This window comes from Phycicoccus sp. Soil748, assembly GCF_001428025.1.
GTDB lineage: Bacteria > Actinomycetota > Actinomycetes > Actinomycetales > Dermatophilaceae > Pedococcus.
The window spans coordinates 281,610-338,505 of sequence record NZ_LMSC01000012.1; the positions used below are offsets into that span (position 1 = coordinate 281,610).

Annotated in this window: 52 protein-coding genes (2 of these 52 only partly in view); 20 read left to right on the plus strand and 32 right to left on the minus strand. The window is 72.4% G+C overall.

Annotation, left to right across the window (positions count from 1 at the left end; genetic code table 11):
- The 4 genes in view from ASG70_RS17605 to ASG70_RS17620 are tightly spaced (at most 48 nt apart) and all read right to left on the minus strand, a layout consistent with a single transcriptional unit that may run on beyond the window.
- Nucleotides 1–594: the start of an acetate/propionate family kinase gene (locus ASG70_RS17605; RefSeq protein WP_056885122.1), read on the minus strand. 618 nt of this gene lie to the left of the window's left edge; the window shows 594 of its 1,212 coding nt (coding positions 1–594); its start codon is at nt 592–594; its stop codon lies off the left edge, out of view.
- Entirely contained in the window at nt 594–2,651 is a 2,058-nt protein-coding gene (gene pta / locus ASG70_RS17610) for a phosphate acetyltransferase (protein ID WP_056885123.1), read from the minus strand. Before pta ends, ASG70_RS17605 begins: the two co-directional genes overlap by 1 nt.
- A 10-nt stretch (nt 2,652–2,661) precedes the next feature.
- Nucleotides 2,662–5,145, minus strand: coding sequence for a phosphoketolase (locus tag ASG70_RS17615; RefSeq protein WP_056885124.1), 2,484 nt, complete (start codon nt 5,143–5,145; stop codon nt 2,662–2,664).
- A 48-nt stretch (nt 5,146–5,193) separates the two neighbouring features.
- Nucleotides 5,194–6,258, minus strand: a complete 1,065-nt coding sequence (locus ASG70_RS17620; RefSeq protein ID WP_056885125.1) for a hypothetical protein — start codon at nt 6,256–6,258, stop codon at nt 5,194–5,196.
- Nucleotides 6,259–6,344: 86 nt separating this feature from the next.
- Here ASG70_RS17620 and ASG70_RS17625 point away from each other — a divergent pair, with 86 nt between their 5' ends.
- The 4 genes from ASG70_RS17625 (at nt 6,345) to ASG70_RS17640 (ending at nt 10,387) form a co-directional block, all read left to right on the plus strand.
- Entirely contained in the window at nt 6,345–7,805 is a 1,461-nt protein-coding gene (locus ASG70_RS17625; protein ID WP_056885126.1) for a KamA family radical SAM protein, read from the plus strand.
- Nucleotides 7,806–7,875: 70 nt separating this feature from the next.
- On the plus strand, nt 7,876–8,460 hold the full coding sequence (locus ASG70_RS17630) for a biotin transporter BioY (RefSeq protein ID WP_056885127.1): 585 nt from the start codon (nt 7,876–7,878) through the stop codon (nt 8,458–8,460).
- Between the two features lie 43 nt (nt 8,461–8,503).
- Nucleotides 8,504–8,995 carry a Cys-tRNA(Pro) deacylase gene (gene ybaK / locus ASG70_RS17635; RefSeq protein ID WP_056885128.1) on the plus strand — a complete coding sequence of 164 codons (492 nt, stop codon included), beginning with the start codon at nt 8,504–8,506 and terminating at the stop codon, nt 8,993–8,995.
- Nucleotides 8,996–9,148: 153 nt separating this feature from the next.
- The gene (locus tag ASG70_RS17640) at nt 9,149–10,387 is read left to right on the plus strand and encodes a hypothetical protein (RefSeq protein ID WP_082590980.1); all 1,239 of its coding nucleotides are present in this window, start codon (nt 9,149–9,151) and stop codon (nt 10,385–10,387) included.
- Nucleotides 10,388–10,435: 48 nt separating this feature from the next.
- Here the strand turns inward: ASG70_RS17640 and ASG70_RS17645 are convergent, their stop codons facing one another.
- Complete coding sequence (locus ASG70_RS17645; protein WP_056885130.1) at nt 10,436–10,858, minus strand: Lrp/AsnC family transcriptional regulator; 423 nt, start codon at nt 10,856–10,858, stop codon at nt 10,436–10,438.
- A 49-nt stretch (nt 10,859–10,907) separates the two neighbouring features.
- Between ASG70_RS17645 and ASG70_RS17650 the strand changes: the two genes are divergently transcribed.
- Nucleotides 10,908–11,846 carry a 5'-3' exonuclease gene (locus ASG70_RS17650; RefSeq protein WP_056885131.1) on the plus strand — a complete coding sequence of 313 codons (939 nt, stop codon included), beginning with the start codon at nt 10,908–10,910 and terminating at the stop codon, nt 11,844–11,846.
- A 150-nt stretch (nt 11,847–11,996) separates the two neighbouring features.
- On the opposite strand, the gene ASG70_RS17655 is transcribed toward ASG70_RS17650, so the two are convergent.
- The 8 genes from ASG70_RS17655 to ASG70_RS17690 all read right to left on the minus strand — a co-directional run bounded on the left by ASG70_RS17655 (nt 11,997) and on the right by ASG70_RS17690 (nt 20,957).
- Nucleotides 11,997–13,508, minus strand: coding sequence for an MFS transporter (locus ASG70_RS17655; protein ID WP_056885132.1), 1,512 nt, complete (start codon nt 13,506–13,508; stop codon nt 11,997–11,999).
- Nucleotides 13,509–13,581: 73 nt separating this feature from the next.
- Nucleotides 13,582–16,419 (minus strand): RNA helicase, encoded by a 2,838-nt coding sequence (locus ASG70_RS17660; protein WP_056885133.1) that lies wholly within the window; start codon nt 16,417–16,419, stop codon nt 13,582–13,584.
- 14 nt (nt 16,420–16,433) lie between these two features.
- The gene (locus ASG70_RS17665) at nt 16,434–17,363 is read right to left on the minus strand and encodes a diacylglycerol kinase family protein (protein ID WP_056885134.1); all 930 of its coding nucleotides are present in this window, start codon (nt 17,361–17,363) and stop codon (nt 16,434–16,436) included.
- A 25-nt stretch (nt 17,364–17,388) separates the two neighbouring features.
- Nucleotides 17,389–18,195, minus strand: a complete 807-nt coding sequence (gene tatC, locus ASG70_RS17670) for a twin-arginine translocase subunit TatC (protein WP_235531567.1) — start codon at nt 18,193–18,195, stop codon at nt 17,389–17,391.
- Between the two features lie 50 nt (nt 18,196–18,245).
- Nucleotides 18,246–18,569: a Sec-independent protein translocase subunit TatA gene (gene tatA, locus ASG70_RS17675; protein ID WP_082590981.1), complete on the minus strand. Its 324-nt coding sequence runs from the start codon at nt 18,567–18,569 to the stop codon at nt 18,246–18,248.
- Between the two features lie 78 nt (nt 18,570–18,647).
- The gene (locus tag ASG70_RS17680) at nt 18,648–18,959 is read right to left on the minus strand and encodes a hypothetical protein (RefSeq protein ID WP_056885135.1); all 312 of its coding nucleotides are present in this window, start codon (nt 18,957–18,959) and stop codon (nt 18,648–18,650) included.
- A gap of 10 nt (nt 18,960–18,969) precedes the next feature.
- Complete coding sequence (locus tag ASG70_RS17685; RefSeq protein WP_235531568.1) at nt 18,970–19,959, minus strand: YafY family protein; 990 nt, start codon at nt 19,957–19,959, stop codon at nt 18,970–18,972.
- Entirely contained in the window at nt 19,956–20,957 is a 1,002-nt protein-coding gene (locus ASG70_RS17690) for a YafY family protein (RefSeq protein ID WP_056885136.1), read from the minus strand. Before ASG70_RS17690 ends, ASG70_RS17685 begins: the two co-directional genes overlap by 4 nt.
- A 52-nt stretch (nt 20,958–21,009) precedes the next feature.
- Here ASG70_RS17690 and ASG70_RS17695 point away from each other — a divergent pair, with 52 nt between their 5' ends.
- A complete protein-coding gene (locus ASG70_RS17695) occupies nt 21,010–22,125 on the plus strand; it encodes a DUF3866 family protein (RefSeq protein WP_200949330.1) in 1,116 nt (371 codons plus the stop codon).
- A gap of 48 nt (nt 22,126–22,173) precedes the next feature.
- Here ASG70_RS17695 and ASG70_RS17700 read toward each other — a convergent pair whose 3' ends face one another.
- From ASG70_RS17700 to pafA, 3 genes are all read right to left on the minus strand, one after another.
- Nucleotides 22,174–22,560 (minus strand): FKBP-type peptidyl-prolyl cis-trans isomerase, encoded by a 387-nt coding sequence (locus ASG70_RS17700; protein ID WP_056885137.1) that lies wholly within the window; start codon nt 22,558–22,560, stop codon nt 22,174–22,176.
- Nucleotides 22,561–22,620: 60 nt separating this feature from the next.
- Nucleotides 22,621–23,592, minus strand: coding sequence for an FKBP-type peptidyl-prolyl cis-trans isomerase (locus ASG70_RS17705; RefSeq protein ID WP_056885138.1), 972 nt, complete (start codon nt 23,590–23,592; stop codon nt 22,621–22,623).
- Nucleotides 23,593–23,698: 106 nt separating this feature from the next.
- Nucleotides 23,699–25,066 carry a Pup--protein ligase gene (gene pafA, locus ASG70_RS17710; RefSeq protein ID WP_056885139.1) on the minus strand — a complete coding sequence of 456 codons (1,368 nt, stop codon included), beginning with the start codon at nt 25,064–25,066 and terminating at the stop codon, nt 23,699–23,701.
- 140 nt (nt 25,067–25,206) lie between these two features.
- Between pafA and ASG70_RS17715 the strand changes: the two genes are divergently transcribed.
- From ASG70_RS17715 to ASG70_RS17730, 4 genes are all read left to right on the plus strand, one after another.
- On the plus strand, nt 25,207–26,205 hold the full coding sequence (locus ASG70_RS17715; protein ID WP_056885140.1) for an NAD-dependent epimerase/dehydratase family protein: 999 nt from the start codon (nt 25,207–25,209) through the stop codon (nt 26,203–26,205).
- A gap of 252 nt (nt 26,206–26,457) precedes the next feature.
- Nucleotides 26,458–27,393 carry an alpha/beta fold hydrolase gene (locus ASG70_RS17720; RefSeq protein ID WP_056885141.1) on the plus strand — a complete coding sequence of 312 codons (936 nt, stop codon included), beginning with the start codon at nt 26,458–26,460 and terminating at the stop codon, nt 27,391–27,393.
- Between the two features lie 35 nt (nt 27,394–27,428).
- On the plus strand, nt 27,429–28,064 hold the full coding sequence (locus tag ASG70_RS17725) for a peroxiredoxin (protein WP_056885142.1): 636 nt from the start codon (nt 27,429–27,431) through the stop codon (nt 28,062–28,064).
- Nucleotides 28,065–28,073: 9 nt separating this feature from the next.
- Nucleotides 28,074–28,808: a dienelactone hydrolase family protein gene (locus ASG70_RS17730; protein ID WP_056885143.1), complete on the plus strand. Its 735-nt coding sequence runs from the start codon at nt 28,074–28,076 to the stop codon at nt 28,806–28,808.
- Nucleotides 28,809–28,811: 3 nt separating this feature from the next.
- Here the strand turns inward: ASG70_RS17730 and prcA are convergent, their stop codons facing one another.
- The 4 genes from prcA to dop form a co-directional block, all read right to left on the minus strand.
- Nucleotides 28,812–29,642 carry a proteasome subunit alpha gene (prcA, locus tag ASG70_RS17735; protein ID WP_056885144.1) on the minus strand — a complete coding sequence of 277 codons (831 nt, stop codon included), beginning with the start codon at nt 29,640–29,642 and terminating at the stop codon, nt 28,812–28,814.
- Nucleotides 29,639–30,466 (minus strand): proteasome subunit beta, encoded by an 828-nt coding sequence (gene prcB, locus ASG70_RS17740; protein WP_056885145.1) that lies wholly within the window; start codon nt 30,464–30,466, stop codon nt 29,639–29,641. The genes prcA and prcB overlap by 4 nt, the downstream gene beginning before the upstream one ends.
- Nucleotides 30,463–30,669: a ubiquitin-like protein Pup gene (locus tag ASG70_RS17745; RefSeq protein WP_056885146.1), complete on the minus strand. Its 207-nt coding sequence runs from the start codon at nt 30,667–30,669 to the stop codon at nt 30,463–30,465. The genes prcB and ASG70_RS17745 overlap by 4 nt, the downstream gene beginning before the upstream one ends.
- Nucleotides 30,670–30,743: 74 nt before the next feature.
- Nucleotides 30,744–32,282: a depupylase/deamidase Dop gene (gene dop, locus ASG70_RS17750; RefSeq protein ID WP_056885147.1), complete on the minus strand. Its 1,539-nt coding sequence runs from the start codon at nt 32,280–32,282 to the stop codon at nt 30,744–30,746.
- Between the two features lie 75 nt (nt 32,283–32,357).
- Between dop and ASG70_RS17755 the strand changes: the two genes are divergently transcribed.
- From ASG70_RS17755 to ASG70_RS17770, 4 genes are all read left to right on the plus strand, one after another.
- The gene (locus tag ASG70_RS17755; RefSeq protein ID WP_056885148.1) at nt 32,358–33,401 is read left to right on the plus strand and encodes an alpha/beta hydrolase; all 1,044 of its coding nucleotides are present in this window, start codon (nt 32,358–32,360) and stop codon (nt 33,399–33,401) included.
- 35 nt (nt 33,402–33,436) lie between these two features.
- A complete protein-coding gene (locus ASG70_RS17760) occupies nt 33,437–34,426 on the plus strand; it encodes a ribose-phosphate pyrophosphokinase (protein ID WP_056885149.1) in 990 nt (329 codons plus the stop codon).
- Nucleotides 34,423–34,914 (plus strand): DUF3054 domain-containing protein, encoded by a 492-nt coding sequence (locus ASG70_RS17765; RefSeq protein WP_082590983.1) that lies wholly within the window; start codon nt 34,423–34,425, stop codon nt 34,912–34,914. Before ASG70_RS17760 ends, ASG70_RS17765 begins: the two co-directional genes overlap by 4 nt.
- A gap of 252 nt (nt 34,915–35,166) precedes the next feature.
- The gene (locus ASG70_RS17770) at nt 35,167–37,752 is read left to right on the plus strand and encodes an AMP-binding protein (RefSeq protein ID WP_056885150.1); all 2,586 of its coding nucleotides are present in this window, start codon (nt 35,167–35,169) and stop codon (nt 37,750–37,752) included.
- A gap of 13 nt (nt 37,753–37,765) precedes the next feature.
- On the opposite strand, the gene arc is transcribed toward ASG70_RS17770, so the two are convergent.
- The 3 genes from arc to ASG70_RS17785 form a co-directional block, all read right to left on the minus strand.
- Entirely contained in the window at nt 37,766–39,505 is a 1,740-nt protein-coding gene (gene arc / locus ASG70_RS17775; RefSeq protein WP_056885151.1) for a proteasome ATPase, read from the minus strand.
- Between the two features lie 85 nt (nt 39,506–39,590).
- Nucleotides 39,591–40,628 (minus strand): tRNA (adenine-N1)-methyltransferase, encoded by a 1,038-nt coding sequence (locus ASG70_RS17780; RefSeq protein ID WP_056885152.1) that lies wholly within the window; start codon nt 40,626–40,628, stop codon nt 39,591–39,593.
- Between the two features lie 11 nt (nt 40,629–40,639).
- Entirely contained in the window at nt 40,640–41,782 is a 1,143-nt protein-coding gene (locus ASG70_RS17785; protein WP_056885153.1) for a site-2 protease family protein, read from the minus strand.
- A gap of 134 nt (nt 41,783–41,916) precedes the next feature.
- On the opposite strand from ASG70_RS17785, the gene metH reads away from it, so the two are divergent.
- Both metH and ASG70_RS17795 read left to right on the plus strand, forming a co-directional pair.
- Nucleotides 41,917–45,639 (plus strand): methionine synthase, encoded by a 3,723-nt coding sequence (gene metH, locus ASG70_RS17790; protein ID WP_235531585.1) that lies wholly within the window; start codon nt 41,917–41,919, stop codon nt 45,637–45,639.
- A gap of 154 nt (nt 45,640–45,793) precedes the next feature.
- On the plus strand, nt 45,794–46,639 hold the full coding sequence (locus ASG70_RS17795) for a PD-(D/E)XK nuclease family protein (RefSeq protein ID WP_056885155.1): 846 nt from the start codon (nt 45,794–45,796) through the stop codon (nt 46,637–46,639).
- Nucleotides 46,640–46,642: 3 nt separating this feature from the next.
- Here the strand turns inward: ASG70_RS17795 and ASG70_RS17800 are convergent, their stop codons facing one another.
- Nucleotides 46,643–47,338 carry an HAD family phosphatase gene (locus ASG70_RS17800; RefSeq protein WP_056885156.1) on the minus strand — a complete coding sequence of 232 codons (696 nt, stop codon included), beginning with the start codon at nt 47,336–47,338 and terminating at the stop codon, nt 46,643–46,645.
- 161 nt (nt 47,339–47,499) lie between these two features.
- Here ASG70_RS17800 and ASG70_RS17805 point away from each other — a divergent pair, with 161 nt between their 5' ends.
- Nucleotides 47,500–48,360: a PAC2 family protein gene (locus tag ASG70_RS17805; RefSeq protein ID WP_056885157.1), complete on the plus strand. Its 861-nt coding sequence runs from the start codon at nt 47,500–47,502 to the stop codon at nt 48,358–48,360.
- Between the two features lie 126 nt (nt 48,361–48,486).
- Here the strand turns inward: ASG70_RS17805 and mshC are convergent, their stop codons facing one another.
- The 4 genes from mshC to ASG70_RS17825 are packed head-to-tail and all read right to left on the minus strand — an operon-like array spanning nt 48,487 to nt 51,847.
- Nucleotides 48,487–49,734: a cysteine--1-D-myo-inosityl 2-amino-2-deoxy-alpha-D-glucopyranoside ligase gene (gene mshC, locus ASG70_RS17810; protein ID WP_056885158.1), complete on the minus strand. Its 1,248-nt coding sequence runs from the start codon at nt 49,732–49,734 to the stop codon at nt 48,487–48,489.
- Nucleotides 49,735–49,756: 22 nt separating this feature from the next.
- The gene (locus ASG70_RS17815) at nt 49,757–50,635 is read right to left on the minus strand and encodes an SCO1664 family protein (protein WP_235531569.1); all 879 of its coding nucleotides are present in this window, start codon (nt 50,633–50,635) and stop codon (nt 49,757–49,759) included.
- The gene (locus ASG70_RS17820) at nt 50,563–51,102 is read right to left on the minus strand and encodes a DUF3090 domain-containing protein (protein WP_056885159.1); all 540 of its coding nucleotides are present in this window, start codon (nt 51,100–51,102) and stop codon (nt 50,563–50,565) included. The genes ASG70_RS17815 and ASG70_RS17820 overlap by 73 nt, the downstream gene beginning before the upstream one ends.
- Before the next feature lie 10 nt (nt 51,103–51,112).
- Complete coding sequence (locus tag ASG70_RS17825; protein ID WP_056885160.1) at nt 51,113–51,847, minus strand: MSMEG_4193 family putative phosphomutase; 735 nt, start codon at nt 51,845–51,847, stop codon at nt 51,113–51,115.
- Nucleotides 51,848–51,905: 58 nt separating this feature from the next.
- Here ASG70_RS17825 and corA point away from each other — a divergent pair, with 58 nt between their 5' ends.
- Nucleotides 51,906–52,886 (plus strand): magnesium/cobalt transporter CorA, encoded by a 981-nt coding sequence (corA, locus tag ASG70_RS17830; RefSeq protein WP_056885161.1) that lies wholly within the window; start codon nt 51,906–51,908, stop codon nt 52,884–52,886.
- Between the two features lies 1 nt (nt 52,887).
- Here the strand turns inward: corA and ASG70_RS17835 are convergent, their stop codons facing one another.
- Entirely contained in the window at nt 52,888–53,745 is an 858-nt protein-coding gene (locus ASG70_RS17835) for an undecaprenyl-diphosphate phosphatase (protein WP_056885162.1), read from the minus strand.
- A 57-nt stretch (nt 53,746–53,802) separates the two neighbouring features.
- Nucleotides 53,803–54,861 (minus strand): LLM class F420-dependent oxidoreductase, encoded by a 1,059-nt coding sequence (locus tag ASG70_RS17840; RefSeq protein WP_056885163.1) that lies wholly within the window; start codon nt 54,859–54,861, stop codon nt 53,803–53,805.
- A gap of 64 nt (nt 54,862–54,925) precedes the next feature.
- Between ASG70_RS17840 and ASG70_RS17845 the strand changes: the two genes are divergently transcribed.
- Entirely contained in the window at nt 54,926–55,864 is a 939-nt protein-coding gene (locus ASG70_RS17845) for an aldo/keto reductase (protein WP_056885164.1), read from the plus strand.
- 49 nt (nt 55,865–55,913) lie between these two features.
- Here ASG70_RS17845 and ASG70_RS17850 read toward each other — a convergent pair whose 3' ends face one another.
- Complete coding sequence (locus ASG70_RS17850) at nt 55,914–56,252, minus strand: hypothetical protein (protein ID WP_056885165.1); 339 nt, start codon at nt 56,250–56,252, stop codon at nt 55,914–55,916.
- Between the two features lie 38 nt (nt 56,253–56,290).
- On the opposite strand from ASG70_RS17850, the gene ASG70_RS17855 reads away from it, so the two are divergent.
- The gene (locus ASG70_RS17855) at nt 56,291–56,476 is read left to right on the plus strand and encodes a DUF5703 family protein (RefSeq protein ID WP_056885354.1); all 186 of its coding nucleotides are present in this window, start codon (nt 56,291–56,293) and stop codon (nt 56,474–56,476) included.
- Here the strand turns inward: ASG70_RS17855 and ASG70_RS17860 are convergent.
- Nucleotides 56,451–56,896, minus strand: partial view of a hypothetical protein gene (locus ASG70_RS17860; protein WP_056885166.1) — the end only. It continues 484 nt past the right edge of the window; only the last 446 of its 930 coding nucleotides appear in the window; the start codon falls outside the window, past its right edge; it ends in the stop codon at nt 56,451–56,453. The two genes, ASG70_RS17855 and ASG70_RS17860, sit on opposite strands and share 26 nt — an antisense overlap.

Below are 56,896 nucleotides of genomic sequence, written 5' to 3' on the forward strand. Positions count from 1 at the left end.
GGGTGCGCGCCCGAGCAGCTCGGCGGTGCGCTGGGAGACGTAGCGGTGGGAGGTGCCGTGGAAGCCGTAGCGGCGCACCCGGTGCTGCTCGCGCCACTCGGCAGGCACCGCGTACGTGTGGGCCTCCCTGGGCAGCGTCTGGTGGAAGGCCGTGTCGAAGACGGCAACCTGCGGGACGCCGGGGAACGACTCCCGCGCGCTGAGGATGCCCTCGAGGTTGGCCGGGTTGTGCAGCGGGGCCAGCGGCACGAGCGAGCGGATCGCCTCGACCACGTCGTCGTCGACCACGACCGGCGCGCTGAACCGTGGTCCGCCGTGCACCACGCGGTGGCCCACCGCGTACAAGCCCGCCCCGGACAGGTCCGGGCCGTGCTCGCGCAGCGCCTCCCTCGCCGCACCGAGGGCCTCGCCGTGGTCGCGACAGGTGACGTCGCGCTCATGGGTGTCGTCCCCGGTCTGGTGCCGCAGCCGACCCGCTCCGCCGATGCGGTCGACCATCCCGGACGCGGCGGTGCGTCCCGTGACGGCGTCGACCACCTCGTACTTCAGCGACGAGGACCCGGCGTTGACGACCAGGACGGTGCGGCTCGCCATCAGGCGCCGGCCTGGATGGCCGTGATGGCGATGGTGTTGACGATGTCGCGCACCAGGGCTCCCCGGGACAGGTCGTTGACCGGGCGGTTGAGCCCCTGCAGCACGGGGCCGATGGCGACGGCCGAGGCGCTGCGCTGCACAGCCTTGTAGGTGTTGTTGCCGGTGTTGAGGTCGGGGAAGACGAGCACCGTGGCGCGCCCGGCCACCGGGCTGTCCTTGAGCTTGGTCGCGGCCACGCCCAGGTCCACCGCCGCGTCGTACTGGATGGGGCCCTCGACGGGTAGGCCCGGTTCCCGCTGGTGGACCAGAGCGGTGGCGGCCCGCACCTTGTCGACGTCGGCGCCCGACCCCGACTCCCCCGTCGAGTAGGACAGCATCGCCACCCGCGGCTCGATGCCGAACTGCTCCGCGGTGCGGGCCGAGGAGATCGCGATGTCGGCGAGCTGCTCGGCGGTGGGGTCGGGGTTGACCGCGCAGTCGCCGTAGACGAGCACGCGGTCGGCGAGGCACATGAGGAACACGCTGGAGACGACCGAGACCCCCGGGGCCGTGCGCACCACCTCGAGGGCGGGGCGGATCGTGTGGGCCGTCGTGGTGACGCAGCCGGCAACCATGCCGTCGGCCAGGCCCTGGTGCACCATCATCGTGCCGAAGTAGGAGGGGTCGGCGACCCGGTCGCGTGCCTGGTCGAGGGTCACGCCCTTGTGGGCCCGCAGCTGCGCGTACTCCGCGGCGAACCCCTCGCGCAGGTCGCTCGTGCCGGGGTCCACGACGTCCGCCCCCGTGATGTCGACGCCGAGGAGCCCGGCGTTGGCGCGGACGGTCTCCTCGTCGCCGAGCAGCGTGAGCTTGGCGATCCCGCGGGCCAGCACGGTGTCGGCAGCCAGCAGGATCCGGTCCTCCGCGCCCTCCGGCAGCACGATGTGCGCCCCGGACAGCCGTGCCTCGTCGACGAGCCGGTGCTCGAACATCAGCGGGGTCACGGTGCCCTCGCCCGTCGTGGCGACCGGTCCGAGCAGCGCCTCGGCGTCCAGGCCGCGCTCCACCATGGCGACCGCCGCCTCGAGCTTGCGCGTCGAGTCGGGCGTGAGCCGACCGCGCGCCGCGCCCAGCCTCGTGGCCGTGGTCATCGTGCCGCCGTCGGTGGCGATGACCGGCAGCACGACATCGAGGCCCTCGATCAGCCGCTCGACCTGCGGGGTGAGGGGGAACCCGCCGTTGAGGACGATCCCGGACAACGTCGGGAAGGTCTTGGACCGGTGCGCGAGCAGGACACCGAGCAGGACGTCCTCGCGGTCACCGGGGACGATCACCACTCCCCCGTCGAGGAGCCGGTCGAGGACGTGCGGCATGGTCATGGCGGCGACGACCAGCCCCGTGCACTCCCGGTCGAGCCAGCCGGTGTCACCGTGCACGAGGCGGCCCGCGCAGGCGTCCATGAGGTCCTTGACGGTAGGCGCCCGGAGCAGCGGGGTGTCGGGCAGGGACTGCACCGGGACCCCGACCAGCGCCGACACCGCAGCGGTCACCTGCTCCACGCGCGCCGGGTCCACCCGGTTGGCCACGACGCCGGTCACGTGGGCGTGGGCCTCCCGGGCCGCCACGACGGCCATCTCGGCGGCGGTGGCGACCTGCGCCGGGTCGTGGTCGGCGGCGGGCACCACGAGCAGCAGCCGTGAGCCGAGGTTCGCCGCCACCGCGGCGTTGACCGAGAACTCCGTGGGCGCCGACACGTCGGTGAAGTCTGAGCCGACGACCAGCACCACGTCGTGGTCACGCGCCACCTCGTGGAACCTGTCCACGATGAGGCCCATGGCGTGGTCGGGCGAGGCGTGCAGCTCGTCGTACGTGACGCCGCAGGCCTGCTCGACGGTGAGGTCCCCCGGCAGCTGGGCCAGCAGGGTCCGGACCAGCTCGTCCGGCGCACCGGCGCGGACGATGGGCCGGAACACGCCGACCCGCCCGGCGCGGCGGCTCAGCTGGTCCAGCAGGCCGACCGCCACCGCCGACTTGCCGGACTGCGCTTCGGTGCCGGCGATGTAGATGCTCGTGGCCACGGGGCTGAAACTACCGGGACGACTCGGCCGACGCCGCCCGGTCGGAAGGTCCGGGGTCGGACGGTGGGTTGTCGGACGGTCCGCTCCAGGTCCAGGCCGCGATGTCCGGCAGGTCCTCCAGGTGCTCGCGGATGTGGGTCTCGTGCTCGGCGAGCCGCTGGTCGCACAGGTCCTTGAGCTCGCGCCATCCCGTGGGCCTGGTGCGTGCCCGTCGCAGCACCTCCTTGGCGAGGTGGAAGCGGCTCATCTTGTTGAGCACTACCATGTCGAACGGCGTCGTCGTCGTGCCCTGCTCGCTGAACCCGCGGACGTGGAAGCGCCCCGGGTTGGCCCGGCCGTGGATGAGCTGGTGGACGGCGCGCGGGTAGCCGTGGAACGCGAACACGACGTGCCGCTCCGGGGTGAAGACGTCCTCGAAGTGGCTGTCGGAGAACCCGTTGGGGTGGTCGTTCTCGGGGATCAGCGTCATGAGGTCGATGACGTTGACGAACCGCACCTTGAGGTCCGGCACGTGGTCGCGCAGGAGCTCGGCGGCCGCGAGCGCCTCCTGCGTCGGCACGTCACCCGCGCAGGCCAGCACGATGTCGGGGTCGTCGTCCGGGCCGCAGGTGCTGGCCCACTCCCACATCGAGGCACCGGCCGAGCACGCCCGGGCGGCCTCCTCGAGGGAGAGGTACTGCAGGTGCTTCTGCTTGTCGACGACGATGAGGTTGACGTGGTCGGTGCCGGACAGGCAGTGCTCGCTGATCCACAGCGCGGTGTTGGCGTCCGGTGGCAGGAACACCCGGACCACACCGGGAGCCAGCGGCAGCAGGCAGTCGATGAGACCGGGGCCCTGGTGGGAGAACCCGTTGTGGTCGTTGCGCCAGCAGGTCGAGGTCAACAGGATGTTGAGCGAGGACACCGAGTCCCGCCACGGCAGCTCCTGGGCGTGCTGCAGCCACTTGACGTGCTGCACCGCCATCGACGCCGACACCATGGCGAAGGCCTCGTACGTCGCGAACATCCCGTGCCGACCGGACAGCAGGTAGCCCTCGAGCCAGCCCTGGCACAGGTGCTCGCTCAGCACCTCCATGACACGGCCGTCGGGGCCGAGGTCGTCGTCGGTGTCGCGCAGCGGTCCCATGAAGCACCGGTCGGTGACCTCGAACACCGGCTGCAGCCGGTTGCTCGCGGTCTCGTCCGGGGAGAACAGCCGGAAGGTGCCGCCACCGTCGGGGCGGGCCGTCGCGGCATACAGGTCGCGCAGCAGCCGGCCCGTGGTGATCGTGTTCTCGACGAGGTCCCGGCCGCGGCCCGAGGGCTCCACCGCCACCTCGTACGCCGCGAGCTCGGGCATGGGCAGCGGGGTCCGCAGCCGCCCGCCGTTGGCGTACGGCGTCGCGGACATGCGCCGGTCGCCCTCGGGAGCCAGGTCGCGCAGCTCGGGGACGAGGCGGCCCTCGTCGTCGAACAGCTCCTCGGGCCGGTAGGTGCGCATCCACTCCTCGAGCATCCGCAGGTGCTCCGGGTGGTCGGCGAGGCCGGAGAGCGGGACCTGGTGGGCGCGGTTGGTGCCCTCCACCTGGACGCCGTCGACGACGGCCGGACCGGTCCAGCCCTTGGGTGTGCGCAGGACGATGGCCGGCCACCGGTGCCGGACGGGCTCGGCGGGGGCGCCTGCCCCGCGGGCGGTGACCTGCAGCTCGCGGATGCGGCTGTGGGCGTCGAGCAGCGCGTCGAGCAGGGCGGGGAAGACCTCCCGCGGGTCGTCGCCGGACACCGTGACGGGGTCCCAGCCCTGGCTCATCAGGTAGGCCTCGACATCTGCGTCGTCCGTGCGGCCGAGGACGGTGGGCCCGGCGATCTTGTAGCCATTGAGGTGCAGGATCGGCAGGACCGCCCCGTCGCGCCGGGGGTTGAGGAACGTCGGCAGCCGCCACGAGGCGCTGAGCGGCCCCGTCTCGGCCTCGCCGTCCCCGACGACGCAGGCCACGGTCAGGTCGGGGTGGTCGAACGCCGCCCCCGCCGCGTGCACGAGGGCGTAGCCGAGCTCACCGCCCTCGTGGATGCTGCCCGGCGTCTGGACGCTGACGTGGCTGGGCACCCCGCCGGGCGAGGAGAACTGCCGGAACAGGTCGCGCACCCCGGCCGCGTCGTCGCCGATGTGGGGGTACACCTCGGTGTAGGTCCCCTCGAGCCACGCCGTCGCGACCAGCGCGGGCCCGCCGTGCCCGGGGCCGGTGACGTAGAGCCAGTCGCTGTCGGTGGCGCGGATGACGCGGTTGAGCAGCGTGTAGACCATCGACAGGCCGGGACTGGTCCCCCAGTGGCCGAGCAGCCGCGGCTTGGTGTGCTCCAGCCGCAGCGGTTCGCGCAGCAGCGCGTTCTCGCGCAGGTAGATCTGGCCGACGGTGAGGTAGTTGGCCGCCGCCCACCACCGCAGGTCGAGGTCGAGGTCGTCCGGTGCGTACGCGATCGCGGAGGGTGCGGTGGGAGCCGGGTCTGGGCGCATACCCCCGATCGCACCATGTCCGACGGGGTCGCGCAGGGAAGTTGGTCCCTACCGGACCGGTTGCTCCTCGAGGCGCCCCTCGAACAGGCCGCGGACGACCGCGTCCCGGCGCAGCAGGTCCAGGGCGTACGCCGCGTGGCCGGGCACGTAGCCGTTGCCGACGAGCATGCGGACGTCGGCGGCGACGCCCTCCGCACCGAGCGCCGCCGCGGCGAAGCTCGTGGCCATCGAGAAGAAGATGATGGTGCCGCCCTGGGCGGTGGACAGGATGGCGGGCTGCTCGCAGCCGGGCACGTCGACGCAGACGACGGTGACGTCCGCCGGCCCACCCGCAGCGGCCACGGCCTCGGACAGGCCCAGCGGGCTGCGCGCGTCGGCGACCACGACCTCCTCGGCCAGGCCGGTGTCCCGCAGCAGCTCGGCCTCCCGCTCGACGGGCACCACCGCGATGCGGTGGGCGGCGCCCGCCTCGGCCGCGGCTGCCAGCGAGAGGGAGCCCGACTTCCCGGCACCACCGAGGACGGCCACGGTCGGGGCGTGCCCGCGGGCGGCGTACTCGGCAACGACGCGGTGCACGAGGGCGGGGGCGCCGCACACGTCCATCACCATCAGCGCGAGGTCGGGGCTGAGGTCGTCGGGGAGCTGCGCGGCGATGGAGCGGCCGAACAGGACCGCGTGCCCCTGTGCTGGCACGCGCTCGGAGCGGCCGTCCCAGCGGGCGAGGCCGTCGGTGAGGACGAGCGGCGTGAGCGACAGCGAGACCAGCGTGGCCACCCGGTCGCCGACCGACAGGCCCAGCGGGGACTGCGGCCCGACCTCCTCGACGGTGCCGATGAGCATGCCGCCCGAGCCGGTCACGGGGTTCTGCATCTTGCCTCGGGTGGCGACGATGTCGAGCACCTCGGCGCGCACCGCCTCACCGTCGCCGCCGTGCTTCTCCGACAGCTGGCGGAAGGAGGCCGCGTCGAGGTTGAGGGTCTCGACCGCGATGCGCACCTCGTCGGGCCACAGCTCCGGACGGGCGTCGAGGCGCTGCGCCGCCTGCGGCAGCGTCGCTCCGGCGGGCTCGAGGACGCGGTGGAGGCCGACCGGCGACGAGGGGGTGTGAGGCACAGAATCTCCCAGCTATGGCGACACGAGGTGAAGATCTTGCGGCGAAGGTTCCCGATCGACGCAACCTGTCCCGTATCCTGCCACGTATGAGCACCGCGATCGAGCAGCCCTACGTCTACCGCCACCGCGAGCTGGTCGAGCCCGACTGGACCCGCTTCCCCGGGTGGCGGGACGTCACGGCCCAGGACTGGGCCAGCGCCCAGTGGCAGCGCGCCCACTGCGTCAAGAACCTCAAGCAGCTCCGCGAGCTCATGGGCGACCTGCTCACCGAGGCGTTCTACGCCGACCTCGAGCGCGACCAGGCCGAGCGCGCCACGATGTCGATGCTCGTGCCGCCGCAGATGATGAACACCATGGTCAGTGAGATGACCTGGGCCGACGGCCGGATGCCTGCAGCCGGTGTCGAGTTCACCCGCGCGTTCTACGCCGACCCGGTCCGCCGCTACATGCTCCCGGTGTTCTCCGACCGTCGCACCGACTGGCCGAGCCACCCGCACGCCACCCGCGACAGCCTGCACGAGCACGACATGTGGGCCGTCGAGGGCCTGACGCACCGCTACCCCACCAAGGTCCTCGCCGAGATGCTGCCGACCTGCCCGCAGTACTGCGGCCACTGCACGCGCATGGACCTCGTCGGCAACTCCACCGCCGTCATCGACAAGCTCAAGCTCACCGGCAAGCCGGTCGACCGGTATGCCGCGATGCTCGACTACCTGCAGCGCACCCCGCAGGTGCGCGACGTCGTCGTCTCGGGCGGCGACGTGGCCAACATGCCGTGGAAGAACCTCGAGGGGTTCCTGGACAAGCTGCTGGACGTCGAGAACGTCCGCGACATCCGGCTCGCCACCAAGGCGCTCATGGGCCTGCCGCAGCACTGGCTGCAGGACGACGTCGTCGAGGGGGTCGCGCGCGTGTCGGCGAAGGCCCGCTCGCGCGGTGCCTCGCTCGCCATCCACACCCACGTCAACAGCGCCCAGTCGGTCACGCCGCTGGTCGCCGACGCCGCGAAGGCGATGCTGCAGGCGGGCGTCCGCGACGTGCGCAACCAGGGCGTCCTCATGCGCGGGGTCAACGACTCCGTCGAGCAGCTGCTCGACCTCTGCTTCGCCCTGCAGGACGACGCGATGATCACGCCGTACTACTTCTACATGTGCGACATGATCCCGTTCAGCGAGCACTGGCGGCTCTCGCTCGCGGAGGCCCAGCACCTGCAGCACTCGATGATGGGCTACCTGCCCGGGTTCGCGACGCCGCGCATCGTCTGCGACGTCCCCTACGTCGGCAAGCGCTGGGTGCACCAGGTCGACAGCTACGACACCGAGCGCGGGATGTCGTTCTGGCGAAAGAACTACCGCACCTCCATCGAGGGGGCCGACACCGACGCGCTGTCGCGCGACTACGTCTACTACGACCCGATCTACACCCTCCCCGAGGCCGGGCAGCAGTGGTGGCGTGAGCAGGGTGACCACGAGACGGCCCACGCCGTCGCCGTCGAACGCGCCGCCGCGAGCCGTGAGGCGGCCGAGCGCGACACCGCCCTGGTGTGAGGGGGCCGTGTGACGTGGTCGACGTGAGACGTCGGTGTGCGGCGGCTCGGGGCTTCGCTAGGTTGCTCCCGTGACTGCCATCGCCCTCCCCCGCAAGCGTGTCCTCGCCGACGTCATCCCGGGCGGTCTCGTCCGTGACGCCGTCCTCGTCCTCGGCGGCGCCGCCTTCGTCGGCCTGCTCGCCCAGTTCGCCATCCCGCTGTCGTTCACGCCGGTCCCGCTGACCCTCGGCACCTTCGCCGCGCTGCTCACCGGTGCCGCGCTCGGCTCCGTCCGCGGGCTGCTCAGCGTCGGCCTCTACATGGCTGCCGGCATGGCCGGGGTGCCATGGTTCGCCGGCCACGCCAGCGGCTACGGCTTCCCGTCGTTCGGCTACATCATCGGGTTCGTCGCGGCCGGCGCCCTCGTGGGCTGGCTGGCCCAGCGCGGTGCCGACCGCACGGTCGTGCGGACAGCCGGCCTCATGGTCCTCGGCAACGTCGTCATCTACGCCGTCGGGCTGCCCTACCTCATGGCCGCCACCGGCATGGACCTGTCCACCGGCCTGGCCAAGGGCGTCGTGCCGTTCCTGCTCGGCGACGCGATCAAGATCGCGGTCGCCGCCGGGCTGCTGCCCGCCGCGTGGAAGCTCGTCCAGCGCGTCGAGCAGCGCTGACCCGCCTGCCCACCTCGGTCACCCCGCGCCCACCGCGTACCGCATGGGATCCCGACGTGACCGCTCGGCCGGCACCCCTGCCACCACGGCGCTGACGCGCCTCGGTGTGCGCTTCGGCATCCACCCCTACGAGCACGACCCGGCCGCGGCCTCCTACGGACTGGAGGCCGCGGCCGCGCTGTCGGTGCCACCCGGCCAGGTGTTCAAGACCCTGCTCGTGGAGGCCGATCGCGGCTTGGCGGTCGGCATCGTGCCGGTCGACCGCAGCCTCGACCTCAAGGCGCTCGCGACGGCCCTGGGTGTGAAGAAGGTGTCGATGGCAGACCCGGTGGCGGCGGAGCGCAGCACCGGGTACGTCGTCGGCGGCATCTCCCCCATCGGCCAGAAGAAGCGGCTCCCCACGGTCCTCGACCGGGGCGCCACGGCCTTCGACGTCGTCTACGTCTCCGGCGGCCGGCGCGGGCTGGACCTCTCCCTGTCCCCCGACGACCTCGTCGCCGCCACCGGCGCCTCGCTGGCCCCGATCGCCCGCTGAGCGCCGAGCCGCCGGGTCGCCGATGGCCGTCCCGCGCCCACCCGGTGGACGCCGGCGGGAAATGTCGGCGACTCGCCCCGATCCGGGCCCGGCCCGATCTACGGTGGCCGGAAGGGATCCGGGTCCGCCGGACCGGCGAGCGAGAGGGTGCGGGTGAGACGACGCTTCGTGGTGCCGGTGCTGCTCGGCGTGGCTGCGCTGGTGGCCGGCGCCGCGGCCGGCCCACGGGCCATGCCGCCGGAGGAACAGCTCATCACCGCTCCCGGGTACCGCGCGCAGCCCGCCTACGCGGACAACGGCCAGGAGGCCGCCGACCTGCGCTGGCTCGCCTCGGGCACCGTCCCGGGCTCCGGGACGCCGTGGCAGGACATGGCCCGGTGGGCGCTCGTCGACGTCCACGCCCACCTCGAGATGAACGGGACCGTCTCGGCCGGCCCGGGTGGCCCGTGGGACCACTTCTGGCCGCGAGACGGCTCGTTCGCGGCGGTCGCGCTCAGCCGCAGCGGCCACCCCAGCGACGCGGCGTCCGTGCTCGACCGCCTGGCGCGGCTCGAGTTCGACCCGGCCGTGGGGTTCCAGGCTAGGTACGCCATGGACGGCAGCCCGCTGACCGACCGCCCGCGGCAGTCCGACGGCTGCGGGTGGGTGCTGTGGGCCATCGCGGAGGTCCGCCGCGACGACGACGCGGGCGTGCCGCCGTCGGCATCCGAGCTGCGTGATCGGTGCGTGCGGACCCTGACCGGGCTCGTGGACGGTGGCCGACGGCTGCCTCCACCCTCGCCCGACTACTGGGAGGTGCCGGTCACCCGCACGTCCCTGGGCACTGTGGCGCCGATGCTGGCAGGCCTGGCGGCGGCCGGCCGCGACTACGCCGCCACGGGAGACCTCGAGGCGTCGAGCCGGACGCACGCCACCGTCGCCCGTCTGGCCACGACGGTCGAGCGCGGCATGGGACCGGGCTACGAGCGGTTCGGTGACGACGGGGGCCTGGACGCCTCGCTCGTGGTGCTGCTGCCGCCGTTCACCGCCGAGGACGACCTCCCCGCCGGCATGGTGCGGGCGGTGGAGAAGGCGCTGGCGCACTACCAGCGGGAGGCTTCGCAACCGGCCGGCGGTGTCGCCCCGGGAGTGCAGTGGCTCAAGCCGGGCGGTGCCTCGTGGACCCCGCAGACCGCCCTGGTGGCTCTGTCGGACGCTGCCGGCGGCCACGGGCACGCCGCCGACCTGCGGCTCGCGTGGCTGGACGCGCACCGGACGGCACACGGCTCCTTGCCGGAGAAGGTCACCAGGACCGGGCGCCCGGCCGGGCCGGCGCCGCTGGTCTGGACCGCCTCGCTCGTGGTGCTCACCCTCGCCGAGCTCGACGGCACCTCGGCCTCCGCCGCCTCCTGACCGGCTGGCCGTCCGCGGTGAGGCCAGCGGCTCACCGGCGCGGCAGCTCTACTCCCAGGGGGTGGAGAGCACCACGGTGGTGCGGGTGGCCACGTTCGCCACGGCGCGGATCCTGGCGAGCAGCACCTCGAGGTCGCCGGGGGTGCGCACCCTGGCCTTGAGGATGTAGTTCTCCTCGCCGGCCACCGAGTGGCACGCCTCGATCTCGCTGACGTCGCGCAGCCGGTCGGGGATGTCGTCGGGGGCCGCCGGGTCGAGGGGCGTGATGGAGATGAACGCCGTGAGCGGCAGGCCGAGCTCGGCGTAGTCGACGACCGCGGCATACCCCTTGAGCACCCCGCGCTCCTCGAGGCGGCGCACCCGCTGGTGCACGGCCGAGGTCGACAGCCCCATCGCCTTGCCCAGGTCGGTGTAGCTCATGCGGCCGTCGGAGCGCAGCAGGGAGACGATGCGTCGATCGAGGTCTTCCACGCCCGACAGCCTACTGAGCGGCACACCGCTGTGCTGGCAGCATGGGCACATGACCTCCGAGCCCACCGGGCGCCTGATGCTGCTCGACTCCGCGTCCCTGTACTTCCGGGCGTTCTTCGGCGTGCCTGACCAGCGCAAGGACCCGGGCGAGCCGCCCACCAACGCGATCCGCGGGTTCCTCGACATGGTGGCGTCGCTCATCACGACCCACCAGCCGACCCACTTCGTGGCCTGCTGGGACAACGACTGGCGCCCGCAGTTCCGGGTGGACGCGATCCCGACCTACAAGGCCCACCGGCTGGTCGACGGGTCGCTCGTCGAGGAGGAGTCGCCGGACGACCTCACCCCGCAGGTGCCTGTCATCCGTGACGTCCTGGAGGCGCTCGGGCTCCCCCGGCTCGGCGCCGACGGCTTCGAGGCCGACGACGTCATCGGCACCCTCACGGCGCGCCACAAGGCGGACATGGCCGTCGACGTCGTCACCGGTGACCGCGACCTGTTCCAGCTCGTCGACGACGCCGGCCCGGTCCGGGTCATCTACACCGCGCGCGGTGGCGTGCGCGACCCCGACCTGGTCGACGAGGCGTTCCTGCGCACCAAGTACGCGGTCGCGAGCGGCCCGGCCTACGCCGACATGGCGGTCCTGCGCGGCGACACCAGCGACGGGCTGCCCGGCGTGGCCGGCATCGGCGAGAAGACGGCGGCCAAGCTCATCGAGAAGTACGGGTCGCTGGTCGCCCTGCGCGCGGCCGTCGACGGTGGGGACCCCGAGATCAAGGGCGCCCAGCGCACCCGCCTCGAGGCCGGCGCCGCCTACCTCGACGTCGCGCCGAAGGTGGTGCAGGTGGCACCCGACGCGCCGGTGCCAGCGGTCGACATGTCCCTGCCGACCGAGGTGGCCGACCCCGTCCTCATGAGTCGGGTGGCCAGCGAGTTCGGCGTCACCAGCTCGATCAACCGCGTCCTGGCGGCGCTGCGCATCGAGTGATTCCGTCTGCGCCGAAGTCCCGGACTTCGGCGCAAAACCGGGGCGGGAGGCCCGAAGTCCGGGACTTCGGCGCAAGACCGGGACGCGACGCCCGAAGTCCCGGACTTCGGCGCATACGCGTATGGCGGGTGAGGCGCCTGCCGGACCTGGCTAGGCCGCTGCCTCGGCTCGGTGGCGTCGGCGCAGCCAGACGTCGGCGAGGCTGGCGAGCAGGGCCAGCACGACCAGGCCGGTGGCGACCCGGAGCGAGACGGCGGCGGCGTCACCGGGCTGGTCGCGCAGGTGGGCGAAGAACACCGTGCCGACGAGCGCGATGCCCGCAGCCGTCCCGATGCGCTGTCCCGTCTGCAGGACCCCTCCCGCGGTGCCGGCCCGGCGCACGGGCACCTCGGACAGCGTCAACGTGATGTTCGGCGAGATCACCATCCCGCTGCCGAGCCCGGCGACGAGCAGCGGGACCGCGGCGTACCACCCGGTGGCCGGCCCGTCGACCGACGACAGCACGAGGTCGGTCGCGACCAGGCCGACGACCACGACCACCAGCCCCGCCGTCACCAGAGACCGCCCGAACCGCGTGACGAGCCTGCCGCCCACTGCCGACATGACCGCCGACCCACCGGCGAAGGGGGTCACGGCCAGCCCGGCCAGCAGTGGCGAGTACCCGAGCGCCTGCTGGAGGTAGACGGTGAGCACGAAGAAGATCCCGGTGAATCCGGAGAAGTAGACCGTGGCGACGACGGCTCCCGAGGCGTAGCCGGGCAGGCTGAACAGCCCCAGGTCGACCAGCGGGGTGCGGCCGCGCGCGGCGTACCGGTGCTCCCACAGCACGAAGACGCCGAGGAGCCCGGCGCCCACCGCGGCGACCCAGCCGGGGACAGTGGCCGAGCCGCCGCCGCGCCCGCTCTCCACCAGGGGCAGCAGCAGGGCCAGGACGCCGGCCCCGAGCAGCGCGACGCCCACCGGGTCGAGGTCGGTACGGCGTCGCGCCGGCGTCGGAGCCCGGTCACCGCCGCGGGCAGGCTCGGACGACTCGTCCTCCGCGTGCACGTGGGCAGGGATCCAGCGCAGGGCCAGGACCACGGCGGCGAACGCCACCGGCAGGTTGACCACGAAGATCCAGCGCCAGCCCGCGTCGGCGCCGAGCAGGCTGAGGATGACCCCGCCGGCGATCGGGCCGACCGCGGTGGAGATCCCGATGGTCGCCCCGAGCAGGCCGAACGCCTTCGCCCGCTCACGACCGTGGAACAGCGCCTGGATGAGCCCGGAGACCTGGGGGTTGAGCAGCCCGCCGCCGATGCCCTGCAGGAGCCGCGCCGCCACCAGCAGGCTGCTCGTGGTCGCCAGCCCGCACAGCAGGCTCGCCACGCCGAAGACCACCACGCCCGCGACGAACATGCGCCGCCGGCCGGTCGCGTCGCCGAGGCGGCCCGAGGGCACGAGCACCAGGCCGAACGTCAGGGCGTACCCCGACACGACCCACTGGAGGTCGCTGGGGCTGGCGCCGAGGCCCTTCTCGATGCTGGGCAGGGCGACGTTGACGATGCTGACGTCGAGCAGGGTCATGAACCCGGCGACGAGGCAGACGGTGAGGGCCTTCCAGCGGCGGGGGTCGGGGCCGTCGTCGGGCTCGGTGCGGGGCTGGGCGGAGACGGGGTGGGTCACCCACCCATCCTCAACCGCAGCGGCGCGAAACGCCCTGCCGTGTCTCGCCTGCCGTCTCGCCCACCGGGTCCGGTCAGTCGAGCCGGTCGGCAGCGACCACCCCGCGCATCACGGAGTCGATGGCCCTGCGGGCGGTGGCCGCCAGCTGGGGCTCGGGAGCCGCGTCGGCGATCTGGCCGAGCAGGTCGACGACCTGCTTGCACCGCCGGACGAAGTCACCGGCCGCCATGTCCTGCCCCCGCAGCACGAGGTCGAGCTTCTGGCCCGACGCCCAGCGGTGCATCATCCACGCCATACCCCCGTCGGGGTCCCCCATGAGCGGCAGGCCGAGGTCGCGCTCCCGGTCCTCGATCGCGGACCAGAGCCGCTGCATCTCGGTGACGGCCTCGGCGACGTCGTCACCGGGCATGCGTGGCGACGGGTCGGCCTCGTCGCGCCGCGGCTCGTGGACCAGCGCCGACACGACGCTGGCGAGCCCGGCGGGGTCGAGCCGCTTCCACAGCCCGAGCCGAAGGCACTCCGCGGCGAGCAGGTCCTTCTCGGTGTAGAGGCGGCGCAGGTTCTCCCCCTGGGGGGTCACCTGGGTGCCGTCCGCCGACAGGTAGCCCATCTCCGCGAGCAGCTCGCAGATCCGGTCGAAGGTGCGGGCCACCGAGTTGGTGCGCCCCTCGACCTTGCGCTGGAGCCCGACGGTCTCGCGCTTGAGGCGCCACCACCGCTCGGCCCAGCGGGCGTGGTCCTCGCGGTCGGGGCACTGGTGGCACGGGTGGGCCTTGAGCCGGCGCCGCAGCTCGGCGATGCGCTCGTCCTCACCCGGCGTGGAGGCGGTGCGCGAGCGCTTCGGCGGCGGGTCGTGCGGCACCGCGATGCGCAGCGACGTGGCGAGGTCGCGGCGCGCCTTGGGGCTCTTGGCGTTGAAGTGCGGTGGCACCTTGACCTGGGCGACCGCCTCGACGGGTACGGGCACGTCGACGAGGGTGAGCTTGCGCAGCTGGCGGTCCTCGGTGACGACGGTGGGCGCCGGTGCCTCGCCGCGGAACGACTTCGACGGCTGGACCACGACGGCGTACCCGGCGCGGCGGCCGGCGGGGATCCTGATGACGTCGCCGATGCGCAGTGCCTCGAGGGACACGGCGGCCTCGGCCCGCTTGCTTGCCGACCTGGCCCGGGCGCCGTCCTTCTCGAGCCGGGCGATCTCCTGGCGGATCCCGGCGTACTCGGAGAAGTCGCCGAGGTGGCACTCCATGCCCTCGGCGTAGCCCTCGAGCCCCTCCTCGTTGCGCCGCACCGCGCGGGCGATGCCGACGACGGCCCGGTCGGCCTGGAACTGGGCGAACGAGGTCTCCAGGATCTCGCGCGCCACCTCCCGTCCCACCTGGGCCACGAGGTTGACCGCCATGTTGTAGGTCGGCCGGAAGCTCGAGCGCAGCGGGTAGGTGCGGGTGGACGCCAGGCCCGCGACGGCCAGCGGGTCGAGGCCGCGGTTCCACAGCACGAGGGCGTGGCCCTCGACGTCGATGCCGCGCCGCCCGGCGCGCCCGGTGAGCTGGGTGTACTCCGCGGGCGTGACGTCGGCGTGTGTCTCACCGTTGAACTTCACGAGCTTCTCGAGCACCACGGTCCGGGCCGGCATGTTGATGCCCAGGGCGAGGGTCTCGGTGGCGAACACCGCGCGGATGCGCCCGGCGGTGAACAGCTCCTCGACGATCTCGCGGAACGTCGGCAGCATCCCGGCGTGGTGGGCGGCGAAGCCGCGGGTGAGGCCCTCGACGAAGTCCCAGTAGCCGAGCACGCCGAGGTCCTCCTCGGCCAGGCCCTGGATGCGCTCCTCGACGGTGCGCCGGATCCGCTCCCCCTCCGCGTCGGTGATGAGGTGCACCCCGTCGCGCAGCAGCTGGCTGACGGCTCCCTCGCACCCGGCCCGGCTGAAGATGAAGGTGATCGCCGGCAGCAGGCCGTCGCGGTCCAGCCGGGTGACGACCTCGGACCGGCTCGGACCGCCACCGGGCCTCCCGCCGCCGCCTCCTGCGCCGCCACGCGCCATACCGCGTCCGCCCGGGCCACCACCGGGGCCGCGGGGTGCGCCGCGCCCACGGTGCGGCAGGCGGCCGGCGTCACGGTTGCCCCGGCCCCCGTCGTCCCACCGTCCGCGCTGCTCGGTGCCCCGGATGGCCTGCAGGAGCTCGGGGTTGACCTTGGTGGCGTCGGCACCGGTGGTGGGTGAGGCGGTCTCGTCGACGAAGAGGTCGTACAGGCCCTGGCCCACCATCATGTGCTGCCACAGGGGCACCGGCCGGTGCTCGGAGACGATGACCTCGTGGTTGCCTCGGACCTCGGCCAGCCACGCGCCGAACTCCTCGGCGTTGCTGACCGTCGCCGAGAGCGAGACCACCTGAACGTCCTCGGGGAGGTGGATGATCACCTCTTCCCAGACGGCGCCGCGGAAGCGGTCGGCGAGGTAGTGCACCTCGTCCATCACCACGAAGCCGAGCCCGCGCAGGGTGGGCGAGCCCGCGTACATCATGTTGCGCAGCACCTCGGTCGTCATGACGACCACCGGTGCCTCACCGTTGACGGAGGAGTCCCCGGTCAGGAGCCCGACGTTGGAGGAGCCGTGGCGCCGGACCAGGTCGAGGTACTTCTGGTTGGACAGGGCCTTGATCGGGGTCGTGTAGAAGGCCTTGCGACCCGTGCTCAGCGCGAGGTGCACGGCGAACTCGCCGACGATGGTCTTGCCGGCACCGGTCGGCGCGGCAACGAGGACGCCCTTGCCGGCCTCGACGGCGCGGCACGCCTGCTCCTGGAACTCGTCGAGCGGGAAGTCCAGGCCCGCGCTGAACTCGGCGAGCCGGGGGCTCCGGCGGGCCGACCGTTCGGCAGAGGCGGCGAAACGCTCGGCGGGGGTGGCCATGAGCCGAGGCTACGTCAGCGGCCGGCGCCAGGAGCGGAGGGTGGCCGCGACCCGGCCGGCACCAGGACGGTGACGGCGGCGGGGACGACCTCGAGGGTTAGCGGCAGCGGTGCGAAGCGCTCGCCGTCCGCGTAGGCGACGATGCCCTCGGCCTCGAGGGTCACCTGGCGCCCGCGCAGCACCTCGACGGCCGGGTGGGCGACGTGGGTGCCCTTGAAGACCTTGGGGAACACCCGGAGGAACTCCAGGGTGCTGATCTCGCGCAGCACCAGGACGTCGAGCAGGCCGTCGTCCATCTGCGCGCCCGGGAGGACCTGCATCCCTCCCCCGTAGCTGGGGCCGTTGCCCACCGCGACGAGCATCGCCCGGGTCTCGTGGCGGACGCCGTCGATGGTGACGACGTAGGGGATCGGGGAGAAGAGCGGCAGCTCGCGCAGCAGGGCCAGGGTGTAGCGCAGCTGACCCTTGGGCCACGGCCAGGTGTTGGCCCGCTCGTTGACGACCGCGTCGAATCCCGCACCCAGTACCCCGCCGAACCATCGCCGGTTGCCGTGCTCGTCGACGTGGCGGATGGCGTCGATGGTGCGCGGGACCCCGGTCGTGACGAGGTCGGCGGCACGCACCGGGTCGTGCACCGGCAGCCCGAGCCCGCGCGCGATGTCGTTGCCGGTCCCGGCCGCGATGAGGGCGAGCGGCACCTTGGTCTCGGCCGCCAGGTTGATGCCCAGGTGGGCCATCCCGTCACCGCCGACGACCGCGAGGACGTCGATGCCCTGCGCGATGGCGCCAAGGGCGCGGTCACGAGCGGCGTCGTACGACTCGTCGGAGAGGTCGAGGACCTCGTGCCCCGCGGCCCGCATCCGCGCGGCGACCTCCAGGCCGAGCGACCGGCCCCTGCTCTTGCCCGAGGTCGGGTTGACGACCAGGCCGATGCGCGTGCTCACGGGCGGACAGTACCGGTGCGGCGGCTCAGAGCGCGGACGCCTCGTCGTCGGACACGTCGACCCAGTCGGGGCGGGACTTGCGCTTGCGCCGCTCGATCAGCTTGCTGACCAGGATCGCCAGGAAGTAGAGCACCGTCAGCGGCAGCGCCATCAGGAACATCGTGAACGCGTCTGGCGTCGGGGTGGCCACCGCCGACAGCACGAAGATCCCGAAGACCGCCGGGCGCCACGCCTTGAGCATCGCCCTGGCAGGCAGGATGCCGATCGCGTTGAGGGCCACGAGGAACACGGGCAGCAGGAAGGCCGCGCCGAACACCAGGATGAACCGCGTGACGAAGCTGAAGTAGTCGGAGACCTGCTGGATGTTGGAGGCGCCCGCGGGCGTGAACCCGTAGAGCACCGCGAGGACCGCCGGCAGGACGTAGTAGGCGAGCCCGCACCCGGCGAGGAACAGCGGGAAGATGGCGCCGATGAACGCCAGGGAGATGTTGCGTTCCTTCTTCGTCAGGCCCGGGACGATGAACGCCCACACCTGGTAGAGCCACACCGGGCTCGAGGCGATGATGCCGACGAAGATCGCGATGCTCAGCTGCTGGGAGAACGCCGCGGTGGCGTTGCCGAAGTTGAGGCTGATGACGCTCTCGGGGTGGGCGGCCTTGTAGTCGTTGAACGGTGCCGCCAGCCGGCCGTAGACCTGGGGGTAGTAGATCCACCCGAAGACGGCCCCCACCAGGGTCGCGACCGCCGAGATGAGGAACCGCCGCCGCAGCTCGCGCAGGTGGTCGCCGAGCGTCATGCGTCCCTCGGGGTTGCGGGCACGACGGAGCGCCATGGTCGGTCAGCTCTCGGCGGGTTCGGGGCTCAGGTCGGCGCGCAGGGCGGTCAGAGGCCGCTGGTGTTGTCCGTGCGGGGGCTGTTGTCCTCGGTGATCGGCGAGGAGGCCGTGGCCCCGGGCGTTGCCGTGGTGCCCGTCGTCGTGCCGGTGGTGGGCGTCGCGGTCTGGTCGCGGACGGTCTCGCCCTTGACGGTGTCGCTGCTCGCGGCGCTCTTGCCGTCGTTCTTCATCTCGTGCACCTCGGACTTGAAGATGCGCATCGAGCGGCCCACGCTGCGGGCGGCGTCGGGCAGACGCTTGAACCCGAACAGCACGACGAGCAGGACCAGCAGGACGATGATGTGCCAGCCTTCGAAGAGTCCGCGACCCATGGAATTCAGTCCTCTCGGTCCCCGTCGGGGTGACCTTGCGCTTGTCGTGGTGCCTGGTGGCGTGGTGCCGGGTGGTTCCTAGTCTAGATGCCGTGCCCACGCAGGGCGGCGTGCCGCCTGTCGGGCGCGCCGCTGCTGCTTCAACGAGGCGCGGGTGGCGTCGCGTTCCCGGCGCAGCGCACGGGGGTCGCCGAAGATCGCCGGCTCTGGGGCGGGCGTGGGCTCACCGAGCCGCTCCGTCTGCTCCTGCAGCGCCGCGACGGTCTCCGACGCGCGGGACACCTCGGCGCCCAGCTCCTTGACCTGGCCCCACAGGCCCCACGCACGGGACGCGAGGTAGGCCGCCGCGATGACCACGAGCAGCACCCAAATCAGGACCCACCACCACATGCCGTCGACCCTACCCGCCCGCCGCGGGCGTCGTGTCGGCGACGCCGTACGCCGCGAGGGCCTCCAGGGCGCCGTCGGTGACGGCCCGCGCGAGCTCGGGCGGGGCCACGACGATCGCGTGCCCGCCGAGGCGCCAGAGCAGCCTGCGCAGCCAGAGCGTGTCGGCCGTGCGCAGGGTCACCGTGCTCGACCCGTCGGGGGCGACGTCCACGGAGTCGACCGGGTAGTAGTCGGCCACCCAGGCGGCGCCGCGCGACAGGTGCAGCGTCACCTTGGTGTCGTCCTCGCGCGGGGTGAAGGTGCCGGCGTCGAGGTCGCGCAGCCGGGCGTCGGCGGGCGGCGTGCCGTCGACGTCGAGCACCTCCAGCGACTCGATCCGGTCCATGCGGAACAGCCGGGTGTCCTGGGCGCGGTGGCACCAGCCCTCGAGGTACCAGTGGGCGTCGAGGTTGACCACGCGCATCGGGTCGACGTCGCGCTCGGTGGACTCGTCACGGCTCGGCACGAGGTAGCGCAGGTGCATCCGGCGGCGCCGCTCGACCGCGCGTCGCGCGTCGGCGAGCAGCCCGGCCTCGACGCCCTCGTCGATGGACACCTCGACCCGCGAGGCGGCCTCGGCGCTGGCGCCGGTCGCCGCCTCGAGCTTGGCCATGGCCCGCTCGATGGTGTCGCGCTCCCCCAGCCCCGGCACCGCGGCGAGGGCGCGCAGGCCGACCATGAGGGTCAGGGCCTCGTCACGGCCGAGGCGCAGGGGGCGGGCGATGGTGTCGGCGTTGCTGACGAAGACACGGCCGCCCTCCCACTCGGCGTCGATGAGCTCGTCGGGCATCTGGCCGTAGCCACACAGGTAGAGCAGCCGCAGGTCGGTCTCGAGCTGCTCGACGCTGATGCCGAGGTCGGCCGCCGCCTGCTCGGTGTCGATGCCCTGGCGGTTGACCAGCCAGGGGACCATGGTCAGCAGGCGGGCGAGGCGCGCCGTGGCGGTCTCCTGCGTGCTCACGCGGCACCCCCGGTCAGGGCGCGGTGGGCAGCGAGGGCACCGCGCAGGCGCGCCACAACGAGGTCGCGCACCTCGACGGGCTCGACGACGACGACGTCCGCGCCGTACCCGCTCACCTCGTCGGCCAGCGCGTCGTCGTCGGTGAACGGCACCTGCAACGTGGTCCACTCCCCCTCCACCCCACGGGTCTCGCCGCGACGGCGCAGCGACTGGCCGCGCCCCTCCCGGACGCGCACCGTGGCGCTGCCGGAGAACTCGCGCTCCCCCACCGTTGTCCGGATCATCTCGCGCGCGCGGTGGTCGGACGGCACGACGTACGGTGCCGCCCGCCGGACCACGGACACGGTGCCGTCGATGCGGGACAGGCGGAACACGCGCGGGGCTCCACGGTCGAGGTCGAAGCCGGTGAGGTACCAGCGGCCGTGCCACGAGGCGAGCCCCCACGGCTGGACGCGGCGGGTGTTGACCTCGCCCTGGCCGCCGGTGCGGTAGCCGAACGAGATGGTCTGCTGGCCGACGACGGCGTTCTTCACCGGTTCGAAGGCGGGCTCGCTGGTGCCCAGGCGAGGCTCGATCCCGACGAGGGAGTCGCCGTCGCGCTCGATGCCGGCCGCCTTGAGCTTGCGCAGGGCCTGCGCGGCGGGACCCGCGAGCGAGGCGTGTGCCCAGGTGCGGCTGGCCAGGCCCAGGACCGCCAGCTCGTCGGGCTCGAACTCGATGTCCGGCAGGGCGTACTCACGCTGGTCGATCCGGTAGCCCACCTCGTCGTCCCAGACGCCACCGATGTCCTCGGTCACCAGCGGGATGCCGAGCTCGCGCAGCTCGTCCTTGTCGCGCTCGAACATGCGGTCGAAGGCCTCGTCGCTGGCGGCGTCGCCGTACTGCGGCACGATGTCGCGGATCTTGGACTTCGGCAGGGCACGCCGGGTGTAGAGCAGGCACAGCACGAGGTTGAGCAGTCGCTCGGTCTTGGCCGCGGGACCGGTGGGTGAACTCACCCGCCCGACGCTACCCGAGTGGTGCAGGCACCCCGTGGCTAGTCTGCGTGTCGTGATGCAGTGGCGCGAGGGCACGGTGCAGGAGGTGCGTGGCCGGTGGCCGGGCGCCGTGGAGTACGCCGTGGAGCTGGCCGGCGACGAGGGTCGCGTCGTGCGGGCGCTCGCCTACACCGCGCTCGCGGGTGAACCCCAGGTCGGCGACCGGGTCCTGCTCAACGCCTCAGCCCTCCTGCGCGGCCTCGGCACCGGCGGCCTGGCGTTCGTCGTCGTCGCCCCCGACCGCCTCCCGGCCGACCCCCCGGCGGACGCCGGGCACATCGTCAAGGCGCGGTACACCCCCCAGCAGCAGATGTTCATGGCCGTCGACGAGCAGGACAGCCCGCACCACGCCGCGCTGACCTCCGGCCCGGCCGACGCCGGCGACCTCCTCGGGATGCCCGTCGTCGTGGCCGACCTCCACTCCGCACTGCCCGCGGTCGTCGCCGGGCTCCGCTCGGAGCGACCCGGAGCCCGGGTCGTCTACCTCATGACCGACGGCGGGGCCCTGCCGATCGCCTTCTCCCGGACCGTCGCCGGGCTCCGCGACGCGGGCTGGCTGCACGGCACCGTCACCGTCGGCCAGGCCTACGGGGGCGAGCACGAGGCCGTCACCCTGCACTCCGGGCTGCTGGCGGCCCGCCACGTGCTGGGCGCCGACGTCGCGGTCGTCGTGCAGGGGCCCGGCAACGTCGGCACCGGCACCACGTGGGGCTACACCGGTGTCGCTGCCGGCGAGGCGCTCAACGCCGTCGGGGTCCTGCGCGGGCGCGGGGTCGCCGCGCTGCGCGTCTCCGACGCCGACCTGCGCGGCCGCCATCGCGGCATCTCCCACCACAGCCGCACGGCGTACGGGCGCGTGTGCCTGACCGCGGCGGACGTGCCGGTGGGGCTGGTGGACGACGAGTTCGGGCGGCTCGTGCACGAGCAGGCCAGCGCCCTGGTCGAGGACGCCAGCGGCGACCTGGCGCTGCGTGAGGTGGAGGTCGACGGGCTCGACGAGTCGCTGCGCGCCTCCCCCGTCAGGCTCTCGACCATGGGCCGCGGGCTCGACGAGGACCACGCGGCGTTCCTGCACAGCGCAGCAGCCGGGCGGTGGGCCGCCCGGCTGCTGGAAGGTGGTGCCGGCTGAGCCCAGCTCAGCCGTGGTCCGCGAGGCGGACCGTCGTGGGGTTCGCGGTCAGCGCACGTCCACGAGGTCGACGACGAAGATCAGGGTCTCGCCCGGCTTGATCGCGCCACCGGCGCCACGGTCGCCGTAGGCGAGGTGGGCGGGGATGACGAGCTTGCGGCGGCCGCCGACCTTCATGCCGACGATGCCCTCGTCCCAGCCGCGGATGACCTGGCCCACGCCGAGGCGGAAGTCCAGGGGCGCGCCACGGTTCCACGAGGCGTCGAACTCCTCACCGGTCGAGTGGGCGACGCCGACGTAGTGCGCGGAGATGGTGTCGCCGGCGCCGGCCTCCTGGCCGTCGCCCTCCTTGAGGTCCTCGATGACGAGCTCGGTGGGGGCGGCGTCACCGGGGAAGTCGATCTCGGGCTTGGTGGTGCTGGGGTCGAAACCCATGGTGGTGCTCCTGTCAGTGGGGTGGATGGTTCAGGCTGGGTCGTGCCGGTGCGCGGGGCGTCAGTACGCGGCGAGGATGTCGACGACGAACACGAGGGTGTCGGTGCCGCTGATCTTCGGCGGGCTGCCGGCTGCTCCGTAGCCGTCGGCCGGGGGCACGACCATGAGCACGCGGCTGCCGACGGTCTTGCCGACGAGCTGGTTGTCCCAGGCCTTGATGACCTGCTGCTTGCCGATGACCGTCTCGAAGTAGCCCTGCGGCGAGCTGGCCGAGGAGTCGAAGACCTTGCCGTCCTTGTAGAGCGCGCCGGTGTAGGTGACGCGGATCGTCTGGCCGGCCTGCACCTTGGCGCCGGTGCCCTCGATGAGGTTCTGCCCGACCGTCTTGGTCGGCGGCTTGGTGCCCTTGGGGATCGTGATCGCGGCGGCCTTGCCGGGGGTGACCTTGACGGTCGGCAGGCCCTTGGCCGGGGCGACGGCCTTGCCCTGCGCGCTCGGCAGGGGCTTGGTCACCGACAGGACGTCCATGAGGAACAGCACGGTGTCGGTGCCGCCGACCTTGATGTCGGTGTTGCCCGAGGGGCCGAACGCGTCCTTCGGCGGCACGGCGACGAGCACGCGGGAGCCGACCTTCTGGTTGGCCAGGCCCTTCTTGAGGCCGGGCAGCAGGTCGGAGGTGCCGAGGCTGAGGCCGAGGTTCTGCTTGCCGAAGTTGGTGTCGAGCACCGAGGCGTCCTTGGCGTTGAGCAGGACGTACTTGACGCTGACGATCTCGTCGTTCTCCACGACCGGGCCGTCACCCTGCTTGAGGACCTTGGTCGTCGTCTCGGTGACGCTCAGCGGCTTGGGCTTGACGGTGACGGTCGGTGCCGTGGTGGCGCTGCCCCCCGTGACGCTCACGCCGTCGAGGACCGACTTCTTGGCGTCGGACGAACCGCCGCCGCACGCGGACAGGGCCAGGACGGCGGTGAGGGCGGCGGCAGCCGCGGAGAGCGCGCGGCCGGGCCGGGCATGGGTACGGAGCAAGGACACGGTGGGGACTTTCGCTGGGGGCGGTGGACCAGCAGCCACCATAACCGGGCTCTCTGGCAATGCCCGAAACGCCCGGTTCCCCCGAGCGTGCTCGTAGCCGGTCGGGTCAGCCGCGCATGCCCTCGATCAGCCGCTCGACCCGGGCGTCCACGGCGGCGAACGGGTCCTTGCACAGGACGGTCCGCTGGGCCTGGTCGTTGAGCTTGAGGTGCACCCAGTCGACGGTGAAGTCACGCCGGTGCTCCTGCGCCGCCTTGATGAAGTCGCCGCGCAGCTTGGCCCGCGTCGTCTGCGGCGGCACCGTCTTGGCCTCGAACACCTCGGGGTCGGTGCACACTCGCGCGGCCCGGCCGTGCTTCTGCAGCAGGTAGAACAGGCCGCGCCGCCGGTTGACGTCGTGGTAGGCGAGGTCGAGCTGGGCGATGCGGGGGCTGTCCATCGGCAGGTCGTGCTTGGCCATGTAGCCGGTGATGAGCTTGTGCTTGATGACCCAGTCGATCTCGGTGTCGACCAGCGACAGGTTGCCCGTGTCGATCGCGGTGAGGGTGCGCTCCCAGAGGTCGAGGACCTGCTTGTGGATCGGGTCCTCGAGTCCCTCGCGGTCGGCGTAGGTCTGGGCCCGCTCGAGGTACTCCGACTGGATCTGCAGCGCCGAGAGCTCGCGGCCGTTGGACAGGCGGACCGTCTTGCGGCCGGTCATGTCGTGGCTCATCTCGCGGATGGCCCGGATGGGGTTCTCCAAGGTCAGGTCACGCACGACCATCCCCGACTCGATCATCCGCAGCACCAGGTCGGCGGACCCGACCTTGAGCATCGTGGTGGTCTCGCTCATGTTGGAGTCACCGACGATGACGTGCAGCCGCCGGTACTTCTCGGCGTCGGCGTGCGGCTCGTCGCGGGTGTTGATGATGGGCCGCGAGCGCGTGGTCGCCGAGGAGACGCCCTCCCAGATGTGGTCGGCCCGCTGGCTGACGCAGAACGTCGCACCCTTGGACGTGGTGACGACCTTGCCCGCACCGGAGGTGATCTGCCGGCTGACGAGGAACGGGATGAGCACGTCCGACAGCTGCTGGAACTCCCCCGCCCGGCCGACCAGGAAGTTCTCGTGGCAGCCGTAGGAGTTGCCGGCCGAGTCGGTGTTGTTCTTGAAGACGTAGATCTCGCCCTCGATGCCTTCCTCGGTCAGGCGGTCCTGGGCGTCGGCGACGAGGCCCTCGATGATGCGCTCGCCGGCCTTGTCGTGGATGACGAGCTGCCGCACGTGGTCGCACTCGGGGGTGGCGTACTCGGGGTGCGACCCGACGTCGAGGTAGAGGCGCGAGCCGTTGGAGAGGAACACGTTGGACGACCGGCCCCACGAGACGACCTTGCGGAACAGGTAGCGCGCCACCTCGTCGGGGGTCAGCCGGCGCTGTCCCTCGAACGTGCACGTGATGCCGTACTCGTTCTCGATCCCGAAGATTCGGCGCTCCATGAACCCACTCTAGGCTCGAACCGCTCTGCGGCCGATGACAACGCGCGCCGTGCAAGGATGCCGCCATGTCCGACGACCACGCTGCCGCGCAGGAGTCCCCCGCTCCTGGCTGGTCCAGGCAGCCGACCCGCGCCTGAACCGTGGACGTCCTCGTCCTCGGTGGCACCGCCTGGCTCGGGCGGGAGGTGGCCCTCGCCGCACTGGCGCAGGGCCACGAGGTGACGGCGCTGGCGCGCGGCGAGTCCGGCTCCGTACCCGGCTCCGTACGGTTCGTCCGCGCCGACCGTTCAGCGGCCGACGCCTACGACGAGGTGGCCGGTCGTGACTGGGACGTGGTGGTGGACGTGGCTCGGCAGCCCGGCCACGTGCGCGGCGCCCTGGGCGCGTTGGGCGACCGCTCCCGGTCGTGGGTCTTCGTGTCGTCGAGCTCGGTCTACGCCCGCGACGACTCCCCCGGTGACGACGAGTCGGCGGCCCTGCACCCTCCTCACGACGCTGACGACGAGGGCTGGGAGACCTACGGCGCGCGCAAGGTCGCGTGCGAGTCGGCGGTGCTGGGTGCCGTCGGCGACCGTGCGCTCGTCGCGCGGGCGGGGCTCATCGCCGGCCCTGGCGACCACACCGACCGCACGGGGTACTGGCCCCTGCGCTTCGCCCACCCCGCAGGGTCGGACGGCGCCGTGCTCGTGCCGGACGTCGGGCTCGCCACCCAGGTCGTCGACGTGCGCGACCTCGCGTCCTGGCTCGTCGCCGCGGGGGGCGCCGGGGCGACCGGCGTCGTCAACGCGAGCGGACCGGTCGTGCCGCTGGCCACCCACCTCGAGACCGCGCGCCGCGTCGCCGGCCACACCGAGGAGGTGGTGACGGTCTCCCAGGAGTGGCTGCTCGAGCACGACGTGCAGCCCTGGTCCGGACCGCGCTCCCTGCCGATCTGGCTGCCGCTGCCCGACTACGCCGGTTTCATGGCCCGGGACACCTCCGCCGCGCAGGCGCTCGGGCTGACGCCCCGCCCGCTCGCCGAGACGCTGGCCGACACCCTCGCGTGGGAGCTCCAGCACGGGCCGGGTCGCCGGCGCAAGGCCGGGCTCTCCCCCGCCGAGGAGGCCGAGCTCCTGACCCTCGCCGGTCACGCCACCTAGCTCGCTGCGGCCAGGACCGCGCCGGCGCCACGCCGGGACCTCGCGAGGCGGGCGCCGGCACCGCGCCCGACAGCCGAGTCCGGTGCACGGGTGGTCTCCCCACACCGCCGCACGCGGGAAGTGGCGGGCCACTCCATAGGGTGCGCCGCGCCGGCTGCGTAGCGTCAGGGCCCCGAGGCACCGGGCCGCACGGCCGCAGGCGCCCGTCGCTGGTGCGGCGCGGGTCGGGTACGGCGACGAGAGGGGTGTCCGGTGCGACCGGTGACCGAGCGGGTGGCCGTGGCCGGGGGCGACCTGGCCGTGCACCACCTCACGCACGCACCCGCCGAGGCGCCGACCGTCGTGGCCCTGCACAGCATCTCCTCCAACGCCTTGGCCTGGGTGCCCGTCGCCGAGGCGCTCGACGGCCGGGCCCGGGTGCTCGCCCCGGACATGCGCGGCCGGGCGGAGAGCGCCTCGCTGCGTTCGACCGGGCTCGCCGACCACGTCGCCGACGTGCACGCGGTGGTGGCCCACTACGGGCTCGAGCGACCGGTGCTCGTCGGCCACGACATGGGCGCCTTCGTGGCCGCCCTGGCAGCGGCGACGCACCCGCAGGACGTCGGCGCGGTGGTCCTGGTGGACGGCGGACTGGCGTTCCCCTCGCCGGGCTCCTTCGACGTCGACGAGGTGCTGCACAGCATCATCGGGCCCGCCATGGACCGGCTGTCGATGGCCTTCGAGGACGAGGACGCCTACCTCGACCACTGGCGCGCCCACCCCGCCCTGGGACCCCACCTGGCCGGGCCGCAGGGAGCCGCACTGGCGGCGTACCTGCTGCACGACCTGGCCGGCCCCATGGGGGACATGCGCTCGACGTCGTCGCTGGAGTGCGTGCGAGCCGACTGGGCCGACCTCATGAGCGACCCGGCCACGCTCAGTGCCGTGCACACGCTGCAGTGCCCGGCCCGGCTGCTCCACGCCCGTCGCGGTCCCCTGGCGCAGGCCGAGGGGCTGTACACCACCGCCCGCGTCGCGGCGGCGCACCTGCCCGCCGACGTCGTCGCCACCGAGCTGGCCTCCGACCACTACGGGCTCCTGCTCGACGACGGCAGCGTGGCGGCCGTGGTCGCGGCCGTGCTGGACGTGGCGGTTCCACCATCCGGACGGGTCATCCACACTCCGGTCACGTCACGGCATGTTATGTGACACCAAACATCGCGTTACCCGACCGAGGAGCCCCCATGGCCACGCTGCGACTGGGCGACGACGCCCCCGACTTCACCGCCGAGACGACGGAGGGGCAGATCTCCTTCCACGAGTGGAAGGGCGACGGGTGGGCGGTGCTGTTCAGCCACCCGGCCGACTTCACCCCGGTCTGCACCACCGAGCTCGGCCGCGTCGCCCAGCTCAAGGACGAGTGGGCCCGCCGCGACACCAAGGTCCTGGCCGTGTCCGTCGACGGCCTCGACGACCACCACGCCTGGAAGTCCGACATCGAGGAGGTCGCCGGCACGCCGGTCACCTACCCGATCGTGGCCGACCAGGACCGCCAGGTGGCCGAGCTCTACGACATGATCCACCCCGGGGCCGGCGACACCTCCCCCGTGCGCTCGGTGTTCCTCATCGACCCGGCCGGCAAGGTGCGCCTGTCGCTGACCTACCCCAAGAGCGCCGGCCGCAACTTCGACGAGATCCTGCGCGCGCTCGACGCCCTGCAGGTCAACGACGCCGGCCCGTTCTCGACCCCCGCCGACTGGAAGGCCGGCGAGCGGGTCATCGTCGCTCCCGCCGTGACCACCGAGGACGCCCGGGCGCGCTTCGACGGCGTGGAGGTCGTCACGCCCTATCTCCGGTACGCGGAGGCCCCCACCGCCTAGGTTGGGGCCATGGCACCCACCGAGCCCACCGCCGGCCGCACCACCCTGTCCGTCGACGTCGAGGGTGGACAGCTACCCGCCGACCTCCTGCTGCCGCCGTCGGGACTCGGGCCCGGCATCGTCGTGCACCAGGAGATCTTCGGCGTGACGGGCTACGTCCGCAGCCGTGCCGAGGCCCTGGCCGCACTGGGCTACGTCGTCCTCGTCCCGCACTTCTACTGGCGCCTCGGCGACCCGGTCGTCGCCGAGGGCGCGGACGGCCTGCCGGAGGCCGTCGGCCTCGCGGGCCGCTTCGACTGGCCCGCCGGGGTCGCCGACGGTGTCGCGGCCCTGCAGGCCCTGAGGTCTCGCGAGGAGGTCGACGGCCCGGTGGGGCTGCTCGGGTTCTGCTTCGGGGGCGGGCTGGCCTTCAACGTCGCCGCGGCGGCGACCGAGGCGGGCTCCGCACCGGACGCCCTGGTCAGCTACTACGGCTCGGCGCTGCCGAACCTGCTCGACCTCGCCGACCGGGTGACCTGCCCGAGCCTGCACCACTTCGGGCTCGACGACGCCTACATCCCGCAGGAGACCGTGCGGGACATCGAGGCGGCCGTGACGGCTCGCAACGACGACGTCACGTTCCTGCGGTACGCCGGTGCAGGGCACGCGTTCGACAACCCCTCACCGGTGTTCCACCACGCCGACGCCTCGGCGCAGGCGTGGGTCGCCACCGAGGCGTGGCTCCTGGAGCACCTGCCGGTCTGAGGCCTAGGGCCCGTCCTGCTCCTGGGGGCGCTGCGTCTGCGGGTTGGTCGACTCGTCCCGCGGCGACTCCCCGGTGAGGGTGTCGTGGTGCCCGGGCGTCGCCTCGTCCTCGGCCGGGATGTCGTGGGTCGGGTCCTCGGGGCTGAGCAGCGCCTCGAGCAGCCCGCCGCCGATGCGCCGGAAGGTACGGCGCGGACGCTCGCGGTCGAGCACCGCGACCTCGAGCTGGCCGGCGCCCAGGGTCCGGCTGGCTCCGCCGGCGGGGTCCTTGGCGAGCAGGTCGACGGCCAGGCGCAGGGCATCGCCGAGGGTGAGCCCCGGCTCCCAGCGCTCCTTGAGCCCCGTCTCGATCGGCTCGGCGGCGCCGCCCATGGCGACGAACCCCCGCTCGTCGGCGACCGAGCCGTCGTAGGTGAGCCGGTAGATCTGGTCGTCGTCGGCCGAGTCCCCGACCTCGGCCACGACGATCTCGACCTCGTACGGCTTGGACTCCTGGGTGAAGACGGTCCCGAGCGTCTGCGCGTAGGCGTTGGCCAGGCCACGGGCCGTCACGTCCGTGCGGTCGTAGGAGTAGCCGCGGAGGTCGGCGTAGCGCACACCGGCGACCCGCAGGTTCTCGAACTCGTTGTACTTGCCGACGGCGGCGAACGCGATGCGGTCGTAGATCTCGGAGACCTTGTGCAGGGCCCGTGAGGGGTTCTCCGCGACGAAGGCGATGCCCTTGTCGTAGCCGAGCACGACGACCGAGCGGCCGCGCGCAATTCCCTTGCGGGCGTAGTCGGCCCGGTCCTTCATGAGCTGCTCGGGCGAGACGTAGAACGGCATGCTGCTCATCGCGCACCCCCCGGGTTGCCCTGGCGCGCGGCGACGACGGCCTCGACCGTCCCGCGCAGCTGCTCGTCGCTGCGGAACGCGACGCCCTGCACGCCGACCACGGCGACGGTGGGCCAGATGCGGCGGCCGATGTCGGGGCCGCCGGTGGCGGAGTCGTCGTCAGCGGCGTCGTAGAGCGCCTCCACGGCAAGGCTCACGGCCTCGTCGGCGGTCAGGCCCGGCCGCCAGAGCTTCTTCATCGCGCCGCGCGCGAAGAGCGAGCCCGAGCCCACGCTGTGGTGGTCGTGCTCCTCGTAGCAGCCGCCCGTGACGTCGTAGGAGAAGATCCGCCCGACCTGCCGGTCGAGGTCGTAGCCGGCGAACAGCGGCACGACCGCGAGGCCCTGCATGGCCATCGCGAGGTTGGCGCGGATCATCGACGCGAGGCGGTTCGCCTTGCCCTCCAACGAGAGCAGCGTCCCCTCGATCTTCTCGTAGTGCTCGAGCTCGACCTGGAACAGCTTGACCAGCTCGATGGCGATGCCGGCCGTGCCGGCGATGCCCACGGCGGAGTACTCGTCGGCCGCGAACACCTTCTCCATGTCGCGGTTGGCGATGATGTTGCCCATGGTCGCCCGGCGGTCCCCCGCCATGACCACGCCACCGTCGTAGGTCACCGTGACGATCGTGGTGCCGTGCGGGGCCTCCAGCGTGCTCCCCGCAGGCAGGGCGCGCCGCGACGGAAGCAGGTGCGGGGCGTGGGCGCCCACGAAGTCGGTGAAGGAGGACGAGCCCGTGGCGAGGTATGCCGCGGAGAGCCTGCCCGCGTCGGCTCCGGTGGTCACTGGCCGCCCTTCTGGACGAACCCGCGGACGAACTCCTCCGCGTTGGACTCGAGCACCCCGTCGATCTCGTCGAGCACGCTGTCGATGTCGGAGTCGAGGTTCTCCTTGCGGGCACTGGCCTCCGGCGCGGCGGGGGTGGGCTCGGGACCCTCGTCCGGGGCGTCGTCCCGGCGCTGGGGGCGGCTCTGCTCCTGGCTCGGCATGTCCGTGACCTCTCGCTCGGTGCTGCTGCGATGCGTGCTGCTGAGATGCGTGGGCGGGTCGCGGGCGACCCGCCTCACTCGACCCTAGTCGGAACCTGTCGTGATGCCGAGGCCAACTCGCGCAGCAGGGTGGCGGCGTCCGGGCTGCGGTCCAGGAGGCCGCCGACACTGGCGCGGGTGCCCCGGAGCGGTTCGAGCATCGGCACCCGCTGCAGCGAGGCCTGGCCGGGGACGTCGAAGATCACCGAGTCCCACGAGGCGGCCGCGATCTGGTCCGGGTACTTCTCCAGGCACTTGCCCCGGAAGTAGGCGCGGGTGTCCTCCGGCGGCTGGTGCACGGCCTCGAGGACCTGCGCGTCGCTGACCAGCTCCTCGAACCGGCCGGCCCGGCGCAGGCGGTGGAAGATGCCCTTGTCGGGGCGCACGTCGGACCACTGGATGTCGACGGCCCGCAGCCGGGGGTCGGACCAGTCGAGCCCGTCACGGTCGATGTAGCCCTGCAGCACCTGCTGCTTGCCCACCCAGTCGACCTCGCGGGCGGCCTCGGCGGGGTCGCGCTCGAGCTTGTCGAGCACGGTCGCCCACCACCGCATGACCTCCACGGTGTCGTCGTCGCGCTCGGCGCCGTACCGGTCCTGCAGGTAGCGCTCGGCGAGCTCGTGGTAGCGCCAGAGGAGCTGCACCGCGGTGAGCTTCGTGCCGTCGCGCAGCTCCACCAGCTGCCGGCAGGTGGGGTCGTGGCTGACGGCCTGCAGCGTGGACACGGGTCGCACGACGGTGAGGTCGACGTCGATGGCCCGGTCCTCGACCATGGCCAGCACCAGCGAGGTGGTGCCGAGCTTGAGCAGGTTGGCGACGTCACAGTGGTTGGCGTCGCCGATGATGACGTGGAGCCGGCGGTAGAGGTCGGCGACGGCGTGCGGCTCGTCGCGGGTGTTGATGATCGGCCGCTTCAGGGTCGTCTCTAGGCCCACCTCGACCTCGAAGAAGTCGCTGCGCTGGCTCAGCTGGAAGCCGTGGTTGCGCGAGTCGACACCGATCCCGACCCTGCCGGACCCCGTCATGACCTGGCGCGCGACGAAGAACGGGACGAGGTGGCGCACGATGTCGGTGAACGGCGTCTCGCGGCGCATGAGGTAGTTCTCGTGCGTGCCGTAGGACTGGCCCTTGCCGTCGGTGTTGTTCTTGTAGAGGTTGACGCCGGGCGGCACCTGCGACAGCCGCCGCACCGACTCGGCCATGATCAGCTCGCCCGCGCGGTCCCACGCCACGGCGGCGCGCGGCGACGTCACCTCCGGCGAGGAGTACTCGGGGTGGGCGTGGTCGACGTAGAGGCGGGCTCCGTTGGTGAGCACGACGTTGGCGAGGGTCGGGTCCTCCTCGTCGGTGAGCTGGCTCGCGTCGGCGAAGGCGCGGCCCACCTCGAACCCGCGGGCGTCGCGCAGCGGCGCCTCGTCCGCGTAGTCCCACGAGGCGTGGGCCGCCCGGATGCCCTGCGCCGACGCGTACGCGTTGACCACCTGGCCCGACAGGAGCATGGGGTTGGCCGCGGGGTCCCCGGGCACGGAGATGCCGTACTCGGTCTCGATGCCCATCACGCGGCGCACGGTCATGGCGCCGACCCCACGACGGGGGATGCTGCGGTGTCCCGGCTCATGTCCTCACCCTAGGTGAGTTAGTTTCGGCGCATGCGCCACTCCCCCAGGGCCATGTACCCGCAGACCGCCCTCCTCACCGCTTTCCTGGACCGCGTCCTGCGACGGCCGGTGCAGCAGCGCTCCGTCGAGGAGATCGTCGCCGACCGTGGCAAGGTCACACCCGACCGGCCGCCCTTCTCCTGGGTCACCGGGGCGGTGGACCGCTCCGTGGGCATCACCTTCGGGACGGCGCCGGCGCGCGACGGCTACGAGATCCCCCTGCGCATCTACCGGCCGCGCGCCCTGCGGGACCGAGACACCGACGCGCCGGTGGTGGTCTTCTTGCACGGTGGCGGGTTCGTCGAGGGCAACGTCGTCATGTACGACCCGCTCTGCAGCCACCTGGCGAGCCGGGTTCGCGCGGTTGTCGTCAGTCTCGACTACCGGCTCGCCCCCGAGCACCGCGCGCCCACCGCGGCCCACGACTGCCTCGACGCCACGACCTGGCTCCAGCAGCACGGCGACGTGCTCCACGCGGACACGAGCCGGATGGCCCTGTGCGGCGACAGCGCCGGCGGCAACCTCGCCGCCGTGACCGCCCAGCTGCTGCGCGACCGGGGCGACTCCCCCGTCCGGCACCAGGCCCTGATCTACCCGGCCACCGACATGACCCTGGCATCGCCGTCGATGGACGAGAACGCCGACGCCCCCATGCTCACCAGGGCGAGCGTCGTCGCGTTCCGCGAGCACTACCTGCCGCCGGGCCACGACCACACGGACCCCTTGGTCTCCCCGCTCTTCGGCCGGCTCGACGGCCTGCCCCCGGCCCTCGTCCAGACCGCCGACCTCGACCCCCTGCGCGACGACGGCGTGCGGTATGCCGCCGCGCTGGAGGCTGCGGGCGTGCCGGTCCGGCTCACCAACTACGTGCGCGTGCCGCACGGCTTCGCCTCCATACCGGGCGCTGTGCCGACCAGCGCGCAGCACCGGGCCGAGCTCGTCGAGGAGCTGGTGTCCCACCTCTACGGCGACCGGTCCGGCGATCCGTCTCAACCGGCTGACGGGGAGGTCCCGCTGGCGGCTCCCGCCGGTTAGTCTCGTCTCGGATCATCGGTCGGCCGAGGAGCGTCATGCGGGACATCGTGGTTTTCTCCGGTAGCGCCCACCGGGTCCTGGCCCGCCGGATCTGCGACGGCCTCGGCGTGGAGCTGTCGCCGGTCGAGCTGACCCGGTTCAGCAACGACTGCCTCCAGGCGCAGCTGCTCGCCAACTGCCGCCAGCGCGACGTCTACATCGTGCAGCCGCTGGTGCCACCGACCCAGGAGCACCTCATGGAGCTGCTCCTCATGGTCGACGCGGCCCGCGGCGCGAGCGCTGCGCAGATCACCGCGGTCATCCCGCACTACGCCTACGCGCGGTCCGACAAGAAGGACGCCTCCCGCATCTCCCTCGGCGGGCGCCTGGTGGCCGACATGCTCGTGGCCGCAGGCGTCGACCGCGTCCTGACCATGACTCTGCACGCCCCGCAGGTCCACGGCTTCTTCTCCGTGCCCGTCGACCACCTCACCGCCATCGGGGTGCTGGCCGACCACTTCCGCGGCACCGACCTCAGCCACTCGGTCGTGGTCTCCCCCGACCTCGGCAACGCCAAGACCGCGACCCAGTTCGCCCGGCTCCTCGGGCTGCCGGTGGCGGCGGGGTCCAAGCAGCGCCTGGCCGACGACCGCGTCATCATCGACTCGATCGTGGGAGACGTCGCGGGCCGGCGGGCCATCGTCCTCGACGACGAGATCGCCACCGGCGGCTCCATCGTCGAGCTGCTCGAGCGCCTCGACAGCCTGGGCTGCACCGGCGCCGACGTCGCCTGCACGCACGGCCTGTTCGTCGGCAAGGCCGTCGAGCGGCTGCGGGAGCACCGCATGCTCGGCGAGGTCGTGACCACCGACACCGTCCCCGCCCCGGCCCACTGGCCGGAGCTGCGGGTGCGCTCGGTGGCGCAGCTGTTCGCCGAGGCCATCAAGCGGATCCACGCCGGCGAGTCGGTGAGCAGCCTGTTCGACGGCGTCGACCCGACCCTCTCCCCGCCCCAGGCGACCCTGTTCGACAAGGTCCACGCGTGAGGCGAGCCGCCCCGGCACTCGCGCTCGACGTCGCCTCGGTGCTGCTGTTCGCCGGCATCGGCCGGGCCAGCCACGCGGAGGGCCTGACGGTCGGCGGCGTGCTGGGTGTGGCCTGGCCGTTCCTCGCCGCCCTCGCCGTGGGGTGGGCGGTGGTGCGGGCCCGCGGGACCTGGCCGCTCGCGGTCGGGGCGGCCGCCCCGGTCTGGCTGGTCACCGCGTGCCTCGGCCTGGTGCTCCGCGTTGCCACCGGCGGCGGCTTCGCGTGGAGCTTCGGCGTCGTGACCCTGGTCGTCCTCGGGCTCTTCCTCGTCGGGTGGCGCTGCGCCCGGGAGGTCGGACGGTTCGCCGTCGAGGGGTTGGCGCGGTGGTCGGGCGAGGAGCCGCAGCGCCTCAGCGTCGGCGGGTCGGCTGGGGACGCGCCCGCAGCACGTCGCGCAGCAGCGCCCCCAGCAGGAACGCGCACACCGCCAAGGTCACCGAAGCACTGACGCTCGCACCCTCGCGGCCGAGCCGGTCCACGAGGAAGACGACCCGCGTGCCGAGGAACGCGAGCACCAGGAACTCGACGGCGTTCAGCCGCCACCCACGCGCCCGGCCCCTGGCCAGAAGCCTCACCAGCCACCCCATGCGCGCCAGTCTGCCGATCCCTTCTCCGGCGAGGGCCGCAACGGGTCGACCCTCGGCTGAAGGGATGACCAGCCGTTTTGGGTTTGGTAAGGCTTACCTAATACGGTGTCGGCGTGGTCGTTCCTCCCCTCGTCGCCCCAAGCCGGCTCGCCCCGGCCTTCGTGACCTCGCTGCGCTCGCGCGGCGGGGCCCCGGCCGTGCACACCGCGACGCAGGCGCTCACGTATGCCGCGCTGGCCGACCGCGTGGACGAGGCCGCCGCGGCGCTGGGTGGCGGTCGGCAGCTCGTGCTGCTCGCCTGTGACAACACCCTCGAGACCCTCGTGACCTACCTCGGCGCGCTGGCGGCCGGGCACGTCCCCCTTCTCGCCCCGGGCGACCGCCCGCACACCCTCGAGGCCCTCGTCGAGGCCTACGACCCCGACATCGTCGCAGGTCGGGGTGACGGGGACTGGCAGGTCGTGCGCCGCCCCGAGGGCGCGGGCGGCCGGCACGACCTGCACCCCGACCTGGCCCTGCTGCTGCCCACGTCCGGCTCCACGGGTTCCCCCAAGCTGGTCCGGCTGTCGCACGCCAACCTCGACAGCAACGCCGGCGCCATCGCCGAGGCCCTGGGCATCCGTGCCGACGACCGCGCCGTCACCAGCCTCCCGCTGCACTACTGCTACGGCCTCTCGGTCGTGCACAGCCACCTGGCGGTCGGCGCCGCGGTCGTCCTCACCGACCTGTCCGTCGTCGACCCGTGCTTCTGGGAGCTGGCCGACGCGACGGAGGTGACCACCCTGGCGGGGGTCCCACACACCTTCGAGCTCCTCGACCGCAGCGGGTTCGCCGAGCGCGAGCACCCGTCCCTGCGCACGGTCACCGCCGCCGGTGGTCGCCTGGCCCCGGAGACGGCCTCGCGCTACGCCGAGCTCGGCGGCCGTCGTGGGTTCGACCTGTTCGTCATGTACGGGCAGACCGAGGCCACCGCGCGGATGGCGGTCCTGCCGCCTGAGCTCCTGGCGACACGGCCCGAGGCGGTCGGCTTCGCCGTCCCCGGCGGCTCGTTCAGGGTCGACCCGCTCGGCGAGCTCGAGTGCGGGCTGGGCGAGCTCGTCTACAGCGGCCCCAACGTCATGCTCGGCTACGCCACCGACCCGGCCGACCTGGCGCGGGGCCGGGACGTGCACGAGCTGCGTACCGGTGACCTCGCCCGGATGACCCCCGACGGGCTCGTGGAGGTCGTCGGCCGACGGAGCCGGTTCGCCAAGGTCGTCGGTCTGCGCATCGACCTCGACCACGTCGAGCGCGACCTGGCGCAGGAGGGCCTCGAGGCCCACTGCGTCGACCTCGGCGACGCGGTCGGCGTGCTCCTGGCGCAGGCGGGGACGGGCGCTGCGGCCACCGAGGTGCTACGGCGCCGCCACGGCATACCGGCCGGTGCCGTCGTCGCGCTCGACGGGCTCACGCCCCCACGGTTGTCGACGGGCAAGCCCGACTACCCCGGCATGACCGCCCTCCTGGGCGCGCACCGTGAGGAGCAGGAAGAGCTCGCGGCACCGGCGACCGGCGACCGGCTCGTCGCGGTGGTCGAGCTCTACCGCGAGCTGCTCGACTCCCCGCAGGCCGGGGCTGACTCGAGCTTCGTCGACCTCGGCGGCGACTCCCTGTCCTACGTCGAGGTCTCCCTGCGGCTCGAGCGCGTCCTGGGCGACCTGCCGTCCGGGTGGCACCTGCTGGCGCCGACGGAGCTGGTGGAGGCGGCCGCGCAGGCGGCACCCCGAGCGGGCTCGCGGCTGCACCGCGTGGAGACCAGCGTCGTGGTGCGCGCGGTCGCCGTCCTCCTCATCCTCGCCAACCACACCCACCTGTCGTTCGTGCCCGGCGGGGCGCACACCCTGCTGGCGCTGGCCGGCTACAACCTGGCCCGGTTCCAGCTCACCGACCGGCCCCGCGCGGCCCGGGCGCGCGGCATCGCGCGCAGCGCCCTGCGGATCTGGGCGCCGAGTGCGGCGTGGATCGGCGTCGTGGCGCTCGTCGCGGGCACCTACGACTGGCGCAACGTGCTGCTGCTCAACCAGGTCCTCGGCGACTGGGCGCGCTGGTCACCGCACTGGCACTACTGGTTCATCGAGGCGCTGGTGGCCCTGCTGCTCGGGACGGCACTGCTCGTGTCGGTCCCGGCCGTGGACCGCTTCGAACGGCGTCACCAGCTCGCCCTCCCCCTGGCCCTGGTCGCGGTCGGCCTGTTCACGCGGTACTCCGTCCTGGTGCCGGACGCGGGGCCGTACCGGGGCGCGAACGCCTACGTGCTCATCTGGCTGTTCGCCACCGGCTGGGCCGCTGCGAGGGCGAGCACCTGGCCGCAGCGCCTGCTCGTCTCGGCGATCCCTGTCCTGACCGTTCCCGGGTTCTGGCCGACGATGCCCACCCGCGCGGCGACGGTGGTCCTCGGGCTGCTCGTCCTCACCTGGGTGCCGACCGTGGCGCTGCCCGCCTGGCTCGGACGCGCCGCGTCACTGGTGGCCGGGGCCAGCCTCTTCGTCTACCTCACGCACTTCGTCGTCTACCCGCACATCATGGCGACGAGCTCGGTCCTGGCCATGGCCGCGTCGGTCGCCGTCGGCATCGCCTACTGGCAGCTGTGGCTCCGCGTGGAGTCGACGGCTGGGCGGCTCGCCGCCCAGGTGACCCGGCTGACGCGCCGGACCACCTGAGCGGGCCGACGGCTCAGAGGTACTGGCCGGTGTTGGCGACGTTGTCGATCGACCGACCCGGCTCGGTACCGCTCTTGCCGGTGATCAGCGTGCGGATGTAGACGATCCGCTCGCCCTTCTTGCCGGAGATGCGGGCCCAGTCGTCGGGGTTGGTCGTGTTGGGCAGGTCCTCGTTCTCCTTGAACTCGTCGACGCAGCTGGCGAGCAGGTGGTCGACCCGGATGCCCTTCGCGCCGACGGTGAGGAAGTCCTTGATCGCCATCTTCTTCGCCCGGTCGACGATGTTCTGGATCATGGCGCCGGAGTTGAAGTCCTTGAAGTAGAGGACCTCCTTGTCGCCGTTGGCGTAGGTGACCTCGAGGAAGCGGTTCTCCTCGATCTCGGAGTACATCCGCTCCACGGTGGCCGTGATCATCGCGTCGACCGTGGCCTGGGCCGAGCCGTCGTGCTCGGACAGGTCGTGCTCGTGCAGCGGCAGGTCGGCGGTGAGGTACTTGGTGAAGATGTCGCGGGCGCTCTCGGCGTCGGGGCGCTCGATCTTGATCTTCACGTCGAGGCGTCCGGGTCGCAGGATGGCCGGGTCGATCATGTCCTCGCGGTTGGAGGCGCCGATGACGATGACGTTCTCGAGCCGCTCGACTCCGTCGATCTCCGAGAGCAGCTGCGGGACGATCGTCGTCTCGACGTCGGAGGAGACGCCCGACCCGCGCGTGCGGAACAGGCTGTCCATCTCGTCGAAGAACACGACCACGGGCGTGCCGCCGGAGGCCTTCTCCCGGGCCCGCTGGAAGATCAGGCGGATGTGGCGCTCGGTCTCGCCGACGTACTTGTTGAGCAGCTCGGGGCCCTTGATGTTGAGGAAGAACGACTTGCCGATGGGCTTGCCCTCCTTCTCGGCGACCTTCCTGGCCAGGGAGGACGCGACCGCCTTGGCGATGAGCGTCTTGCCACAGCCGGGCGGCCCGTAGAGCAGGACCCCCTTCGGGGGCTTGAGCTGGTGCTCGGTGAACAGGTCGGGGTGAAGGTAGGGCAGCTCCACGGCGTCGCGAATGGCCTCGATCTGACCCGCGAGCCCGCCGATGTCCTCGTAGTCGATGTCCGGCACCTCTTCGAGGACCAGCTCGGCGACCTCGGCCTTGGGGATGCGCTCGTAGACGAACCCGGACCGCGGCTCGAGCAGCAGGGCGTCGCCGACCCGGATCGGCTCGCCCTCGAGGGAGTCGGCGAGGCGGCAGACCCGCTCCTCGTCGGCGTGGGCCACGATGAGCACCCGGCCCTCGCCGAGCAGCTCCTTGATCATGACGACCTCGCCGACCCGCTCGTAGCCGCAGGTCGCCACGACGTTCATCGCCTCGTTGAGACGCACCTCGCGGCCGCTGGAGAGCTCGGCGGGGTCGACCGCCGGGCTGACGGCCACGTGCATCTTGCGGCCGCCGGTGAGGATGTCGACGGTGGCGTCGTCGTAGGACTCGAGGATCACGCCGTACGCCGCCGGCGGCTGGGCGAGCCGGTCGACCTCGGACTTCAGGGTGACGATCTGCTCGCGCGCCTCCTTCAGGGTGCGCACCAGCCGCTCGTTCTGGGAGGAGATGGTGGCCAGGTTGGACTGCAGCTGCAGCACCCTGGTCTCGAGCTCACGGGACCGCACGGGGGCGTCCGCGAGCCGCTGCCGCAGGGCGGCGACCTCCTCGGACAGGAGCTCCGCCTGGCGGCGCTCCTCGGGGCTGTCGTGGTGGGGGCTGTGGTCGGTCATGTCGACTCCCTCAGTGGCGAACCTCGGTGGCGAACCTCGGTCATCGACCGTGCGGGGACGGCCGATGACCCAACCTAACCCCGAACTACTCCGGGGTCTCGGACGTTTGCGTCACAGAACGGCGAACCCGCCGGATCTTCTTGTCTGATGGGACGCGCTCGCCGATGTCCTCGGGGGTGAACTCGCCCTCACGGCCGAAACCGCTGTCCTGCACCGGCACCCCGTCACCGTCGACCGCTCCCTTCGCGGGACGGCGCTTGCGCAGCGGCGGGGTGACCCCGGGCGCCAGCCTGCGGGTGGTGATGAGGAAGCCGGTGTGGCCGTGCATCCGGTGCTGCGGCCGGACCGCCAGGCCCTCGAGGTGCCAGCCGCGGACGAGCGACTCCCACGCCTCCGGCTCGGTGTAGCCGCCGTGCTCTCGCACCCCTTCGGCCACGCGCGACAGCTGGGTCGCCGTGGCGACGTAGCAGATGAGGACGCCGCCCGGCACCAGCGCGTCGGACACCGCGTCCAGGCACTCCCAAGGAGCGAGCATGTCGAGGACGACGCGGTCGACCGACCCGGGTGCGACGTGCTTCGGCAGCTCCTCCACGAGGTCGCCGACGGTGACCTCCCAGGCGGGGTGGTCCTCACCGAAGAACGCCCGGGCGTTGCCCTTGGCGATGTCGGCGAAGTCGGCGCGGCGCTCGAACGAGTGCACGCTGCCTGTCTCCCCCACCGCGCGCAGCAGGCTCATCGACAGGGCACCGGACCCGACGCCGGCCTCGACGACGCGGGCGCCGGGGAAGATGTCGGCCATGGTGACGATCTGTCCGGCGTCCTTGGGGTAGACGACGGCGGCGCCACGCGGCATCGACATGACGTAGTCGGCCAGCAGAGGCCGCAGCGCGAGGTACTCGACCCCGGCGGTGTTGCGGGCCACGGAGCCGTCGGGCGCACCGATGAGGTCGTCGTGGAGCAGGCGCCCACGGTGGGTGTGGAACTCGCGACCGGCCTCCAGGGTGATGGTGTGCAGACGGCCCTTCGGGTCGGTCAGCTGCACCCGCTCCCCCTCCACGAACGGCCCTCGCCGCAGGTGGGCGCCGGTGGCGCGGGGCGTGGTCTGGTCGGGGGCGCTGCTCATGAGCCGCGAGTCTAGTTGCGCCCGAGCGCCTTCCCGATGTCGGTCGCGTGCACGACGCCCACGACCCGTCCGCCGTGGACGACGGCGCCCACCGCGATGCCGAACTCCTGCAGCACCGCGATGGCGGGCATGACGTCCCCGGCGGGGTCGGCGTCGACGACCCACCCGGGGTGCTGGTGGCTCGCGACGGCGCTCACCGGGGTCTGCGGGCGCGCGTCAGGGGGCACCGAGGCCAGGTGCTCGCCGTCCACGTATGCCGTCGGGCGGCCGTGGTCGTCCACGACCACCACCTCCGTGCCCGGACCCGTGGGGAGCTCGGAGACCGTGGCGTCGGAGCGGACGGCGAACGCCGGGTGCATCACCTGCCCGAGCCGCAGCCGCCCGATCGTCGCGAGGGCGTGGCCGCGGCGGATGGACTCGGTGGCACCACCCCACAGGACCGAGGCGATGACCAGCACCCACAGGAGGCCGAACCCCACCGTCTGTCCCTGCGCGACCGGCCGGACGAAGAACCACAGCACGAGCAGCACCGTCAGGACGCGCCCGCTCCAGCCGGCCACGACCGACCCGCGGTTGCGGTCGCCGGTGGCCTTCCAGACCAGGCACTCGAGGACCTGGCCGCCGTCGAGCGGCATCCCGGGCAGGATGTTGAGGACGGCCAGGGAGCCGTTGATGATCACGAGGCCGTAGAGGATTCGGCCTGCCACGTCACCGGTGACGACCGGCAGCGCCGCCCAGGCCAGCAGCGCGAACAGGGCGTTGGAGGCCGGTCCGGCGGCCGCCACGAGCGCCATCCGGCCCGGCGTGGTGCGCACCGCCTCCATGGAGGTGTGGCCGCCCCACACGTTGGCCACGATCCGCACCACCGGCATCCCGAAGCCTCTGGCCACCACGGCGTGCGCGGCCTCGTGGACCAGGACGCAGACCAGCAGCGCCAGGGCCTGCGTGACGCCGACGGCCACGCCCGTCAGGGGCCTGGTGGGCAGCAGCGGCGCTGCGACGATGGCCGTGATGACGACCGCGATGACGAACCAGCTGGGGGCGAGGTAGACGGGGATCCCCGCGACACGTGCGATCCGCACGCCGAGGCCGCGTTCGTCGGCCTCCCCCGCCCGGTGGCCCGGGGCCTCGTGCCCGGGGGCCGCCGCTGTCATGTCACGACACTACGTGAACCGCGCGCACGCCGGACGACCCCCCGCGCCATACTTGGACGGTGTCCGATTCCTCCACGCTGCAGCCAGACGCGACCGACGAGCTGAGGGCCGCCCTCACCGAGCGGATCCTCGTGATGGACGGCGCCATGGGCACCATGATCCAGCGCGAGGGGCTCGGCGAGGAGGACTACCGCGGTGAGCGCTTCGCCGACTGGCCGAGCGACCTCAAGGGCAACAACGACCTGCTGAGCCTCACCCAGCCGGAGATCATCGCCGGCATCCACACGGCATACCTCGAGGCGGGCGCCGACCTCGTCGAGACCAACACCTTCAACGCGCAGAAGATCTCCCTCGCCGACTACGGCATGGAGGACCTCGCCTACGAGATCAACCTCGAGTCCGCGCGGCTGGCCCGGCGGGCCTGCGACGCGATGACCGAGCGCACCCCGGACCGGCCCCGCTGGGTGCTCGGCGCCCTCGGCCCGACCAACCGCACGGCATCCATCTCCCCCGACGTCAACGACCCGGGCAAGCGCAACATCACCTTCGACGAGCTCGTCGACGCCTACGGCGAGCAGGCCCGCGGACTCGTCGATGGCGGCGCCGACGTCCTCATCGTCGAGACGATCTTCGACACCCTCAACGCCAAGGCGGCGATCTTCGCCCTCGAGACACTCTTCGAGGAGCACGGCCGCCGCTGGCCGGTCATCATCTCGGGCACCATCACCGACGCCTCGGGCCGCACGCTCTCCGGCCAGGTCACCGAGGCGTTCTGGAACTCCGTGCGGCACGCGCGCCCGCTCGCGGTCGGGCTCAACTGCGCGCTCGGCGCAGCCGAGATGCGCCCGTATGCCGCGGAGATCGCCCGCGTGGCCGACACCTTCGTCTCCTGCTACCCCAACGCCGGGCTGCCCAACGCCTTCGGCGAGTACGACGAGATGCCCGACCAGATGGCCGCGGTGGTGGGCGAGTTCGCCGAGGCGGGGCTGGTCAACCTGCTGGGCGGCTGCTGCGGCACCACCCCCGACCACATCGCCGCCATCGCCAAGGCGGCTGCCGATCAGAAGCCGCGCGTCCCGGCCGAGGTCGCCCCCGCGCTGCGCCTGTCCGGCCTCGAGCCGCTGACGGTCACCGAGGAGTCGCTGTTCGTCAACGTCGGTGAGCGCACCAACATCACCGGGTCGGCGCGGTTCCGCAAGCTCATCCAGGCCGAGGACTACGGCACGGCCCTCAACGTCGCACGCCAGCAGGTCGAGGCCGGCGCCCAGGTCATCGACATCAACATGGACGAGGGCATGATCGACGGCGTCGCGGCCATGGACCGCTTCGTCAAGCTCGTGGCCAGCGAGCCCGACATCTCCCGGGTGCCGGTCATGGTCGACTCCTCGAAGTGGGACGTCATCGAGGCCGGCCTCAAGTGCGTGCAGGGCAAGCCGATCGTCAACTCCATCTCCATGAAGGAGGGCGTCGAGCCGTTCGTCGAGCACGCCCGGCTGTGCCGCAAGTACGGCGCCGCGATCGTCGTCATGGCCTTCGACGAGGACGGCCAGGCCGACTCCCTCGAGCGGCGCAAGGTGATCTGCCGGCGGGCCTACGACATCCTCACGCAGGAGGTCGGGTTCCCCGCCGAGGACATCATCTTCGACCCCAACATCTTCGCGGTGGCCACGGGCATCGAGGAGCACGCCGCCTACGGCACCGACTTCATCGAGGCGACCCGCTGGATCAAGGAGAACCTCCCCGGGGCGCTGGTGTCCGGCGGGGTCTCCAACGTCTCGTTCTCGTTCCGCGGCAACAACCCCGTCCGCGAGGCGATCCACGCGGTGTTCCTGTTCCACGCCATCAAGGCGGGCATGGACATGGGCATCGTCAACGCAGGTGCGCTCGTCGTCTACGACCAGGTCGACCCCGGGCTGCGCGAGCGCATCGAGGACGTCGTCCTCAACCGCCGCCCGGACTCCACCGAGCGGCTGCTCGAGGTAGCCGACTCGTTCAACACCGGCGACACCAAGCAGGAGGCCATCGCCGAGGAGTGGCGCTCCCTGCCCGTGGGCGAACGCATCACCTACGCCCTCGTCAAGGGCATCGACGAGCACGCCGAGTCCGACACCGAGGAGCTGCGCCAGGAGATCAGCGCTCGCGGCGGGCGGCCCATCGAGGTCATCGAGGGCCCGTTGATGGACGGCATGAACGTCGTCGGCGACCTGTTCGGCAGCGGCAAGATGTTCCTGCCCCAGGTCGTGAAGTCGGCCCGCGTCATGAAGAAGGCCGTCGCCTACCTCATCCCGTTCATCGAGGCCGAGAAGACCGAGGCCGAGGTCGCGCAGAACCGCAGCAAGGGCAAGATCGTCCTCGCCACCGTCAAGGGCGACGTCCACGACATCGGCAAGAACATCGTCGGCGTCGTGCTGCAGTGCAACAACTACGACGTCGTCGACCTAGGCGTGATGGTGCCGGCGCAGAAGATCATCGACACGGCGAAGGCCGAGAACGCAGACGTGATCGGCCTGTCCGGGCTGATCACCCCCAGCCTCGACGAGATGGTCGGGTTCGCCTCGGAGATGGAGCGCCAGGGCCTGCACCTGCCCCTGCTCATCGGCGGCGCCACCACGTCGCGGGCGCACACCGCCGTCAAGGTCGACCAGCAGTACCACGGGCCCGTGGTGTGGGTGAAGGACGCGTCGCGCTCGGTGCCGGTCGTCTCCCGGCTGCTCGCCGACGACCAGCGCGAGGCGCTGCTCGAGGAGGTGCGCGCCGACTTCGAGAGCCTGCGCGCACGGCACGCAGCGAAGTCCACCGAACGTCCGCTGGTCTCGCTCGAGGCGGCCCGGGCCAAGGCGACGCCGGTGGACTGGACCACCTACCGTCCCCCCGTGCCGCACCTGGTCGCCGCGCAGGAGAAGGAGCTGCTGCGCCTGCAGTCCGGGCACCGCGGCAAGACCGTCACCCAGTTCGTGCGGACGTTCACCGACTACCCCATCGACGAGCTGCGGGACTACATCGACTGGGGGCCGTTCTTCCTCGCCTGGGAGATGAAGGGCCGCTTCCCCGACATCCTCAACAACCCTGCCACGGGTGAGGCGGCGACCCGTCTCTACGAGGACGCCCAGCAGATGCTCGACCGCATCGTCGAGGAGCGCTGGCTGCGCGCGAGCGGCGTCTTCGGCCTGTTTCCTGCCGCCTCCGTCGGTGACGACATCGAGGTCTACGGCGACGAGTCGCGCGAGCACGTCCTGACCACCCTGCACAGCCTGCGCCAGCAGGGCCAGCACCGCCCCGGGGTGCCCAACCGGGCGATGTCGGACTTCGTGGCGCCCAAGGAGTCCGGGCTCCACGACCACGTCGGGGCGTTCGCCGTCACCGCCGGTCTCGGCGCCCAGGACAAGGTCGCCGAGTTCAAGGCGGCCAACGACGACTACAGCGCCATCCTGCTCGAGTCCCTCGCCGACCGGCTCGCGGAGGCCTTCGCCGAGCGCCTGCACGAGCGGGTGCGCCACGACTTCTGGGGCTACGCCCCCGACGAGCACCTCAAGAACGACGACCTGATCGCCGAGCGCTACACCGGTATCCGGCCCGCGCCGGGCTACCCGATGTGCCCCGACCACACCGAGAAGATGCTCCTCTGGGAGCTGCTCGACGTGGAGAAGCACACCGGTATCGAGCTCACCGAGTCGATGGCGATGTGGCCGGGTGCAGCGGTGTCCGGGTGGTACTTCTCGCACCCGCAGTCGCAGTACTTCGTGGTGGGTCGTCTCGGCCGCGACCAGGTCGAGGACTACGCCGAGCGCAAGGGCTGGACGCTGCGCGAGGCCGAGCGGTGGCTGAGCCCCAACCTCGGCTACCAGCCCGACGACTGACCCCCCACGCTTTCCCCACTTGTTGCCAGAGGGTGGTCACGGAATCCGCGAATCGGGCCTCTGCTGACCACCTGGTGGCAACAAGTGGGGGGTGTCCCACAGGTATGGCGCGGGCTGTCCGGTCCTGTCGGTCGCCGCACCTAGAGTGCGGGTCATGGTTCCCGCCCTGTCCCCGAGCCGCGCGTCGGACTTCAAGCAGTGCCCGCTGCTCTACCGGTTCCGCACCATCGACAAGCTGCCCTCGCCGCCGAGCCCTGCCGCGGCACGGGGCACGCTCGTCCACGCGGTGCTGGAGCGGCTGTTCGACCTCCCCGCTGACCAGCGCACGCCGGCCGCGGCGCAGTCACTGCTGGGCCCGCAGTGGGAAGCACTGGTCGATGAGGAGCCCGAGCTCGCCGCGATGATCGCCGACGACGAGAAGCTCACCGAGGACGGGTGGTTCGACGACGCCCAGGCCCTGATCGAGACGTGGTTCACCCTCGAGGACCCCACCCGGCTCGAGCCCGCCGAGCGTGAGCTCTACGTCGAGACCGAGCTCGACGGCCTGGTCCTGCGTGGCTACGTCGACCGCCTCGACGTCGCGCCCGACGGCGCGATGCGGGTCGTCGACTACAAGACCGGCCGCTCCCCCAGCGAGCTCTTCGAGGGCAAGGCGCTGTTCCAGATGAAGTTCTACGCCCTGGTGCTGTGGCGGCTGCGCGGTGAGATCCCGCGGCTTCTGCAGCTGGTCTACCTGGGCAACGGCGAGGTCGTCCGCTACGCCCCCGACGAGCACGACCTGCTCGGCCTCGAGCGCAACCTCAAGGCCGTCTGGACCGCCATCGAGCACGCGGCCACCACCGGTGACTGGCGACCGAAGACCTCGCGGCTGTGCGACTGGTGCGACTTCCGGGCGTTCTGCCCGGCCTGGGGCGGCACGCCACCGCCGCTGCCCGAGGGGGCGGCGCTGCTGGCGCTCGACCCCGCCGTGTCGGGCCAGGTCGTCCCGGCCGACGACTGAGCGCTACTGCTGGCGGGCGCCGTCGAAGACCGTGCGCAGGTCGGCAGGCGTGAGCCCGCGAAGGCTGGGGACCTGGACGGCCCCCACGGTCACCGGTACCGGCACGACGTGCGGCACGGCGATGGTCGGCACCCCCGCCGCGACGGCGGACCGAACCCCCGTCGGGGAGTCCTCGATCGCGACGCAGTCGGCCACCTTGACCCCGAGGGTGCGTGCCGCGGCGAGGTAGGGCTCGGGGTGTGGCTTGCCGTGCTCGACCTCGTCGCCGGTGATGACCGCGGTGAACGTCTGCGCCGGCAGCGCCGCGAGGACGGCGTCGGCCAGGGAGCGCCACGACATGGTGACCAGCGCGCTCGGTACGCCGGCCTCCTGCAACGCGGTGAGGAGCTCGAGGGCGCCGGGACGCCACGGCACGTGCTCGGCCACCTGCGCCACGACGCGTCGCAGCAGCTCCTCGATGATCTCGACCGGGTCGAGCTCGACGGGGCTGTTGTCGCGGATGAACTGCGCGGACACCATCAGGTCGTTGCCGACGAGCTGGTGGGCGTACTCGTCGCTCCAGGTGCCGCCGGCCTCCTCGACGATCGCGTGCTCGGCGTTGATCCAGTAGGGCTCGGTGTCAACCAGCGTCCCGTCCATGTCCCACAGGACGGCCGCCGGCAGCCGGTCGGTGGAGGCGGTCGACGGGGACGAGGACATGGCTGTGGGGCTCCGGCTGGTTCGGGGGTGGTGGTGCTGGTGGGGTGGCGCGCGAGGGTGGAGGCGGCGCGCCCGACTATACGCAGGCGGCGGGACCCGGCAGCACCGCGGACCGTAGGCTGGGAGGACTGAGTGCCGCCGGGCACGGGCGAGGAGGAACGGTGATCGAGCTCGAGGACGTACCGGAGCTGAACAACCCGGTCGTCATCGCGGCCTTCGAGGGCTGGAACGACGCGGGCGAGGCTGCCACCGCAGCAATCGACCACCTCGTCGACGTCTGGGACGCCGAGGCCGTCGCCGCCCTCGACCCGGAGGACTACTACGACTTCCAGGTCAACCGGCCGCGGGTCGTCCTCGACGACGGCCGGCGCCGCATCCACTGGCGCACGACGCGGATCCTCGTGGCCGGCAGCGAGACGCTGCAGCGCGACGTGGTGCTCATCCAGGGCATCGAGCCGTCGTTCCGCTGGCGTGCCTTCACCATTGAGCTGATGGAGTTCGCCCAGCAGGTGGGAGCGTCGACGGTCTTCACCCTCGGCGCCCTCATGGCCGACGTGGCGCACACCCGTCCCATCCCGGTCACCGCCACCTCCGACGACGACGACGTCATCCACCGCTTCGACCTCGAGCCGAGCCGCTACGAGGGCCCGACGGGCATCGTGGGCGTGCTGGCCGACGCCGCCACGCAGTCGGGCATGCAGTCGATCTCGTGCTGGGCCGCCGTCCCGCACTACGCCGGCCACTCCCCGTCCCCCAAGGCGACGCTGGCGCTCGTCTCGCGGCTGGAGGAGCTGCTCGACGCCCCCATCCCCCACGGTGACCTCGCCGACGGCGCGCGGGCGTGGGAGCGCGGCATCAACGAGCTCGCCGAGACCGACGAGGAGGTCGCGGAGTACGTCCAGTCCCTCGAGCAGGCCCAGGACACCGCCGACCTGCCGGAGGCCAGCGGCGACGCGATCGCCCGCGAGTTCGAGCGCTACCTGCGCCGGCGCGGCCAGGACGGCCCCGGCCAGCCGGGCTGAGCCAGCCGGGACGAGCCAGCCGGGCTGAGCCAGCCGCGCTGAGCCAGCCGGGACGAGCGGGGCCGGGCTGACCCGAAGCGCCTCAGCGTGTTGGCAGGTCAGCCTCGAGACCAGGTCAGATCCGGGTCAGACGCGGACGCCGAGGACGGCGTCGAGGGCGCGGGCCAGGACGCCGGACGCCGCGGTGTCGTCGCCACCCCGGGTGAGGCACTCCTTGGCCCAGCGGTCCACGGCCGCGAGGGCGCCCGGGGTGTCGAGGTCGGCGGCCACGTGGCGACGCACCTGCTCGACGACGTCCTCGCTGTCCGGGGCCCCGTCGACAGAAAGAGCGGCGCGCCACGTGTCGAGGCGCTCCTGGGCCTGCTTGAGCAGGTCGTCGCTCCACGACCACTCCGTGCGGTAGTGCTGCGACAGCAGGGCGAGCCGGATGGCCATGGGGTCGACGCCTTCGGCCCGTAGGGCCGAGACGAGCACGAGGTTTCCCCTGGACTTGCTCATCTTCTCGCCGTCGAGGCCGACCATGGCCTGGTGGGCGTAGGTGCGGGCGAACGGCCGCTCCCCGGTGAGGACGACGGCCTGGGTGGCGCTCATCTCGTGGTGCGGGAAGACGAGGTCGGTGCCACCGCCCTGCACGTCGAACGTCATGCCCAGGTGGTCCAGGGCGATGGCGGTGCACTCGATGTGCCATCCGGGACGGCCGGCGGGCAGCCCGTCGACCTCCCAGGAGGGTTCGCCCTCACGGGCCGCGCGCCACAGCAGCGGGTCGAGCGCTTCGCGCTTGCCCTCGCGGTCGGGGTCGCCGCCGCGCTCGGCGTAGACCTCGAGCATCTGCTCGCGCGTCCAGCCCGAGACGCCGCCGAAGCCCTCGTCGCTGGTGAGGTCGAGGTACACGTCGTCACCGTCGGACTCGGCCGTCGGCACGGAGTACGCCGCGCCGCGGTCCACGAGCCCCCGGACCGCCTTGGCGACCGAGTCGATGCTCTCGACGACGCCGACGTAGTGGTCGGGCGGGATGACGGCCAGGGCGGTCATGTCCTCGCGGAACAGGGCGATCTCGCGGGTGGCGAGGTCCTCCCACCGCACGCCGTCCCGCTGCGCGCGCTCGATGAGCGGGTCATCGACGTCGGTGATGTTCTGCACGTAGACCACGTCGTGGCCGGCGTCGCGAAGGGCGCGGCCGAGGACGTCGAACGTCACGTAGGTGGCCGCGTGCCCCATGTGCGTGGCGTCGTACGGCGTGATGCCGCAGACGTACATCCGCGCGGTCGGCCCCGGGGTGAGGGGGCGCACGACACCGGAGGCGGTGTCGAAGACCTGGACCGGGTGGCCGGTGCCGGGGACGGCGGGGAGGAACGGGGTCGGCCAGGAGATCACAGCGGAACTCTACGTTGGCCGCTCAGAGGGGCGGCCACGGGATGGCCGGCCACTGCCCCGACGGGACCGGGTAGGCCCTGCGGTCCAGCAGCCGGCGGCCGCGCCCGAGCAGGGCCGCGACCTCGCGCAGGGTGAGCAGGGAGTCCAGCTCGGCGCGCAGCGACGCCTCCTCGTCCTGCACCAGCTCGACGACCGCCGCGATGCGGGCAAGGTCGGCCTCGGCGATCGGCTCGCCCGCGAACCCCCACAGCACCGTACGGAGCTTGGGCTCCTCGTGCAGGCTCACGCCGTGGTCGAACCCGCGCAGCCTCCCCTCGTCGCGCACGAGGTGCGAACCCTTGCGGTCGGAGTTGTTGATGAGGGCGTCGAAGGCCGCGACGGTCCGCGCCGCCGCCGAGTCCTCGTGCACGACGACCACGGGCTCGCCCAGCTCGTTCTCGCCGCGCAGCACCGGCAGCCAGCCGGTCGGCACCTCGCGCGGGCCGACGACGTCGACCGGGTGCTCCGGCTCGTCGGTCGGGTCGCCCACCCAGCGCTGCACGGAGCCGATGCCCTGCGGGCCCGAGCGCAGCACCGTGGGCGGCACGACGTCGAAGCCGCCGGCGGCACTGATGAGGTAGGCCGCGACCTCCCGGCCGGCGAGCGTGCCGTCGGGGAAGTCCCACAGCGGCCGCTCCCCCATGACCGGCTTGTAGATCGCGAGGGGGCCGCCCGCGCCGGCGCGCACGAGCACCGCCAGGTTGGAGGCGTCCGCGATCCGCCCGAGGACCTCGAGGTCCTCCCGCGTGAGGACCTCGAGCAGGTCGGCGTCGCCGGGCTGGCTCGGGCTCAGCGCTTGTAGCCGTTCGCGCGAGGGCAGATGTGGCCCTCGACCTCGAGCGGACCACCGCAGAACGGGCACGGCGGCCTCCCGGCAGCCACGATCGACTGGGCACGCCGGGCGAAGGCCCTGGCGCGGGCAGGGGTGAGGACCACACGGACCTGGCGGGGCTCGGTGGTGAGGACGTCGGGCTCCAGCGATGCCTCGGGGTCGTCGGGGTCGCGGTCCAGCGCCTCGATGATGATGACCTGGCGGTCCTCGTCCCACGCGAGGGCGAGGGTGTTGACCCGGAACTCGTCCTCGATCGGGGTGTCGAGCGGGGCGTTGTCGACGACCTCGGCCGCGACGTGGTCGGCGCCCGCGCCCCCGGCGTAGCTGTCGAGCAGGTCGTTGATGCGCGTCGCGAGGACGTCCACCTGCTGCTTCTCGAGGGACACGCTGGTGAGGCGCCGGCCCTCGCTCGCCTGGAGGAAGAAGGTCCGCTGTCCCGGTGGCCCGACGGTCCCGGCGACGAACCGGTCCGGCGGGTCGAACTCGTGGAGCGACATGGTCAAAACTCTAACCGGCTCCGCCGCCGACCTGCGCATCCCCGGTCGGTGCGGCGTCCGTCGCCGTCGGGGTCTCCCCCGCCTGCGGGTTGTCGGCCGGTGGCCGGAACCTGGCCAGGTCCGGGGCCAGCTCGTTGGCGGAGAGCAGGAACGTGTGGCGCTCGCCGTAGCGGATGGCGCAGACCGAGGCGGGGTCGGCGGTGTAGCGCTGGAAGTGCCCCAGGCCCGCGCCCGTCGCGTCGGCCAGCACGGCCTTGACGAGGTCGCCGTGGCTGACCGCGACCCAGACGGCGTCCTTGCCGTGCGACTCGAGCACCTCGGCGTCGTGGCGGCGTACCGCCTCGACGACGCGGTCGCTCATCTCCTGCAGGCTCTCGGCGGCGTACTCGTCGTGGTCGGGGAAGCGCGCGTTGCCGGGGTCGTCCTGGACCGTCGACCAGAGCGGCTCCTTGGCGAGCTCGCTCAGCTTCCGGCCGCTCCACGCGCCGTACGCGCACTCCTGCAGGCCGTCCTCGACCACGACCTGGACCCCCACCGCCGTGGCCAGCGGGTGCGCCGTCTCCAGGCACCGTTCGAGCGGGCTGCTCACCACCCGGGCGACCGGGGCGCCGGCGAAGCGCTCTCCGAGGGCCGCGGCCTGGCCGCGGCCGCGCTCGGTCAGGTGGACGCCGGGCAGGCGGCCGGCCAGGATCCCCTCGCCGTTCGCGCTGGAGTGGCCGTGGCGGACGAGCAGGAGGGTGGGCACGTCCGCACTCTACGGCCGGTCGCTCGCCCCGGCCGCGGCGACGTGGTGGAGTAGCCCCGTGATCGTCGACCAAGCCATCTACCGCGACGGCATCCGCGAACCCTGCGGTGACCTCAGCGACGCCCTCGAGGGCCTGCGCACCGGGGCCGACCCGCACGCCTTCCTCTGGATCGGGCTCAAGGACCCGACCGACGCCGAGTTCGACCTCGTCAACGACGAGCTCAAGCTGCACCCGCTCGCCGTCGAGGACGCCATCAAGGGCAACCAGCGACCCAAGGTCGAGCTGTACGACAACACGATCTTCGTGGTGCTCAAGACGCTGCGCTACGTCGAGGCGACCAGCGACGTCGAGACCGGTGAGGTCATGCTCTTCGTCGGCGACCGCTTCGTGGTCACCGTCCGGTACGGCGACGTCAGCCCCCTGGCGTCGGTGCGCCACCGGCTCGAGGGGATGCCGCAGCAGCTGCGCCACGGTGAGGTCAGCGTCCTGCACGCCGTCATGGACGCGATCGTCGACAACTACGTCGCCATCGACGGCGAGCTCCAGAACGACCTCGAGGAGATCGAGGCGGCGGTGTTCTCCGGTGCCCGTGACACCGACTCCGGCCAGATCTACCGCCTCAAGCGCGAGGTCCTCGAGTTCCGCCGCGCCGCGACACCGCTCGCCGCGCCGCTGAGCATGCTCCACGACGGGTCGCGCAGCCCCGTCAGCGTCAAGGAGATGCGGCTGCTGTTCCGCGACGTCGCCGACCACCTGCTGCGTGTCATCGACCACGTGGAGTCGTACGACCGCCTGCTCACCGACGTCCTCAACGCCCACCTGGCGCAGATCTCGGTGCAGCAGAACAGCGACATGCGCAAGATCTCCGCCTGGGTCGCCATCGCCGCAGTGCCCACGATGATCGCCGGCGTCTACGGCATGAACTTCGACAACATGCCGGAGCTGCGCTTCAGGTACGGCTACTACGTCGTGCTGGGCGTCATGGCCGTCGCCTGCCTGGGCCTGTACCGCGCGTTCCGCCGCTCCGACTGGCTGTAGCTCAGGTGGCGGTCATCCAGCCGGCGGAGAGGACCACGACGAGCACGGCACCCAGCGCCACGCGGTACCAGACGAAGGCCGTGATCTTGTTGCTGCTGACGAACTTGAGCAGCCACGCGATCGAGGCGTAGGCGACCACGAAGGACACCACGACGCCGACGACCATCTGGCCGATGCCGAGGAGCTTGAGGTGGTCGGTCTCGCTCGCCATCTCGAACAGGCCGGCCGCGGTCAGCGCGGGGATGGCCATGAAGAACGAGAGCCGGGTCGCCGTGACCCGGTCGAGGCCCCGGAACAGGCCGGCCGAGATCGTCGCCCCCGAGCGAGACACGCCGGGCACCAGCGAGAAGCACTGCACCAGGCCGATGACGACGCCGTCCTGCACCGTCACGTCGCCCTCGTGGCGCTCGTCGCCCCGGCGGGCCAGGGCCGCGTGCCTGGTCTCGGCGAGCCACATCACGGCGCTCCACAGCACCAGGGCCGCCGCGACGACCCAGAGGCTGCGGAGCGGGCCGCTGATGAGGTCCTTGCCGAGGAAGCCGACGATGCCCACCGGGATGGACCCGACGATGACCGCCCACGCCAGCTGGTAGTCGTGGTGGGTGCGACCCTCGGCGCCGCGCAGCCCCCCGACCCAGGCCACGAGCAGCCGGACGATGTCGCGCCGGAAGTACAGCAGCGTCGCCAGGATGGCGCCGAGCTGGATGACCGCGGTGTACGCCGTGACGCCCGGGTCGTCCACGGTGAGGCCGAGCAGCTTCTCGGTGATGGTGAGGTGGCCGGTGGAGGAGACGGGGAGGAACTCGGTGAGTCCCTCGACGATGCCGAGGATGACGGCGTCGAGGTAGCTGAGGGTCACGGTTCTGCTTTCAGGTCGAGGACGCGGGGAGCGGCACTGGCGTCGGGGTGCGGCCCGTCAGCCGACAGTCTCGCGCATGACCTCGGCCATGGTCCGCACGACATGCAGGCGCTCCTCGAGGCCTCCGGCGAACGGCGCCACCGACAGCGTGCCCACCCCGGCGTCGGCGTAGCGGCCGATCCGGGCCGCGATGCGCTCCCGGGTGCCGATGAGCGAGGTGGCGTCGATGAGCTCGAACGGCACGGCCGCCGCGGCGTCGCGGTGCCGCCGCGCGAGGTAGAGGTCCTGGACCTCGGCTGCCGCGTCCTCGAAGCCCATCCGGCAGGCGAGCTGGTTGTAGAAGTTCTGCTCCCGTGAGCCCATCCCGCCGATGTAGAGGGCTGCGTAGGGCCGGACCGCGTCGGCCGCGGCCTCGACGTCGTCGCCGATGACGACGGGCACCGACGGGGCGATGTCGAAGCCCTCCAACGGGTTCGCCTCCGTCCCCCGACCGGCTCGCCGGCGGCCGGTCGCGACGCTCTCGACCTGCTCGCGCGAGTGCTCGGGGCTGAAGAAGATCGCGTGCCAGCCGTCGGCCACCTCACCGGCGAGCTCGAGGTTCTTCGGGCCGACCGCGGCGAGGTAGATGGGCAGGTCCGGCCGGGGCGGGTGGATGGTGAGCTTGAGCGGCTTGCCGGGACCGTCGGGCAGCGGCAGCGTGAAGTGCCGACCCTCGTAGGCGACCGTCTCCCGCCGCAGCGCCATGCGCACGATGTCGACGTACTCGCGGGCGCGGGCGAGTGGCGCCGCGAACCGTACGCCGTGCCAGCCCTCGCTGACCTGCGGACCGCTGACGCCGAGGCCCAGTCGGAAGCGGCCGCCGGAGAGGGTGTCCAACGTCGCGGCGGTCATGGCCGTCATCGCCGGGGTGCGCGCCGGGATCTGCATGACCGCGGCGCCGAGGTGGATCCGCTCGGTGAGCGCCCCGACCCAGGAGAGGACCGTGGGCACGTCCGACCCGTACGCCTCCGCGGCCCAGGCGACCGCGTAGCCGAGCCGGTCGGCCTCCTGCGCCACCGCCACGTTGTCCTGGTCGACACCCATCCCGAAGTAGCCGAGGTTCACACCGAGTTCCATGGCACGGAGGCTATCGGCGGGGCTGCGCGGTGCGGGCCCGACGCGGCGGCTACGGTACGGGACCATGCGCCAGCGACGGATGGGGAGCTCGGGCCTGACGGTGTCGCGCCTCGGCCTGGGGACGATGACCTGGGGACGGACCACCGACGAGGAGGCGGCGCGCGAGCAGCTGCGCACCTTCGTCGACGCCGGCGGCACCCTCGTCGACACGGCTCACGGGTACTCCGACGGTGCGTCCGAGGAGATCATCGGGCGCCTCATCGAGGACGAGGTCGACCGCGACGAGCTCGTCATCTGCACCAAGTCCGGCATCTCGCGGCGTTCGGGGCACCGAGTCGTGGACACCTCGCGCCACAGCCTGCTCAGCCAGCTCGACACCTCGTTGGAGCGCCTGGCCACCGACCACGTCGACCTGTGGCTCGTGCACACGTGGTCCGACGAGGCTCCCCTCACCGAGACGCTGTCGGCCCTGGAGTGGGCGGTCAGCACCGGCCGAGCACGCTACGTCGGCGTGTCCAACTTCAGCGGCTGGCAGACCGCCCGCGCCCTGTCGCTGCTGGAGCAGGCGCGGGTCCCGCTGGTCGCCAACGAGGTCGAGTACTCCCTGGTCAACCGTGCCGCCGAGCCGGACCTGCTCGCGGCCTCGCAGGCGCTGGGGTTCGGGCTGCTGCCCTGGTCGCCCCTCGGCCGCGGCGTCCTCACCGGGAAGTACCGCCACGGGGTCCCGGCCGACTCCCGCGCCGCCTCACGGGACTTCCCGCGGTTCACCGCGCGCTACCTCGACGACCGCAGCACCGGCGTCGTCGAGGCCCTTGCCATCGCGGCCAAGGGCCTCGAGGTCACCCCCGCGGAGGTCGCCCTCGCCTGGGTCCGTGACCGCCCCGGCGTCGTGGCGCCCGTCGTGGGGGCCCGGACCACGGCACAGCTGCGTACGTCGCTGGCGAGCGAGGACCTGGATCTCCCCGCGGAGCTCGTGGCCGCCCTCGACGAGGTGTCCGCCTGAGTGGCGACCCCCGTCGGGGCCTGCACCTGAGGTCGACCGTCAGCCCGGGTCAGGCGCGGTCGTCGTCCTCGTCACCGTCGTCGTAGTCGGTGTCGTCGAGACCCGAGTAGACGGCGCCGTCGCCGTCCTCGTCGGAGTGGTCGTCGAGCTCCTCGTCGTCCTCGTCCTCGTCGTCGTCATCCTCGTCACCGTCGTAGATGTCGAGCGGCGTCATCTCGCCGTAGGCCTGCAGGAGGGTGTCGTCGTAGGCCGCGAAGGCATCCGCGAGGTCGTCGTAGGCGGCGATGACGGTGGGGTCTTCCTCACCGCGCTTGGAGGCCGAGGCCTCGAGATGCCGCTCGAATGCGGCCACGAGGTCGGCCAGCGCGCCACGCGGGTCTGCGGTCATGTGGAGACCGTAGCGGGTTCCGGGTAGAAATGGCGGTGATGGTTGAGTACGAGTACCGCGTCCTGAGCTTCGCCCGAGGCGACTCCCGGTCCGACATCCGGCGGACCCTGGCCGACCATGCCGAGTACGGCCACTGGGAGCTGCACCGCACGCGGATCTATCTCGGTGGCGTGCAGCGCACCTGGTTGCGGCGCAAGATCATCCGCGTCCCGCGACCCCACTGAGCCCCCGGGCCCGGCGGGTCATCAGCACCCCGAGCCAGAGCATTCCGGCGCCCGCGAGTGCCATGGGGACGACGGCGCCGCCGGTGAAGGCGAGCCGGACCGGCAGGGCCGAGGCAGCGCCGGGACGGCCACCGGCTGACGGATCGTGCGCAGCAGGGGCCGACGGGACGTTGCCCGGTGCCGGCGACCCCGCCGCCCCCGGGCACGGTACGACGAGGCGGTCGAGGGGCACCCCGGCGGCGGTGAGCTCCCTGATGACGTCGTGGTCGAGCACCACGAGCGTGGTCTGCAGCGGCACGACCTGCCGCGTCACCCGGACGCACGCGCCGAGCAGACCCTGCGCGGCGGCGTCCACCGAGGCCACGTGGTCGCCGGCGGGCACGGCACCCTCGGGGCAGGGGGCAAGAGCCTGGGGGAACT

What these genes read in the sequence shown, in the direction of transcription:
- ASG70_RS17650 (WP_056885131.1), top strand. Translation starts at nt 10,908, where the DNA reads ATGACCTCCGAGCCCACCGGGCGCCTGATGCTGCTCGACTCCGCGTCC.
- ASG70_RS17795 (WP_056885155.1), top strand. Translation starts at nt 45,794, where the DNA reads ATGGTTCCCGCCCTGTCCCCGAGCCGCGCGTCGGACTTCAAGCAGTGC.
- ASG70_RS17840 (WP_056885163.1), bottom strand. Translation starts at nt 54,861, where the DNA reads ATGGAACTCGGTGTGAACCTCGGCTACTTCGGGATGGGTGTCGACCAG.
- pafA (WP_056885139.1), bottom strand. Translation starts at nt 25,066, where the DNA reads ATGGAGCGCCGAATCTTCGGGATCGAGAACGAGTACGGCATCACGTGC.
- ASG70_RS17785 (WP_056885153.1), bottom strand. Translation starts at nt 41,782, where the DNA reads ATGACAGCGGCGGCCCCCGGGCACGAGGCCCCGGGCCACCGGGCGGGG.
- ASG70_RS17745 (WP_056885146.1), bottom strand. Translation starts at nt 30,669, where the DNA reads ATGCCGAGCCAGGAGCAGAGCCGCCCCCAGCGCCGGGACGACGCCCCG.
- ASG70_RS17820 (WP_056885159.1), bottom strand. Translation starts at nt 51,102, where the DNA reads ATGTCGCTCCACGAGTTCGACCCGCCGGACCGGTTCGTCGCCGGGACC.
- ASG70_RS17615 (WP_056885124.1), bottom strand. Translation starts at nt 5,145, where the DNA reads ATGCGCCCAGACCCGGCTCCCACCGCACCCTCCGCGATCGCGTACGCA.
- ASG70_RS17660 (WP_056885133.1), bottom strand. Translation starts at nt 16,419, where the DNA reads ATGGCCACCCCCGCCGAGCGTTTCGCCGCCTCTGCCGAACGGTCGGCC.
- ASG70_RS17780 (WP_056885152.1), bottom strand. Translation starts at nt 40,628, where the DNA reads ATGAGCAGCGCCCCCGACCAGACCACGCCCCGCGCCACCGGCGCCCAC.
- metH (WP_235531585.1), top strand. Translation starts at nt 41,917, where the DNA reads ATGGACGGCGCCATGGGCACCATGATCCAGCGCGAGGGGCTCGGCGAG.
- ASG70_RS17845 (WP_056885164.1), top strand. Translation starts at nt 54,926, where the DNA reads ATGCGCCAGCGACGGATGGGGAGCTCGGGCCTGACGGTGTCGCGCCTC.
- ASG70_RS17725 (WP_056885142.1), top strand. Translation starts at nt 27,429, where the DNA reads ATGGCCACGCTGCGACTGGGCGACGACGCCCCCGACTTCACCGCCGAG.
- ASG70_RS17760 (WP_056885149.1), top strand. Translation starts at nt 33,437, where the DNA reads ATGCGGGACATCGTGGTTTTCTCCGGTAGCGCCCACCGGGTCCTGGCC.
- ASG70_RS17680 (WP_056885135.1), bottom strand. Translation starts at nt 18,959, where the DNA reads ATGTGGTGGTGGGTCCTGATTTGGGTGCTGCTCGTGGTCATCGCGGCG.
- tatA (WP_082590981.1), bottom strand. Translation starts at nt 18,569, where the DNA reads ATGGGTCGCGGACTCTTCGAAGGCTGGCACATCATCGTCCTGCTGGTC.
- dop (WP_056885147.1), bottom strand. Translation starts at nt 32,282, where the DNA reads ATGACCGTGCGCCGCGTGATGGGCATCGAGACCGAGTACGGCATCTCC.
- ASG70_RS17855 (WP_056885354.1), top strand. Translation starts at nt 56,291, where the DNA reads ATGGTTGAGTACGAGTACCGCGTCCTGAGCTTCGCCCGAGGCGACTCC.
- ASG70_RS17800 (WP_056885156.1), bottom strand. Translation starts at nt 47,338, where the DNA reads ATGTCCTCGTCCCCGTCGACCGCCTCCACCGACCGGCTGCCGGCGGCC.
- tatC (WP_235531567.1), bottom strand. Translation starts at nt 18,195, where the DNA reads ATGGCGCTCCGTCGTGCCCGCAACCCCGAGGGACGCATGACGCTCGGC.
- ASG70_RS17850 (WP_056885165.1), bottom strand. Translation starts at nt 56,252, where the DNA reads ATGACCGCAGACCCGCGTGGCGCGCTGGCCGACCTCGTGGCCGCATTC.
- prcA (WP_056885144.1), bottom strand. Translation starts at nt 29,642, where the DNA reads ATGAGCAGCATGCCGTTCTACGTCTCGCCCGAGCAGCTCATGAAGGAC.
- ASG70_RS17625 (WP_056885126.1), top strand. Translation starts at nt 6,345, where the DNA reads ATGAGCACCGCGATCGAGCAGCCCTACGTCTACCGCCACCGCGAGCTG.
- arc (WP_056885151.1), bottom strand. Translation starts at nt 39,505, where the DNA reads ATGACCGACCACAGCCCCCACCACGACAGCCCCGAGGAGCGCCGCCAG.
- ASG70_RS17700 (WP_056885137.1), bottom strand. Translation starts at nt 22,560, where the DNA reads ATGGGTTTCGACCCCAGCACCACCAAGCCCGAGATCGACTTCCCCGGT.
- ASG70_RS17730 (WP_056885143.1), top strand. Translation starts at nt 28,074, where the DNA reads ATGGCACCCACCGAGCCCACCGCCGGCCGCACCACCCTGTCCGTCGAC.
- ASG70_RS17755 (WP_056885148.1), top strand. Translation starts at nt 32,358, where the DNA reads ATGCGCCACTCCCCCAGGGCCATGTACCCGCAGACCGCCCTCCTCACC.
- ybaK (WP_056885128.1), top strand. Translation starts at nt 8,504, where the DNA reads ATGGGATCCCGACGTGACCGCTCGGCCGGCACCCCTGCCACCACGGCG.